Origin of the sequence: Streptomyces sp. NPDC086989, assembly GCF_044745505.1 — a bacterium.
GTDB lineage: Bacteria > Actinomycetota > Actinomycetes > Streptomycetales > Streptomycetaceae > Streptomyces.
This window is the reverse complement of record NZ_JBIVAL010000016.1, coordinates 57,417-112,736: the sequence shown is the minus strand read 5'-3', so window position 1 is coordinate 112,736 and position 55,320 is coordinate 57,417. Positions and strand designations below refer to the sequence as shown.

Annotated in this window: 52 protein-coding genes and 2 pseudogenes (1 of these 54 cut by a window edge); 21 read left to right on the top strand and 33 right to left on the bottom strand. The window is 72.0% G+C overall.

Annotated features, from left to right (window positions below; translation table 11 throughout):
- Positions 1 to 41: 41 nt before the first annotated feature.
- From ACIPK4_RS32160 to ACIPK4_RS32140, 5 genes and pseudogenes are all read right to left on the bottom strand, one after another.
- Positions 42 to 629 (bottom strand): hypothetical protein, encoded by a 588-nt coding sequence (locus ACIPK4_RS32160; protein WP_054226700.1) that lies wholly within the window; start codon positions 627 to 629, stop codon positions 42 to 44.
- Positions 630 to 802: 173 nt separating this feature from the next.
- Positions 803 to 1,975, bottom strand: a pseudogene (locus ACIPK4_RS32155) (ROK family glucokinase); the annotation flags it as partial.
- Between the two features lie 16 nt (positions 1,976 to 1,991).
- Positions 1,992 to 2,852 carry an ATP-binding cassette domain-containing protein gene (locus ACIPK4_RS32150; RefSeq protein ID WP_402319262.1) on the bottom strand — a complete coding sequence of 287 codons (861 nt, stop codon included), beginning with the start codon at positions 2,850 to 2,852 and terminating at the stop codon, positions 1,992 to 1,994.
- Between the two features lie 2 nt (positions 2,853 to 2,854).
- Positions 2,855 to 3,886, bottom strand: coding sequence for an ABC transporter permease (locus ACIPK4_RS32145; protein WP_376194568.1), 1,032 nt, complete (start codon positions 3,884 to 3,886; stop codon positions 2,855 to 2,857).
- Positions 3,883 to 4,863 carry a sugar ABC transporter substrate-binding protein gene (locus ACIPK4_RS32140; RefSeq protein ID WP_402319403.1) on the bottom strand — a complete coding sequence of 327 codons (981 nt, stop codon included), beginning with the start codon at positions 4,861 to 4,863 and terminating at the stop codon, positions 3,883 to 3,885. Before ACIPK4_RS32140 ends, ACIPK4_RS32145 begins: the two co-directional genes overlap by 4 nt.
- A 220-nt stretch (positions 4,864 to 5,083) precedes the next feature.
- On the opposite strand from ACIPK4_RS32140, the gene ACIPK4_RS32135 reads away from it, so the two are divergent.
- Positions 5,084 to 6,088: a Gfo/Idh/MocA family oxidoreductase gene (locus tag ACIPK4_RS32135; protein WP_402319259.1), complete on the top strand. Its 1,005-nt coding sequence runs from the start codon at positions 5,084 to 5,086 to the stop codon at positions 6,086 to 6,088.
- Positions 6,089 to 6,166: 78 nt separating this feature from the next.
- Here ACIPK4_RS32135 and ACIPK4_RS32130 read toward each other — a convergent pair whose 3' ends face one another.
- The 3 genes from ACIPK4_RS32130 to ACIPK4_RS32120 form a co-directional block, all read right to left on the bottom strand.
- Complete coding sequence (locus ACIPK4_RS32130; protein WP_402319257.1) at positions 6,167 to 7,357, bottom strand: cytochrome P450; 1,191 nt, start codon at positions 7,355 to 7,357, stop codon at positions 6,167 to 6,169.
- A 94-nt stretch (positions 7,358 to 7,451) separates the two neighbouring features.
- Positions 7,452 to 8,369: a DMT family transporter gene (locus tag ACIPK4_RS32125; RefSeq protein WP_402319254.1), complete on the bottom strand. Its 918-nt coding sequence runs from the start codon at positions 8,367 to 8,369 to the stop codon at positions 7,452 to 7,454.
- Between the two features lie 222 nt (positions 8,370 to 8,591).
- Positions 8,592 to 9,212 (bottom strand): dihydrofolate reductase family protein, encoded by a 621-nt coding sequence (locus tag ACIPK4_RS32120; protein ID WP_402319251.1) that lies wholly within the window; start codon positions 9,210 to 9,212, stop codon positions 8,592 to 8,594.
- A 177-nt stretch (positions 9,213 to 9,389) separates the two neighbouring features.
- Here ACIPK4_RS32120 and ACIPK4_RS32115 point away from each other — a divergent pair, with 177 nt between their 5' ends.
- Positions 9,390 to 10,127 (top strand): SDR family oxidoreductase, encoded by a 738-nt coding sequence (locus ACIPK4_RS32115; RefSeq protein WP_402319248.1) that lies wholly within the window; start codon positions 9,390 to 9,392, stop codon positions 10,125 to 10,127.
- 42 nt (positions 10,128 to 10,169) lie between these two features.
- On the opposite strand, the gene ACIPK4_RS32110 is transcribed toward ACIPK4_RS32115, so the two are convergent.
- From ACIPK4_RS32110 to allB, 3 genes are all read right to left on the bottom strand, one after another.
- Positions 10,170 to 10,622 carry a pyridoxamine 5'-phosphate oxidase family protein gene (locus tag ACIPK4_RS32110; RefSeq protein WP_402319245.1) on the bottom strand — a complete coding sequence of 151 codons (453 nt, stop codon included), beginning with the start codon at positions 10,620 to 10,622 and terminating at the stop codon, positions 10,170 to 10,172.
- Between the two features lie 155 nt (positions 10,623 to 10,777).
- Positions 10,778 to 11,911, bottom strand: a complete 1,134-nt coding sequence (gene alc, locus ACIPK4_RS32105) for an allantoicase (protein ID WP_402319242.1) — start codon at positions 11,909 to 11,911, stop codon at positions 10,778 to 10,780.
- A gap of 3 nt (positions 11,912 to 11,914) precedes the next feature.
- Positions 11,915 to 13,255: an allantoinase AllB gene (allB, locus tag ACIPK4_RS32100; protein WP_402319239.1), complete on the bottom strand. Its 1,341-nt coding sequence runs from the start codon at positions 13,253 to 13,255 to the stop codon at positions 11,915 to 11,917.
- A gap of 329 nt (positions 13,256 to 13,584) precedes the next feature.
- On the opposite strand from allB, the gene ACIPK4_RS32095 reads away from it, so the two are divergent.
- Positions 13,585 to 14,388, top strand: a complete 804-nt coding sequence (locus tag ACIPK4_RS32095; RefSeq protein ID WP_402319236.1) for an IclR family transcriptional regulator — start codon at positions 13,585 to 13,587, stop codon at positions 14,386 to 14,388.
- A gap of 72 nt (positions 14,389 to 14,460) precedes the next feature.
- On the opposite strand, the gene ACIPK4_RS32090 is transcribed toward ACIPK4_RS32095, so the two are convergent.
- Complete coding sequence (locus tag ACIPK4_RS32090; protein ID WP_402319233.1) at positions 14,461 to 15,174, bottom strand: ABC transporter ATP-binding protein; 714 nt, start codon at positions 15,172 to 15,174, stop codon at positions 14,461 to 14,463.
- Positions 15,171 to 16,259, bottom strand: a complete 1,089-nt coding sequence (locus ACIPK4_RS32085; RefSeq protein WP_402319230.1) for an ABC transporter permease — start codon at positions 16,257 to 16,259, stop codon at positions 15,171 to 15,173. Before ACIPK4_RS32085 ends, ACIPK4_RS32090 begins: the two co-directional genes overlap by 4 nt.
- Before the next feature lie 134 nt (positions 16,260 to 16,393).
- Here ACIPK4_RS32085 and ACIPK4_RS32080 point away from each other — a divergent pair, with 134 nt between their 5' ends.
- Positions 16,394 to 17,680 carry a sensor histidine kinase gene (locus ACIPK4_RS32080; RefSeq protein ID WP_402319228.1) on the top strand — a complete coding sequence of 429 codons (1,287 nt, stop codon included), beginning with the start codon at positions 16,394 to 16,396 and terminating at the stop codon, positions 17,678 to 17,680.
- Positions 17,680 to 18,309 carry a response regulator gene (locus tag ACIPK4_RS32075; protein WP_376204638.1) on the top strand — a complete coding sequence of 210 codons (630 nt, stop codon included), beginning with the start codon at positions 17,680 to 17,682 and terminating at the stop codon, positions 18,307 to 18,309. Before ACIPK4_RS32080 ends, ACIPK4_RS32075 begins: the two co-directional genes overlap by 1 nt.
- Positions 18,310 to 18,425: 116 nt before the next feature.
- Here the strand turns inward: ACIPK4_RS32075 and ACIPK4_RS32070 are convergent, their stop codons facing one another.
- Positions 18,426 to 19,913 carry a PLP-dependent aminotransferase family protein gene (locus ACIPK4_RS32070; protein ID WP_402319225.1) on the bottom strand — a complete coding sequence of 496 codons (1,488 nt, stop codon included), beginning with the start codon at positions 19,911 to 19,913 and terminating at the stop codon, positions 18,426 to 18,428.
- 244 nt (positions 19,914 to 20,157) lie between these two features.
- Between ACIPK4_RS32070 and ACIPK4_RS32065 the strand changes: the two genes are divergently transcribed.
- From ACIPK4_RS32065 to ACIPK4_RS32055, 3 genes are all read left to right on the top strand, one after another.
- Positions 20,158 to 20,787, top strand: a complete 630-nt coding sequence (locus tag ACIPK4_RS32065) for an NTP transferase domain-containing protein (RefSeq protein WP_402319222.1) — start codon at positions 20,158 to 20,160, stop codon at positions 20,785 to 20,787.
- A 273-nt stretch (positions 20,788 to 21,060) separates the two neighbouring features.
- Positions 21,061 to 22,689 carry a malate synthase A gene (gene aceB, locus ACIPK4_RS32060; RefSeq protein WP_402319219.1) on the top strand — a complete coding sequence of 543 codons (1,629 nt, stop codon included), beginning with the start codon at positions 21,061 to 21,063 and terminating at the stop codon, positions 22,687 to 22,689.
- Positions 22,690 to 23,163: 474 nt separating this feature from the next.
- Positions 23,164 to 24,309, top strand: coding sequence for a hypothetical protein (locus tag ACIPK4_RS32055; RefSeq protein ID WP_402319216.1), 1,146 nt, complete (start codon positions 23,164 to 23,166; stop codon positions 24,307 to 24,309).
- A gap of 130 nt (positions 24,310 to 24,439) precedes the next feature.
- On the opposite strand, the gene ACIPK4_RS32050 is transcribed toward ACIPK4_RS32055, so the two are convergent.
- Entirely contained in the window at positions 24,440 to 25,036 is a 597-nt protein-coding gene (locus ACIPK4_RS32050) for a TetR/AcrR family transcriptional regulator (protein ID WP_054226570.1), read from the bottom strand.
- Between the two features lie 123 nt (positions 25,037 to 25,159).
- Between ACIPK4_RS32050 and ACIPK4_RS32045 the strand changes: the two genes are divergently transcribed.
- On the top strand, positions 25,160 to 25,978 hold the full coding sequence (locus ACIPK4_RS32045) for an SDR family NAD(P)-dependent oxidoreductase (protein WP_402319214.1): 819 nt from the start codon (positions 25,160 to 25,162) through the stop codon (positions 25,976 to 25,978).
- A 60-nt stretch (positions 25,979 to 26,038) separates the two neighbouring features.
- On the top strand, positions 26,039 to 26,731 hold the full coding sequence (locus tag ACIPK4_RS32040; RefSeq protein WP_402319213.1) for a 3'-5' exoribonuclease domain-containing protein: 693 nt from the start codon (positions 26,039 to 26,041) through the stop codon (positions 26,729 to 26,731).
- Between the two features lie 158 nt (positions 26,732 to 26,889).
- Here the strand turns inward: ACIPK4_RS32040 and ACIPK4_RS32035 are convergent, their stop codons facing one another.
- The 7 genes from ACIPK4_RS32035 to ACIPK4_RS32005 all read right to left on the bottom strand — a co-directional run bounded on the left by ACIPK4_RS32035 (position 26,890) and on the right by ACIPK4_RS32005 (position 32,852).
- Positions 26,890 to 28,281: a nucleobase:cation symporter-2 family protein gene (locus ACIPK4_RS32035; RefSeq protein ID WP_402319400.1), complete on the bottom strand. Its 1,392-nt coding sequence runs from the start codon at positions 28,279 to 28,281 to the stop codon at positions 26,890 to 26,892.
- A 342-nt stretch (positions 28,282 to 28,623) separates the two neighbouring features.
- Positions 28,624 to 30,027, bottom strand: a complete 1,404-nt coding sequence (locus tag ACIPK4_RS32030) for an 8-oxoguanine deaminase (protein ID WP_402319210.1) — start codon at positions 30,025 to 30,027, stop codon at positions 28,624 to 28,626.
- A 192-nt stretch (positions 30,028 to 30,219) separates the two neighbouring features.
- Complete coding sequence (gene pucL, locus ACIPK4_RS32025) at positions 30,220 to 31,143, bottom strand: factor-independent urate hydroxylase (RefSeq protein WP_054226574.1); 924 nt, start codon at positions 31,141 to 31,143, stop codon at positions 30,220 to 30,222.
- Position 31,144: 1 nt separating this feature from the next.
- A complete protein-coding gene (gene uraH / locus ACIPK4_RS32020; protein ID WP_402319207.1) occupies positions 31,145 to 31,546 on the bottom strand; it encodes a hydroxyisourate hydrolase in 402 nt (133 codons plus the stop codon).
- Positions 31,547 to 31,548: 2 nt separating this feature from the next.
- The gene (uraD, locus tag ACIPK4_RS32015) at positions 31,549 to 32,067 is read right to left on the bottom strand and encodes a 2-oxo-4-hydroxy-4-carboxy-5-ureidoimidazoline decarboxylase (RefSeq protein WP_402319204.1); all 519 of its coding nucleotides are present in this window, start codon (positions 32,065 to 32,067) and stop codon (positions 31,549 to 31,551) included.
- 153 nt (positions 32,068 to 32,220) lie between these two features.
- Positions 32,221 to 32,604 carry a helix-turn-helix domain-containing protein gene (locus ACIPK4_RS32010; protein WP_402319201.1) on the bottom strand — a complete coding sequence of 128 codons (384 nt, stop codon included), beginning with the start codon at positions 32,602 to 32,604 and terminating at the stop codon, positions 32,221 to 32,223.
- Entirely contained in the window at positions 32,601 to 32,852 is a 252-nt protein-coding gene (locus tag ACIPK4_RS32005) for a thiamine-binding protein (RefSeq protein WP_385192322.1), read from the bottom strand. Before ACIPK4_RS32005 ends, ACIPK4_RS32010 begins: the two co-directional genes overlap by 4 nt.
- Positions 32,853 to 32,978: 126 nt before the next feature.
- On the opposite strand from ACIPK4_RS32005, the gene ACIPK4_RS32000 reads away from it, so the two are divergent.
- The 3 genes from ACIPK4_RS32000 to ACIPK4_RS31990 all read left to right on the top strand — a co-directional run bounded on the left by ACIPK4_RS32000 (position 32,979) and on the right by ACIPK4_RS31990 (position 36,475).
- Positions 32,979 to 33,812, top strand: coding sequence for a TIM barrel protein (locus tag ACIPK4_RS32000; protein WP_402319198.1), 834 nt, complete (start codon positions 32,979 to 32,981; stop codon positions 33,810 to 33,812).
- Between the two features lie 75 nt (positions 33,813 to 33,887).
- The gene (locus tag ACIPK4_RS31995; protein WP_376204555.1) at positions 33,888 to 34,778 is read left to right on the top strand and encodes a 2-hydroxy-3-oxopropionate reductase; all 891 of its coding nucleotides are present in this window, start codon (positions 33,888 to 33,890) and stop codon (positions 34,776 to 34,778) included.
- A 239-nt stretch (positions 34,779 to 35,017) separates the two neighbouring features.
- A complete protein-coding gene (locus tag ACIPK4_RS31990; protein ID WP_376204556.1) occupies positions 35,018 to 36,475 on the top strand; it encodes a catalase in 1,458 nt (485 codons plus the stop codon).
- Between the two features lie 546 nt (positions 36,476 to 37,021).
- On the opposite strand, the gene ACIPK4_RS31985 is transcribed toward ACIPK4_RS31990, so the two are convergent.
- Complete coding sequence (locus ACIPK4_RS31985) at positions 37,022 to 37,645, bottom strand: ATP-binding protein (protein WP_402319195.1); 624 nt, start codon at positions 37,643 to 37,645, stop codon at positions 37,022 to 37,024.
- Between the two features lie 30 nt (positions 37,646 to 37,675).
- Positions 37,676 to 38,239 carry an MFS transporter gene (locus ACIPK4_RS31980; RefSeq protein ID WP_402319192.1) on the bottom strand — a complete coding sequence of 188 codons (564 nt, stop codon included), beginning with the start codon at positions 38,237 to 38,239 and terminating at the stop codon, positions 37,676 to 37,678.
- An 18-nt stretch (positions 38,240 to 38,257) separates the two neighbouring features.
- Here ACIPK4_RS31980 and ACIPK4_RS31975 point away from each other — a divergent pair, with 18 nt between their 5' ends.
- Positions 38,258 to 38,818, top strand: coding sequence for a TetR/AcrR family transcriptional regulator C-terminal domain-containing protein (locus ACIPK4_RS31975; RefSeq protein WP_402319189.1), 561 nt, complete (start codon positions 38,258 to 38,260; stop codon positions 38,816 to 38,818).
- A gap of 28 nt (positions 38,819 to 38,846) precedes the next feature.
- On the opposite strand, the gene gcl is transcribed toward ACIPK4_RS31975, so the two are convergent.
- Positions 38,847 to 40,634 (bottom strand): glyoxylate carboligase, encoded by a 1,788-nt coding sequence (gene gcl / locus ACIPK4_RS31970; RefSeq protein ID WP_402319186.1) that lies wholly within the window; start codon positions 40,632 to 40,634, stop codon positions 38,847 to 38,849.
- 444 nt (positions 40,635 to 41,078) lie between these two features.
- Here gcl and ACIPK4_RS31965 point away from each other — a divergent pair, with 444 nt between their 5' ends.
- Together ACIPK4_RS31965 and ACIPK4_RS31960 are read left to right on the top strand one after the other, a co-directional pair.
- Positions 41,079 to 41,864, top strand: a complete 786-nt coding sequence (locus tag ACIPK4_RS31965; protein ID WP_402319397.1) for a hypothetical protein — start codon at positions 41,079 to 41,081, stop codon at positions 41,862 to 41,864.
- Positions 41,865 to 41,958: 94 nt separating this feature from the next.
- Positions 41,959 to 42,450: a glutathione peroxidase gene (locus ACIPK4_RS31960; RefSeq protein ID WP_402319183.1), complete on the top strand. Its 492-nt coding sequence runs from the start codon at positions 41,959 to 41,961 to the stop codon at positions 42,448 to 42,450.
- A gap of 325 nt (positions 42,451 to 42,775) precedes the next feature.
- Here the strand turns inward: ACIPK4_RS31960 and ACIPK4_RS31955 are convergent, their stop codons facing one another.
- Both ACIPK4_RS31955 and ACIPK4_RS31950 read right to left on the bottom strand, forming a co-directional pair.
- A complete protein-coding gene (locus ACIPK4_RS31955; RefSeq protein WP_402319180.1) occupies positions 42,776 to 44,464 on the bottom strand; it encodes an AMP-binding protein in 1,689 nt (562 codons plus the stop codon).
- A 45-nt stretch (positions 44,465 to 44,509) separates the two neighbouring features.
- Entirely contained in the window at positions 44,510 to 45,682 is a 1,173-nt protein-coding gene (locus ACIPK4_RS31950) for a winged helix DNA-binding domain-containing protein (protein ID WP_402319177.1), read from the bottom strand.
- 78 nt (positions 45,683 to 45,760) lie between these two features.
- Between ACIPK4_RS31950 and ACIPK4_RS31945 the strand changes: the two genes are divergently transcribed.
- The 3 genes from ACIPK4_RS31945 to ACIPK4_RS31935 all read left to right on the top strand — a co-directional run bounded on the left by ACIPK4_RS31945 (position 45,761) and on the right by ACIPK4_RS31935 (position 48,591).
- Entirely contained in the window at positions 45,761 to 46,924 is a 1,164-nt protein-coding gene (locus ACIPK4_RS31945) for a magnesium and cobalt transport protein CorA (protein WP_054226587.1), read from the top strand.
- Positions 46,925 to 47,128: 204 nt separating this feature from the next.
- On the top strand, positions 47,129 to 47,290 hold the full coding sequence (locus ACIPK4_RS31940) for a hypothetical protein (protein ID WP_402319174.1): 162 nt from the start codon (positions 47,129 to 47,131) through the stop codon (positions 47,288 to 47,290).
- A gap of 59 nt (positions 47,291 to 47,349) precedes the next feature.
- Positions 47,350 to 48,591, top strand: coding sequence for an erythromycin esterase family protein (locus ACIPK4_RS31935; protein WP_402319171.1), 1,242 nt, complete (start codon positions 47,350 to 47,352; stop codon positions 48,589 to 48,591).
- Between the two features lie 7 nt (positions 48,592 to 48,598).
- On the opposite strand, the gene ACIPK4_RS31930 is transcribed toward ACIPK4_RS31935, so the two are convergent.
- Complete coding sequence (locus ACIPK4_RS31930; RefSeq protein WP_402319168.1) at positions 48,599 to 49,132, bottom strand: hypothetical protein; 534 nt, start codon at positions 49,130 to 49,132, stop codon at positions 48,599 to 48,601.
- Between the two features lie 384 nt (positions 49,133 to 49,516).
- Between ACIPK4_RS31930 and ACIPK4_RS31925 the strand changes: the two are divergent.
- A pseudogene (locus ACIPK4_RS31925) lies at positions 49,517 to 49,701 on the top strand (CorA family divalent cation transporter); the annotation flags it as partial.
- Between the two features lie 136 nt (positions 49,702 to 49,837).
- On the opposite strand, the gene ACIPK4_RS31920 reads toward ACIPK4_RS31925, so the two are convergent.
- The 5 genes from ACIPK4_RS31920 to tsaD form a co-directional block, all read right to left on the bottom strand.
- Entirely contained in the window at positions 49,838 to 50,428 is a 591-nt protein-coding gene (locus ACIPK4_RS31920; protein WP_402319165.1) for a DUF421 domain-containing protein, read from the bottom strand.
- Positions 50,429 to 50,525: 97 nt separating this feature from the next.
- A complete protein-coding gene (locus ACIPK4_RS31915) occupies positions 50,526 to 51,362 on the bottom strand; it encodes a serine protease (RefSeq protein ID WP_402319162.1) in 837 nt (278 codons plus the stop codon).
- 145 nt (positions 51,363 to 51,507) lie between these two features.
- A complete protein-coding gene (locus ACIPK4_RS31910) occupies positions 51,508 to 52,287 on the bottom strand; it encodes a tyrosine-protein phosphatase (protein WP_402319160.1) in 780 nt (259 codons plus the stop codon).
- Between the two features lie 39 nt (positions 52,288 to 52,326).
- Positions 52,327 to 52,995, bottom strand: coding sequence for an O-methyltransferase (locus tag ACIPK4_RS31905; RefSeq protein WP_402319157.1), 669 nt, complete (start codon positions 52,993 to 52,995; stop codon positions 52,327 to 52,329).
- A gap of 181 nt (positions 52,996 to 53,176) precedes the next feature.
- Positions 53,177 to 54,247 (bottom strand): tRNA (adenosine(37)-N6)-threonylcarbamoyltransferase complex transferase subunit TsaD, encoded by a 1,071-nt coding sequence (gene tsaD, locus ACIPK4_RS31900; RefSeq protein ID WP_402319154.1) that lies wholly within the window; start codon positions 54,245 to 54,247, stop codon positions 53,177 to 53,179.
- A 407-nt stretch (positions 54,248 to 54,654) separates the two neighbouring features.
- Here tsaD and ACIPK4_RS31895 point away from each other — a divergent pair, with 407 nt between their 5' ends.
- On the top strand, positions 54,655 to 55,320 hold the 5' portion of the coding sequence (locus ACIPK4_RS31895) for a trypsin-like serine peptidase (protein WP_402319151.1). 381 nt of this gene lie beyond the right edge of the window; the window shows 666 of its 1,047 coding nt (coding positions 1–666); the start codon lies at positions 54,655 to 54,657; its stop codon lies beyond the right edge, outside the window.

Below are 55,320 nucleotides of genomic sequence, written 5' to 3'. Positions count from 1 at the left end.
GCGGGCGCGGCGGGGCGGAGTGGGTACGGGTACGGGCACGTCTACGGGACCGCCGTGGACACCACGTAGACCCTGGGCTTCGCCGGGTCCGTGAGGTCGACCGTGACGTCCCGGGTGGGGCGCGGGCCGGGCTGCTCCAGGGTGGTGCCGTACCAGGCGTTGTCGGGACCCCAGCTCCAGCCGGCGACCGCGGCGTCGTGCGCCCCGATCGAGACCTCGCGGGTCAGCCCGGCCCGGCTGGTGCCGAGCTCGGCGAGGAAGGCGTCCAGGTCGGCGGGGGTCACCGCGAACTGCACGTACAGCCGGCTGGTGCGCCAGTTGTTGGTCTCCAGGAACCCGACCCGCCAAGCCTTCGGCGGGATCGGCACCTCGTAGATGCTGCGCTGCACCTTGGAGGGCCAGCCCGGGCGCACCTTGGTCGCGCCGACCTTGGCGGCCTTGTCGCGGCCGCTCTCCCGGCTCTGCTGGGCGGACACGGCGAGGTAGCCCGCCGGCACGCCGACCAGCAGCAGGATGATGATCGCGGTGATCCAGCGGCGCCTGACGACGTGCCGCCGGTCCTCCACCGGGGGCGGCGCGGCGCCCTCGTCGGGGGGCGGCGCCTGGTGGGGCAGGGAGGGCGGGGTCACTGCGCGTCCCCCTCGGGGAGCCCGCCGGCCTCGGGGCGGGCCCCCTCGGTCGTTTCGGCAGCCCCGGCGGCTTCACGCTCGGCGGCCGTGCGCTCGGGGCCTGCGGCTCCGGCGACTTCACGGGCTCCGGCGACTTCACGCTCGGGGGCCGTGCGCTCGGGGGCCGCGGCCTCTGCCGCCTTGGTCTGCGCCGCCTTGCGCTCCGCGGTGGCCGGGGAGTCGATCAGCCCCCACTGCGCGTAGCGCTCGTAGCGCTCCACGCGCCGGCGCGTGGCGCGGCGGAAGCGGCGTGCGACGAGCCGGGCCAGGTCCGCGGCGCCGACCATGCCGGCCTCGGGGCCGAGCTGCGCCTTGGCGATGCGGGCCTCGGGGCGGTAGCCGCGGCCGGTGAGGTGGCGCCGGAAGGCGTCCCGGGCGGGCCCGATCAGCAGGTCGTCGGCGGCGCTGACGCCGCCGCCGATGACGAAGCAGGACGGGTCGAGGGCGGCGGCGAGGTTGGCGATGCCGACGCCGAGCCACTGGCCGATGTCCTGGAGGAGCTCGACGCACATCGCGTCGCCCTCGCGGGCCAGCTCGGTGATGAGCGGCCCGGTGATCTCGGCGACGTTGCCGCCGACCCTCGCGATGATGTTGTACGCGACCGGGGAGTCGGCGGCCGCCAGCTCGCGGGCCTCGCGGACCAGGGCGTTGCCGGAGCTGTACTGCTCCCAGCAGCCGCGGTTGCCGCACGGGCAACGGTGTCCGCCGGGCACGACCTGCATGTGGCCGAACTCGCCGGCGACCCCGAAGCGGCCGCGCTTGACCTGGCCGCCTTCGAGGATGGCGCCGCCGATGCCGGTCCCGAGTGTGATCATGACGAGGTGGTCCTCGCCGCGCCCGGCGCCGAAGCGCCATTCGGCCCAGGCGGCGGTGTTGGCGTCGTTGTCCACCATGACGGGGACCGCGAGCCGGGACTGGAGCGCGTCGCGCAGCGGCTCGTCGCGCCAGGCCAGGTGCGGGGCGAACAGGACGCGCGAACGGTCGGCGTCGACCCAGCCCGCCGCGCCGATGCCCACCGCGTGGACGTCGTGCCGGTCGGACAGGTCGAGCACCAGCTCGACAATGGTGTCCTCGACGACCTTGGGGCTCTTGGACTTGTCGGGGGTCTCGGTGCGGATCTTCTCCAGGATGACCCCGTCGGCGTCGACGACGCCGGCCATCACCTTGGTGCCGCCGATGTCGATGCCGACGGTCGGGACGCGCGGGGCGGTCAGGTGCGACCGGCGCTCACGGGTCCCGATGGTCCGCAGGACGGTGCCTCGCGCCGACCCCCGGTGGGAGAGCGTGAAGTCCCGGTACGTGCTCATCGAGTCGTGTCGTCCCTCAGGGTGCGGTGGTGCCGGATGCCGGATCGGCTGCTCCGGCCGGGTGGTCCGGTCCTGATTCTGCCACCCGCTCCAGCTCGTGGCTCAGCTCGTCCAGCTCCGAGCCGCCCGCCATCTGCCGGGTGAGCTCGTCCAGGGTGATCGAGTCGCGGGTGTGGCTGCCCGCCATGGTGCCGCGCTTGAGCAGCACGAACCGGTCCCCGACCAGGTGGGCGTGGTGCGGGTTGTGGGTGATCAGGACCACGCCCAGGCCCGCGTCACGGGCCGCGGCGACGTACTTCAGGACCACGCCGGACTGCTTCACGCCGAGGGCTGCGGTCGGCTCGTCCAGGACGAGGACCTTCGCGCCGAAGTAGACGGCGCGGGCGATGGCCACGCACTGGCGCTCGCCGCCGGACAGGGTGCCGATCGGCTGGTCGACGTCGCGCAGGTCGATGCCCATGCGCAGCAGCTCGGCGCGGGTGGTCCTGCGCATCATGTCCACGTCGAGGCGGCGGAACGGGCCGCGTCCCCTGGTGGGCTCGGAGCCGAGGAAGAAATTGCGCCAGACGGGCATCAGCGGGACGACGGCCAGGTCCTGGTGGACGGTGGCGATGCCGTGGTCGAGGGCGGCGCGCGGGTTGGCGAGCACCGTCTCCTCCCCCTCGATCTCGAAACTGCCGGCGTCGTGCCGGTGCAGCCCCGCGATGATCTTGATGAGCGTGGACTTGCCGGCGCCGTTGTCGCCGAGGACACAGGTGATCTCGCCCGCGTGGACCTCCAGGGAGACCCCCTGGAGGGCGCGGATGTTGCCGTAGAACTTGCTGACGTCGGTCAGCTTCACGAGGGCCGGGCCCGCGGCCTTGGTCATCGCGCTCATGGTCACTTCGCCTCCGCCCGCTTGCGGACCCATGCGTTGAGCAGCGTCGCGAGCAGGAGCATCGCGCCGAGGAAGAACTTGAACCAGTCGGGGTTCCACTGGGCGTAGACGATGCCGTTGCTGGTCATGCCGAAGATGAACGCGCCGACGGCCGAGCCGATGGCGGAGCCGTAGCCGCCGGTCATCAGGCAGCCGCCGATGACGGCCGCGATGATGTAGAGGAACTCGTTGCCGACGCCCTCGCCCGACTGGACGACGTCGAACGAGAAGAGGATGTGCTGGCCGGAGATCCAGGCGCACAGGGCCACGCCCATGTAGAGGCCGATCCGGGTCTTGACCACCGGGACGCCGGTCGCGCGGGCCGCGTCCGCCCCGCCGCCGACCGCGAAGATCCAGTTGCCGGCGCGGGTGCGCAGCAGGATCCAGGTGGCGACGGCGACCAGGGCCAGCCACCACAGGATGGTGACCTTGAGGGTGACCGAGCCGACGTTCCACTGCGAGGCGAAGAGCGCACGGGCGGAGGAGAAGCCCTCCATGTCGGCGATCGTCTTGGTCGACACGGAGCCGCTGATCAGCTTGGTGAAGCCCAGGTTCAGGCCCGTCAGCATCAGGAACGTGCCGAGCGTGATGATGAAGCTGGGCAGCCGGGTCCGGGTCAGCATGAACCCGTTGAAGAATCCGATGGCGAGGGTGACCAGCAGGGACACCCCCACGCCCACCCACACGTTGGCGGTCATCTGGTAGCTGAACATCGAGCTGACCAGTGCCGACGTGGTGACCATGACCCCGGCGGACAGGTCGAACTCGCCGCCGATCATCAGCAGGGCCACCGGGCAGGCCATGATCCCGATGGTGGAGGCCGAGTACAGGACCGTGCTCAGGCTGGAGGCCTGCAGGAAGCTCGGCGCGGCGAAGGAGAAGAAGACGAAGACGGCGGCCGCGCCGACGACCGCGCCCAGCTCGGGGCGGCCGAGCAGCCTGCGGACCAGGGAGGTGGGGGCGAGCCGCTCGTCGACGGCCGTTGCCGTGCTCATCGGGTGCCCCGCTTGATGTACTGCTCCAGCTTGGCCGCCTCGTCGGCGGTCACGATCTGCGGGCCGGTCAGGACCGGGCGGCCGCCGCCGAGCACGTCCGCGTTGTAGCGGTAGAGCCACAGCAGGTCGACGGCCTCGTAGCCCTGGAGGTAGGGCTGCTGGTCGACGGCGAAGCCGAGGGCGCCGGACTTCAGGTCGCGGGCGACGGACTCATTGAGGTCGAAGGTGTCGACCTCCGCCTTGCTGCCCGCCGCGTCCTTCGCCTTGATCGCCGTCGGGGCGAAGGGGGCGCCGAGGGTGACGATCGCGTCGACGGACGGGTCGGCCTGGAGTTTCGCCTGGATGGCGGCCTGGACGGAGGGCATGTTGGTGCCCTCGACGTACAGGTTCTCCATGGTCCCGCCGAACGTCTTCTTCGCCCCGGCGCAGCGCTGCTCGTGCCCGACGTTGCCCTGCTCGTGCAGGACGCAGACGGCCTTCCTCTTCCCGCGCCTGGTCAGCTCGCTGCCGACCGCCTCGCCGGCGATCTGCTCGTCCTGGCCGATGTGGGTGAGGGCACCGTACTCGGATGACTGCGCGGAACCGGAGTTGACCGTGATCACCGGGATGCCGGCCTTGACCGCCTTGCCGATGACGTCCTTGAGCGCCTCGGGCTTCGCCAGGCTCACCACGATCCCGTCGACCTTCTGGTCGATGGCGTTCTGCACGAACTGGGCCTGCTGCTGCGCCTGGTCGTCGTGGGCGTAGACGAAGTTGATGTTGTCCTTGGCCGCGGCCTCCTTGGCGCCCTTCTGGACGATGTCCCAGAAGGTGTCGCCGTCTCCCGCGTGGGTGACCATCGCGAAGGTCCAGCGCGGGGTGGACACGGCGGGGCGGCCCGCCTGGGCGGCCTTGGCCCGCTCCTCGGCGCGCTTTCCGCCCGTACTGCTGCAGCCCACGAGGGAGGCTCCCAGTGCCGCCGCGAGCACCGCGCCCACGACGCGCACCCCTGTCCGAACCCTAGCCACGTCTGCGTGCCCTTCCCTCGTCCTGCGTCTTGTGCGGTCCGCTGCTACCAAAGCGGTCATTACGGTTCCAGCCGCTCAGTATCCGCCACAGTGCACCATGTGCGGTCATCGGGTCCTTCGAGCCCATCTCGGCCATACGGGTACGGTCGGGCGGATTGACAGCCCCCGGTGAGGGGGCCAGGTTGATTGCATGCGCATCGGGGTGATCGGAACGGGCCGGATCGGCTCCTTCCACGCGGCGGCACTGGCCCGCCACCCGGACGCCGGCTCGCTGTTGCTCGCCGACGCCGATCCCGCGCGGGCGGCGCGGGTCGCCGACCGGCTGGGCGCGACCGCCGCGCCGTCCGTGGAGCAGGTCTTCACCTGGGGCGTCGACGCCGTGGTCGTGGCCTGCTCCACCGACGCGCACGTCGGTCTGGTCCTGCGGGCGGTACGCGGCGGGCTGCCGGTGTTCTGCGAGAAGCCGCTGGCCGGCGACCTCGCCCGGACACTGGCCGTGCTGCGCGAGGTGACCGCCGCCGAGGGGGTGCTCCAGCTGGGCTTCATGCGCCGCTTCGACGCGGGCTGCCGCACCGCCCGGGAGCTGGTGCGCTCCGGGGCCCTGGGCCGCCTGCACACCGTGCGGACGACGACGGCCGATCCGGCGCCGCCGCCCGCCGCGTACCTGGCGACCTCCGGGGGGCTGTACCGGGACTGCCTGGTGCACGACTTCGACATGGTCCGCTGGGTGACCGGGCACGAGGTGACGGAGGTGTACGCGACCGGGTCCGACGCGGGTCCTGCGGTGTTCCGCGAGGCCGGCGACGTGGACACCGCCGCGGCCGTCCTCACCCTGGACGACGGGACCCTGGCCACCTGTACGGGCACCCGGTGCAACGGCGCCGGGTACGACGTACGGATGGAGCTGGCCGGGGAGCTCGACCAGGTCTCCTCGGGGCTGGACGACCGGACGCCGATCGCCTCGACCGAACCGCACGGCCCGCCCCCGGCGAGCAAGCCGTGGGCGGGGTTCCTGGAGCGGTTCGCCCCCGCGTACGAGGCGGAGCTGGCGGCCTTCGTCCGGCTGGTGCGCGGCGAGGGCCCCAACCCGTGCGACGGCCGGGAGGCGCTGGCGGCGCTGCGGATCGCGGAAGCGTGCGAGTTGTCGCGGCGCGAGCGGCGCCCGGTCAAGATGGCGGAGCTGCCGGACCTGTGAGGCGCCCCGCGGCGGGAGCGGGGGCCGCGCGGGCGGGCGCGGGGGCCGGGGCGGTACGGAACCGGGCACGGGCGGCGGCTACCAGCGCACCGGCAGCCGGGTCACGCCGCGGATCAGGCTGCCCCCGAGGTGGTCCGGCGGGCCCCCGGCCGGGTCCTCGGCCAGGTCCGGGAAGCGCTCCAGCAGACCGCGGATCGCGATGCGGCCCTCCATCCGGGCGAGCGGGGCGCCGATGCAGAAGTGCAGTCCGTGCCCGAAGGCGAGGTGTCCCTGCGGCGCGCGCCGGATGTCGAACGTGTCGGGGTCGCCGTAGCGCCCGGGGTCGCGGTCGGCTCCGGCCAGCGAGACGAGGACGGTGGCCCCGGCGGGGATGGCGGTGCCGCCGAGCTCCATGTCCTCGCGGGCGTAGCGGTAGGTGGCGTTCTGGACCGGGCCGTCGTAGCGCAGCATCTCCTCGACCGCGCCGTCGAGCAGGCCGTCGTAGTCGGCGCGCAGGGCGGCGAGTTGGTCCGGGTGGGCCAGCAGGGCGCGCGTGCCGTTGGAGATCAGGTTGACGGTGGTCTCGTGGCCGGCGACCAGCAGCAGGAAGGCCATCCCGATCAGCTCTTCGGGGGACAGGGCGTCGCCGTCCTCGTCCCGGGTCCGGATCAGTGCGCTCAGCAGGTCGTCGCCCGGGTCCTTCGCCTTGGCCGCGACGAGTTCGGCGAGGTACTCGCCGAGCTTGTGGTGCGCGGTGGTGCTCGGGGTGGCGGAGGTGGGGGCGACGACCTCCTTGGACCAGTAGCTGAAGCGCTCGCGGTCCAGGCCGGGGACGCCCAGGAGTTCGCCGATGACGGTCATCGGGAGCGGGAAGGCGAGGGCCTTGATCAGGTCGGCGGTGCGCTGCGGGCGGGCGGCCATCGCGTCGAGCAGGTCGTCGGTGATCTGCTGGACGCGGGGCCGCATGGCCTGTACGCGGCGGGAGGTGAACTCGCGGGCGACCAGGCGGCGCAGCCGGGTGTGGTGCGGCGGGTCCGCCTCCAGCATGTTGCGGTTGGCCTGGGTGGCGGTGATGCCCGGCAGGATCGCGCCGCTGCTCCAGTCCTTCGCCAGACCGGGATGGGCGAGGGCCTGGCGGGCCTCGTCGTAGCCGACGACCAGATAGGTGGGCGCGTACTCGGCGGTGACCTCCACGTGGTGCACCGGCCCCGTCGCGCGCAGCCGGGCGTAGAAGGAGTAGGGGTCGGTGAGGAAGTCCGCGTCGTTCGCGCTGATGTCCGGTAAGGGCATGCGGTCACACTAATGTGACCGGTCAGTACGGGACCCGGCGTTTTCCGGTCACTCGTCAGCGCCCTTCGGCCACCGACGTCCCCCGGCCGCCGGGTCAGCCGGTCACGGCTCGACGGCCCCAGGCGGTTCCGCCGAGGACGAGCAGGGCGCCCGCGAGGCCGGCCGGTCCCAGGTGCTCGCCGCCGATCGCGATGCCCGCGGCGGCCGCCCACAGGGGTTCGGTGCCGAGCAGCAGGCTGACGCGGGAGGGCGAGGAGCGTCGTACGGCCCACATCTGCACGAAGAAGGCGAAGAGGGTGCAGAAGACGGAGAGGAAGGCGAGTCCCGCCCACTCGGCGGGCCCGAACGCGGCGGCCGCCGCCAGGGGGAGCTCGCCCGTGCCGGGTACGGCGGCCAGTACGGCGAAGACGAGCACGGCGCCGCCGAGCTGAACGGTGGTCAGCGACAGCGGGTCGGCGCCCTGGACGGCCGTGCTCCGGGCCATCAGAAGGACGTGCAGGGTCCGGGCGAGGGCCGCGCCGAGAACGAGCAGGTCGCCGACGCCGGGGACGGTGAACCCGGCGCCCTGGGTGAGCAGGACGACACCGGCGACGGAGGCCGCGGCGCCCGCGAGGAAGGCGCCCGGGGGTGCCTCGCGCCGTACGGCGGCCTCGGCGAGCGGGGTGAAGATCATGGTCAGGCTGATGATCAGCCCGGCGTTGGTGGCGGAGGTGTGGACGACCCCGTAGGTCTCCAGCAGGAAGATCCCGCCGAGTACGAGACCCAGCAGGCCCGCGCCGCGCAGCTGCCGGGCGGTGAGCGCCCGCAGTCGCCGCCGTCCGGCGACGGCGAGGACGGGCAGCACGAGTGCGAAGCGCAGGACGAGGACGGCGATGACGGTGTGGGCCGTGGTGATGCCCTTGGCGGCGAGGTAGCTGCCGCCCCAGACGACGGCGACGGCCAGCACGGGCAGGTCGGCGAGCCAGGCCCGGCGGGGCGCGGCGGTGCGGGCGAGAAGGGCGGACGAGCTCACCGGGGACTCTCCAGCGGCGTGAAGCGGGTGGAGACTTCGGCGGCTCCCACGGGCGGGGCTCACCGTACCGGAGCCGATCATGGCGGTCGAGCGCTTTCACCACCGCCCCGCGCCACACCGCCCGGAGCCACCGCCGACCGGAACCACAGCCGGCCCGTGCACACCGCCGCCCGCCGGGCCGTCCTTCCCGGGCCCGGCGGGCGGCGGGCGGCGGCCGCCGGATCAGACGAAGGTGCCGAACGTGGCCCGGCCCGTCGGGCGGTACGTGAGGATGGCCGTGCCGTTCGGCGTCGTGCGCGACGCGGCCAGTTCGTAGGCCGTCGGCAGCCCGCCCGTGGGGAACAGCCGCTGCCCGGCGCCCAGGAAGACCGGGAACACCAGCAGGTTCAGCTCGTCCACGAGGTCCCGCACCAGCAGCCACTGGGCCAGCGCCCCGCTGCCGTGCACCTGGAGTTCCCGGCTCCCCTCCAGCGCGTCCTTGATCCGCATGATCTCGCTCTGGAGGTGTTCGCCGTCGATGACGGTGGTCCCGGCCCAGGCCGGGTCCTCCAGGGTGGTCGAGGCGACGTACTTCGGCAGCCCGTTGAGCCGGCTCGCGATCGGGTGCGTGGGGTCGGTCACCTTCGGCCAGTAGTCGGCGAAGATCTCGTACGTGCGGCGTCCGAGCAGGAAGGCCGCGGCCCGGTCGAACACCTCGTTCATGAACGTCCCCATGCCCTCGTCGCTGAACGGCACCAGCCAGCCTCCGTACGCGAACCCGCCGCTGGGGTCCTCCTCCGGCCCGCCGGGGGCCTGCATGACGCCGTCGAGGGTCACGAAGGTGGTGAGGGTCAGCTTGCCCATGGTTCTGCGCTCCTTGTGTCCGGTGTCCACTGCACGTGTTCAGACTCCCGGGCGCCCAGGAACTCATCGGGGCGACGCGCACGAACGCGACGTCCGATTCCCGCCAGCGCCCTCCCCCCGACGCTCGTTTTCATTGAACCCGCAACGACTTGTCGGACGAGAGCAAAGGGGAAGACCATGGGCAGCAGCGGCACGGTGGCACTGGTGACCGGCGGCAGCCGGGGGATCGGAGCGGCCACCGCCCTGCGGCTGGCGCAGGACGGCCTCGACGTCGCGGTCACCTACGTCCACGGCGCGGACGCCGCCGCGGGGGTCGTGGACCGCATCGAGGCGCTCGGCCGCCGCGCCCTGGCGGTCCGGGCCGACGTGGGCGACCCGGCACGGGCGGTCGCCGCGGTGGAGGAGACCGTACGGGGGCTCGGGCGGATCGACGCGCTCGTCAACAACGCGGGCATCGGCGTACTCGGGCCGCTGGACGCCCTGGCCCTGCACGACGTGGACCGGGTGCTGGCGGTCAACGTGCGCGGCGCGTTCCTGACCGCGCAGGCCGCGGCGGCGCGGATGGGATCCGGCGGCCGGATCGTCACCATCGGCAGCTGCATGGTCCAGCGGGTCCCCGGCCCGGGCGGGGTCCTCTACGCGATGAGCAAGGCCGCGCTGACCGGCATGTCCAAGGCACTGGCCCGGGAGCTCGGCGAGCGCGGGATCACCGCGAACCTCGTGCACCCCGGCCCGGTGGACACGGACTTGAACCCGGCGCAGGGTCCCGGCGCCGCCCCGCAGAGCGCGCTGACGGCCCTCGGGCGATTCGGCACCGCGCAGGAGGTGGCGGCCCTGGTGTCCTTCCTCGCCGGCCCGGACGCCGCCTACGTGACGGGCGCCGAGTTCGCGGTCGACGGCGGTTTCGCGGCGTAGCGCCGGGTCCGGCGGCCGCGGTCGCCGGACCCGGCCGCTTCCTCAGAGCCAGCGGCCGTCCTTCATCAGGTCCCGGCCCTCGATCTCGTCGGCCTCGCGCCAGGCCTGGATCCACACCGGTGTGACCCGGAAGTAGGGGTAGGGCGTCTTGAGTCCGCTCGGGTCGAAGCCGGAGTGGGCCGCGAAGGCCTCGATCTCGCCGGGGCCGAGCTCCGCGGCCTCCAGCCGGGTCACGGTGCCGTCCACGAGCACCACGTCGCGGGTCGCGCCGAAGGCCAGCCGCACCCGTCCGCTCGCGGTGAGGTTGCGGCCGGTGGGCAGGTTGCTGCCGGTCGACATCAGGAAGGTCGCGCCGTCCCACCGGAAGGACAGGGGTACGAGGCAGGGCACCCCCTCGGCGTCCGCGGTGGCCACCCACACGTCGACGTCCTTCTCGAACCGGCTCAGCGTGTCCTCGCGGCGCTGCTCCCTCGTGCGCGGCCCTTCGGCTGCCATGGTCTCGCCCTCCCCCGGGTGACTGCGACAGCCGAAGGGTAGCGGGCCGGCGGGGCGGGTACGCCGTGGGGGCGCACCGTCGAACGGTGCGCCCCCACGGGCTTGTTGCGCACGCCCCGGGGGTGTCGGCCCCCGGGGCGGTCGTGCGGCCCGCGTCAGCCGCCCAGCTCCTGGTGACGGGCGGTCAGCGCGGCCGCGCCGGCCTCCGTCAGCGAGCCGAACAGGCGCAGGCGGGAGAAGCCGCCGTCCGGGAAGATGTCGATCCGGACGTGGGTGCCGACCGCCGGGGTGTCCAGTACGAAGCGGTGGTTGGTGTCGGGCTGCAGGCGGGTGCGCGGCAGGAACTCCGTCCACTCGCCCTCCTCGCCGGACTTGACGGACAGCGAGGCCCAGCCGGCCGAGTTGCCCTTGAGGTAGGCGGTGTCGATCTCCACGGCGCGGATCTCGGAGTCGGCCACCAGCTGGTAGCGGATCCAGTCGTTGCCGTTGTCACGGCGGCGGGCGGTCTCCCAGCCGTCGTCCATCTTGCGGGAGCGGCCCGGGTTGATCGTGTTGGTCGGCGGGGAGTAGAAGCGGTTGGAGGCGTCCTGGACGGAGCCCCCGTTCTCCAGGGCCACGACGTCGAAGGAGCCGAGCGCGTCGAGCCACGCGGGGTCGGGCAGGACCTCGCCGTAGACGCGCAGGCGGGCGATTCCGCCGTCGGGGTGCTGGTTGACGCGCAGGTGCGTGAAGCGCTGCGGGGCGTCCACCGCGAAGCCGTTGGCCGCGTGGCCGCCGACCGGGGTGCGCTCGACCAGGGTCGTCCACTTCACGTCGTCGCCCAGGAGCTCCTCCGGGGTCGGCGCCAGGGCGCCCGCCCAGTTGGTGCCCTCGATGGAGACGGCCTGCGGCATGTTGCCGCGGAAGTGGGCGGTGTCGACGACGATGCCGCGGATGACGCCGGGGGCGCCCAGGCGCACGAGCGCCCAGTCGTGGTCCTCGGGGGTCGGCCAGGGCTGGGTGGCCGAGACGCCGCGGCGGCGGCGGGTCTCCCAGCCGTCCATGACCTTGCCCTTGTGGCCGAAGTCCTCGGGGTCGAAGTGCGCGGCCTCGGAGATCAGCAGGTTCTCGCGCTGGGCGAAGAACTCGTCGTTCGCGGCGATGACACCGGCGCCCAGCTCACGGGCGGCGAGGTTCGCGTACTGGGTGAAGGGGAAGTCCGCGGTGCGGTAGTCCGCGTACGGGTCGCCGCCTCCGTACGGGTTCGCGTTACCGGTGAAGGAAGCCAGTACAGATGAACGCTGTGCCACTGGTCAGTTCTGCCTTTCGAGGAGGAGGCCCGTGGGCTCGGTCGGGGTGCCGTGGTCGGCGATCTGCGTGCCGCGCAGCCACGTGGACTTCACGACGCCGTGCAGGGTCTTGCCCGCGTACGCCGTGACCTGGTTGCGGTGGTGGAGTTCGGCCGGGTCCACGGTGAACGTTTCTTCGGGGGCGAGCACGGCGAAGTCGGCGTCACGGCCGGCCTCGATCGCGCCCTTCTGCGCCAGGCCGGCGAGGGCGGCCGGGGCCGCGGACATCCAGCGGACCACGTCCTCCAGGGTCCGTCCGCGGCGGCGGGCCTCGGTCCAGATCGCCGGCAGGCCGAGCTGGAGGGAGGAGATGCCGCCCCACGCGGTGGAGAAGTCGCTGGTCTTCAGGTCCGCGGTGGAGGGCGAGTGGTCGGAGACGATGCAGTCGATGGTGCCGTCGGCGAGCGCGTCCCACAGGAGGTCCTGGTTGGCGGCTTCACGGATGGGCGGGCAGCACTTGAACTCGCTGGCTCCGTCGGGGACTTCCTCGGCCGTGAGGGTGAGGTAGTGCGGGCAGGACTCGACGGTGATCCGGACGCCCTCGGCCTTGGCGGCGGCGATCAGCGGCAGCGCGTCGGAGGAGGACAGGTGCAGGACGTGGACGCGCGCGCTCAGCCGCCTGGCCTGGGCGATCAGGTTGCCGATCGCGGTGTTCTCGGCGTCGCGCGGGCGGGAGGCGAGGAAGTCGGCGTACTTGGGGCCGGGGACGGCCGGCGCGGAGTCCAGGTGGTGCGGGTCCTCGGCGTGCACGATCATCAGGCCGCCGAAGCCGGTGATCTCGGCGAGGGAGGCCGCCAGCCGTTCCTGGTCGAGCTCGGGGAACTCCTCGACGCCGGAGGGCGACAGGAAGCACTTGAAGCCGTAGACGCCGGCGTCGTGCAGCGGGCGCAGGTCCTTGACGTTGTCCGGCAGGGCGCCGCCCCAGAAGCCGACGTCGACGTGCGCCTTGGTCCGGGCGACCTCCTGCTTGACGCGGAGGTGGTCGACCGTGGTGGTCGGCGGCAGTGAGTTCAGCGGCATGTCGAGGATCGTGGTGACGCCTCCGGCCGCGGCGGCGCGGGTGGCCGTCCAGAAGCCCTCCCACTCGGTGCGGCCCGGGTCGTTCACGTGCACGTGGGTGTCGACCAGGCCGGGGAGCAGGACGTCGTCGCCGAAGTCCTCCAGCCGGGCGCCGGCCGGCACCTCGGCGTCGTGCGGCAGTACGGCGACGATCTTCCCGGCGGCGACGGCGACCGAAGCGGCGCGCGTCCCGCCGGGGGTGATGACGCGAGTCGAGCGCAGTACCAGTTCCACGTCGTCGGACACGCCGGAACCTCCCCATCTACTTCCACAGAGCGAAATTCAACGTTCTGTTGACGGAGTCTCGCCGCCGATCCGGGGCCAGTCAAGAGCGCCCGGACAGAGCACCGACACACGAGTGCCGCAATTGGATGTTTCCACAGGATGGAATTAAGATTTCACTATCCAGAATGTAGCTATCACCACCGGGGGGTGGGCAGGTAACTTCCCGAGGACGTCCACCACCCGGACAAACCCCCTCTGACCGGCGGGGACGGCTTCGACCCGGCTCTAGGGCCGACGCCGACCGACCGGTAGGCTGCTTCCTTGCCTGCCAGCACCGAAAGGACCGCGCCGTGCCGACGTCCAGCGCCAGCACCACCGACGCTTCCGCCAAGCCCACCGCCGGCGGCGGTGGCGTCCAGTCCCTTGAGCGCGCCTTCGATCTGCTCGAACGCATGGCCGACGCCGGGGGCGAGGTCGGCCTCAGCGAGCTCTCCACCGCCAGCGGTCTGCCGTTGCCCACCATCCACCGCCTGATGCGCACCCTCGTGGCGTGCGGCTACGTGCGGCAGCAGCCCAATCGACGGTACTCCCTCGGGCCCCGGCTGATCCGCCTCGGCGAGTCCGCGTCGCGCCTGCTGGGGACCTGGGCGCGTCCGTACCTGGCCCGTCTGGTGGAGGAGACCGGCGAGACGGCCAACATGGCCCTGCTCGACGGGGACGAGATCGTCTACGTCGCCCAGGTGCCCTCCAAGCACTCCATGCGCATGTTCACCGAGGTCGGCCGCCGGGTGCTGCCGCACTCCACCGGCGTGGGCAAGGCGCTGCTCGCGCACACCCCCGCCGACGAGGTGCGGGCCCTGCTGGCGCGGACGGGGATGCCGGCGGCGACCGAGAAGACCATCACCACCCCCGAGGGCTTCCTGGAGGCCCTGGAGCAGGTCCGCAGGGCGGGCTACGCGGTCGACGACAACGAGCAGGAGATAGGAGTCCGCTGCCTCGCCGTGTCGGTGCCGAACTCGCCGACCGCCGCCGCGATCTCCATCTCGGGTCCGGCCGGCCGGGTGACCGAGGCCGTCGCCGAGTCCTTCGTGCCGATCCTGCAGAACGTCGCCGCCGAGCTGTCGGTGGCGCTGCAGAGCCAGAGCCCCGCGTAGGTCCGTGCGTACGAAGGCCCCGGCCCCCCCTCACGGCGGAGGGGGCCGGGGCCTTCGCGTACGGGCGGGTGCTCAGGCGGCCGGGGCCGTCTCGGACTCCGGGGCCGTCTCGGACTCCGGCGCCGTCAGGCGGCCGTCGGTCATCGTCGCCGTCAGGTCCATCCGTTCCAGGTGCGCGTGGTCGTGGGTGACGAGCACGGTCGCGGTGGAACGCTCCCGGGTCAGGGTGACCAGCAGGTCGAGGACGGCCGCGCCGCGCTCGTGGTCCAGGGCGCTGGTGGGTTCGTCGACCAGGAGCACGGCCGGCTCGTTCATCAGGGCGCGGGCGATGTTGACGCGCTGGCGCTGGCCGCCGGAGAGCTGGTGGGGGCGCTTGTCGGCCTTGTCGGCGAGCCCCACCGCGTCCAGCAGTTCCAGCGCGCGGCGGCGCAGCGTCCGCGCGGGGCGGCCCGACAGGTGGGCCATCACCTGGAGCTGTTCGGCGGCGGTGAGCGAGGCCAGCAGGTTCGGCTGCTGGAAGACGATGCCGATCTCCTCCCGGCGCAGGGCGGCCTTCTCGGCGGCGCTCAGCCGTGCGGTGTCCCGCCCGGCCACCACCACCTGCCCGGAGTCGGGGGTGACCAGGGTTGCGGCGACGGCCAGCAGGCTGGACTTGCCGGAACCGGAGGGGCCGATCACCGCGGCCAGGGTGCCTGCCGGGACCTCCAGGTGGACCCGGTCGAGCGCGGTCAGCCGACCCTCGCCGTCCGGATAGGTGAGCGTGACGTCGTGCACGAGCAGGGTCATCGGGCGCTCCCGAGGGCGGTCAGGGGGTCGACGGCGGTGATCCGCCGGATGGACAGGGCGGCGCCCAGCGCGCCGAGCACGATCATGATCGCGGCGGGCACCAGCACGGTCGCGGTGTCGAGGACGAAGGGCACGTCGCCCCCGCTGATCAGCGCGCCGAACCCGGCGGCGAGTGCCGTACCGAGCCCGGTGCCGATAGCGAGCATGACCACGGCCTGGCCGAGGGCGTCCTTCAGCAGGTACGGGGTGGAGGCGCCCAGTGCCTTCAGCACGGCGATGTCGCCGCTGCGCTGGATCGTCCACACGGTGAAGAAGGCCCCTATGACCAGGGCGGAGATGATGAAGAGGAAGCCGCGCATCAGCTGGAGCGAGCCGTTCTCGGCCTGGTAGGACCCTATGGCGCCGAGCGCTTCGTCGATGGTCTGCGCCTTGGTGGCGGCCGCCGCGTCCCCGGCGGCGAGGTCGGCGGAGGCGGTGGTGTCGAGCGCGATCACGGTGGCGAGGGTGTCGGCGGGGGTGCCCGGGTTGCCGATGCGCTGCCAGTCGCCGAGGTCCGTCCAGATGACCGGGGTGTGGCTGTAGGCGGCGGTGCCGGAGACGGCCACCACGGTCAGTTCCAGCGGGCCGATCCTCAGCCTGTCGCCGGCGGTCAGGCCCCCGAGCTCCTTCGCGGCCTTCTCGGTGAGCACCACCCGCCCCGGTGCGAGACCGCTGCCGCGCGGCGGGAGCGGTCCGGCCGGGTCGACGCCGAAGGCGGAGACCGCGGCGGTGCGCCCGCCGGCCGCCGCATTGGTGGTGCGGATGCCGAGCGGCTCGGCGGATTTCACGCCGGGCTGTGCGCGCCAGGCCCGCCAGGCCCTCTCGGGGACCTGCGAGTTGGTGAAGGACACCTTCTGGTCCCCGGCGGGGGCGGCGAAGGCCAGACGGCCGGCGGGCAGCCCGGTGACGGCCGAGACGTTCTCCCGGGCCAGGCCCGCGGTGAGCCCGGACAACAGGCCGACCAGCAGTGTGATCAGCAGTACGACCGAGCCCATGAGGGCGAAGCGGCCCCTGGCGAACCGTAGATCTCTCCATGCGACGAACATGGTCCCCACCCTGGTCTCCCGCAGGGACACGGGGCATCGCGCCACGGTAGCGATCCTGGTATCGAAGGACGCATCCGGACATCAAACTTTCGATTGACCGGCGGGCGCGGGGCCGCCTTTACGCTGGTCGGGCCATGGCTGATCCGGAATCCCCCACTCCCCGCCCCCTGACCCCCGTCGCGCGCGTCCTGCGGCTGTGCCTGCACGCGCTGCTGTTCGGGCTGCTCGCGCTCTGCGCCGGGCGGGCCGTCACCGACTCCGCGCCGCGCGCCGGCTGGGTGGTCGCCGCCTGCGCGGTGCTGGCCGCCGTCTACACGGCCGGTGTGCTGGCGCCCTCGGTGCGCCGCTCCCCGCGCGCCGGGGCGCTCTGGCTGGCGGGACTCGGCGCGGCCTGGGCGGGGCTGCTGGTGGTCTCCCCCGACGGGCTGTGGATCGCCTTCCCGTTGTACTTCCTGGAACTGCACCTGCTGCGGCTGCGCTGGGGTGTGGCGGCCGTCGCGGCGACCGCGTGCGCGGCGATCGGCGGCTTCCTCGCGCACAGCGGTGCGGTGACGCCCGGCGCCTTCCTCGGGCCGCTGCTCGGCGGGGCCGTGGCGGTGGCGACCGTACTGGGCTACCAGGCGCTGTACCGGGAGAGCGAACGCCGCCGCGAGCTGATCGAGGAGCTCATCGCGACCCGGGCCGAACTGGCGGCGGCCGAGCGGGGGGCGGGGATCCTGGCCGAGCGGGAGCGGCTGGCCCGGGAGATCCACGACACCCTGGCGCAGGGGCTGTCCTCGATCCAGCTGCTGCTGCGGGCGGCGGAGCGTTCGCTGGCGGAGCCGGCCCCGGCGGGCCGGCCGGACGCGCCTGAGGGCCCGGGCGACGCGGGGTCCGCAGCCGCGGCCGGCGCAGCCGGGGGAGATCCCGTCGACCCCCGCGCGGCAGCGCTGGCGCACATCGGCGCGGCCCGGGAGGCCGCCCAGGACAACCTCGCCGAGGCGCGTCGCTTCGTACGGGCGCTCACCCCGCCGGACCTGGAGCACGGCTCCCTCGCCGCCGCGCTGGAGCGGCTGTGCACGGCGGCTCCGGGGCCGCGCGTCCGCTTCTGCCTCAGCGGCGCGCCGCGGGTACTGCCCACCCCGTACGAGGTGGCCCTGCTGCGGATCGCGCAGTCGGCGCTGGCCAACGTGGTGCGGCACGCGGGGGCCGGGCGCGCCGAGATCACCCTGACCTTCATGGACGCCTCGGTGACGCTGGACGTCGTGGACGACGGGACCGGCTTCGACCCGTCGTCGGCGCCCTCCGGCGAGGGCGGGTTCGGGCTGCCGGCGATGCGGTCCCGGGCCGAGACGCTGGGCGGGCTGTTCACCGTGGAGTCCGCACCGGGCCAGGGCACCGCCGTGGCCGTCACGCTGCCGCTGCCCCTGGAGGCCCCCTGATGACGATCCGCCTGCTGCTGGCCGACGACCACCCGGTGGTCCGGGCCGGGCTGCGTGCGGTGCTGGACACCGAGCCGGACTTCACGGTGGTCGCGGAGGCCGCCACGGCGGAGCGGGCGGTGGAACTGGCCGCCTCCGAGCCGGTGGACGTGGTCCTGATGGACCTCCAGTTCGGTTCGGGCCTGCACGGTTCGGCGGCGACCGCGGCGATCACCGCCCGGCCGGGGGCGCCCCGGGTCCTGGTGCTGACCACGTACGACACGGACGCGGACATCCTGGCGGCGGTCGAGGCGGGCGCCTCGGGCTACCTGCTGAAGGACGCCCCGCCGGAGGAGCTCGCGGCCGCCGTCCGCACGGCGGCGGCCGGACAGTCGGCGCTGGCCCCCGCGGTGGCGCTGCGCCTGATGGACCGGATGCGCACGCCCGCGGAGGCGCTGACGAAGCGGGAGCTGGAGGTGCTCCAGCTGGTCGCGGACGGGCTGTCGAACCAGCAGATCTCGAAGGAGCTCTTCCTGAGCCAGGCCACGGTCAAGTCCCACCTGGTGCACATCTACGCGAAGCTCGGCGTCGACTCCCGCACCTCGGCGGTGGCCGCGGCCGCCACCCGCCGCCTGATCCGCACCCGGTAACCGGCCCGCCCGGCCCGCGGCCCTGATGTTCCGTCCGGCGGCCGACGCCCCCATCCGGGGCTTGCGCAAGCCGGCCCGAGGGGTGTCCGGTGCCCGCCGGGATCACGGGGCAGCCCTCAGGCGACCCAGTGGGGCCGCTCCACCGACGGGGTCAGCGGGACCCCGTCGTGCAGGGCGGCCGCCAGGCGGCGGACGCCCTCGTCCAGGCGGTCCGCCGGGAGGGTGTACGGGATCCGCAGCCGGTGCTCGAACGTCCCGGGGTCCACCCCGAAGCGGGCGCCGCGCCCGATGTGCACCCCGTCGGCCGCCGCCCGCTCCGCCAGCGCCGAGCTGACCGGCTCCCCCAGGTCCACCCAGAGGGACAGCCCGCCCGGGGGCAGCTGCCACGACCACTCCGGAGCGTGCCGCTCCAGGGCTCGCACGAGCGCCTCCCGCTGCCGCCGCAGCTGCGCGAGGCGCTCCGGCAGGGTCCGTTCCAGGCCGTCCAGCAGGGGCAGCGCCACCAGCTGGTCCAGTACCGAGCCCGTCATGTCGGCGGCCACCTTCACCGCCGCCAGCTCCGTGATCATCTTCGCGGTGGCCCGTACCCAGCCCACCCGCAGCCCGCCCCAGTGCGTCTTGCTGAGCGAGCCGATCGTCACCACGTGGTCGGCTCCGCCCCGGGGTGCCAGCGAGGCCAGCGGCGCCGGCGCCGGCACGTCCAGGGCGATGTCGGCGATGGTCTCGTCGACCACGAGCCAGGTCCCGGTCCGCCGCGTCGCCGACAGCAGTCGCAGCCGCTGCTCCGGCGGCATGAGCAGGCCCGTCGGGTTGTGGAAGTCCGGGACCGCGTACGCCAGCCTGGGCACGGTCTGGCGCAGCGTGGACTCGGCGATCTCCATGTCCCAGCCCGCGTCGGACACGGCGATCGACCCGGTGCGCAGCCGCGCGTGCCGCAGGGCGTCGAGGGCGTTCGCGTACGTGGGGTTCTCGGTCACCACCCGGTCGCCCGGCCCGCACAGCAAGTTCACGACCAGCGAGAACGCCTGCTGGGCGCCGGCCGTGACCAGGATCTGCTCGGGGCGGGTCGCCAGCCCGCGCCGGGTGAACCGCTCGGCCACGGCGCGGCGCAGGTCGGGCAGCCCGAAGGGGTGGTAGCCGGGGCTCCGGGCGAGTCCCGGCAGCCGGGGCGCGGCCCAGGCCAGGGCCTGGGCGAGGCTGTCCGCGGGGGCGCCCATGGCGGCGATGGCCAGGTCGATGCCGGGGTCGCCGTCGGCCTGGTAGCCCCCGGAGCCGACGATCAGGTGCGCGCCGACCGGGCCGTGGCCTTCGGGGAGTTCGGTCCAGGTGCCGGAGCCGCGCCGGCTGCGGACGTAGCCGCTCTCGCGCAGCAGGTCGTAGGCCCCGGTGACGGTGGCCCGGCTGGCGCCGAGCGCCTCGGCGAGCTCGCGCTCGGCGGGCAGCCGTACGTGCAGGGCGATCCGGCCGTCGAGGATCAGGGTCCGCACGGCGTCGGCGAGGGCCCGGTATCCGGGACGGGCCAGCACCCCGGAGGGCAGCAGAGCCGCGAGCTGACGACTGCCGAGGGTCCTGTCCGCCGTCTGGACGATTCGCCCGTTTGCCATGCCAACCTCCCCTGATTGGCTCTGCCGACCAGACCAATCGAGGGTCAGACTCGCGGTATTGGCCCCCGATTGGCAAGGAGACCGCCATGTCGTACCCCTTGACCGACCGTGCAGAACGCGCCCTGGCCGCTGCTGCCGAGCAGCGGGTCTCCGAGCCGCTGCGCCTGGCGGCCGGGCTGGCGGCAGTACGGCGCCTGCTGGCGCGGCGGCCTCGCCCGGCGGTGCAGGGGCGAGAATCGCTGTCATGTCATCCCACGCGACCCCAGCCCCCCAGTCCCCGGCCCCTGGCCCCGTGATCGCCGGCCTGCTCCTCGCCGCCGGCGGCGGGCGCCGGCTGGGGGGCCGCCCGAAGGCCCTGCTGCCGTACCGCGGCCGTCCGCTGGTCGAGAACGCCGTGCGGGTGCTGCGCGATGCGGGCTGCGGCCCGGTCCACGTGGTGCTCGGCGCCTGCGCGGCCGAGGTCCGCGAGCGGGCGGACCTGACCGGCTGCGTGGTCGTGGACAACCCGGACTGGGCGGAGGGCATGGGCTCGTCCCTGCGCGTGGGCCTCGCCTCGCTCGCCGGTACGGGCGCCGGCGCGGCCCTCGTCTCGCTGGTGGACCAGCCGGGCATCGGGCCGGCGGCCGTGGCCCGCGTCCGGGAGGCGTACCGCTCCCCCGCGAGCCTGGTCGCGGCGGCGTACGACGGGGAGCGCGGGCATCCGGTGCTCTTCGGCTCGGACCGCTGGGCGGACATCACGGCGACGGCGAAGGGGGACAAGGGCGCGCGGGTGCACCTGACAGAGCACGCCGACGAGCTCACGCTGGTGGAGTGCGGGGACATCGCCGAGGCCTTCGACATCGACACCCCGCCCGACCTGGCACGACTGGCTTGAGCGGCGGCCGGGCGCAGTTGAGCGGGCAGTGACGGGAGTGGCACTGAGGGCCACCTGGCGGCGGGTTCTGTCGACCCGGAGAATCTCGACATCAACAAACCATTGAACTTCCACCATAAGGAAATTACTATCCACTGGTCAGAAGCGCCCTGAACCCCCAGACGGCGCCCGCGACCGTATCCCGGAACTCTCCACACCCGGCGGCACTGCGTGCCGTCCTGCGCGAGCATTCCCCCGCGGCCGCCAGGCACCGCCGCTGAAGGAGTGACAGACATGTCCGCACCAGCGCCGTCGTCGCCGGCCATCGTCGACGCCGAGCCCCTGCCCCGCCAGGACGAAGTCCTGACCGAGGCGGCTCTCGCCTTCGTGGCCGAGCTCCACCGGCGGTTCACGCCCCGCCGCGACGAGCTCCTCGCCCGCCGCGGCGAGCGCCGCGCCGAGATCGCCCGCACCTCCCACCTCGACTTCCTCCCGGACACCGCACAGGTCCGCGAGGGCGACTGGAAGGTAGCGCCGGCGCCGGCCGCGCTGAACGACCGCCGCGTGGAGATCACCGGTCCGACCGACCGCAAGATGACCGTCAACGCCCTGAACTCGGGCGCCAGGGTCTGGCTCGCCGACTTCGAGGACGCCTCCGCTCCCACCTGGGAGAACGTCGTCCTCGGCCAGCTCAACCTCATCGACGCCTATGAGCGCCGCATCGACTTCACGGACCCGCGCACGGGCAAGTCGTACGCCCTGAAGCCGGCCGAGCAGCTGGCGACCGTCGTGATGCGCCCGCGCGGCTGGCACCTGGAGGAGCGCCACCTGCAGATCGACGGCCGCCCGGTCCCCGGCGCGCTGGTCGACTTCGGCCTGTACTTCTTCCACAACGCCAAGCGCCTCATCGCGCTCGGCAAGGGTCCCTACTTCTACCTCCCGAAGACGGAGTCGCACCTGGAGGCGCGCCTCTGGAACGAGATCTTCGTCTTCTCCCAGGACTACGTCGGCATCCCGCAGGGCACGGTCCGCGCCACGGTCCTGATCGAGACCATCACCGCCGCGTACGAGATGGAGGAGATCCTCTACGAGCTGCGCGACCACGCGGCGGGCCTGAACGCGGGCCGCTGGGACTACCTGTTCTCGATCGTGAAGAACTTCCGCGACGGCGGCGAGAAGTTCGTCCTGCCGGACCGCAACGCGGTGACGATGACGGCCCCGTTCATGCGGGCGTACACCGAGCTCCTGGTCCGCACCTGTCACAAGCGCGGCGCGCACGCCATCGGCGGGATGGCGGCCTTCATCCCCTCCCGCAAGGACGCCGAGGCCAACCGGATCGCGTTCGAGAAGGTCAAGGCCGACAAGGACCGCGAGGCGGCCGACGGCTTCGACGGCTCGTGGGTCGCCCACCCCGACCTGGTCCCCATCGCGATGGCCTCCTTCGACGCGGTCCTCGGCGAGAAGCCCAACCAGAAGGACCGGCTCCGCGAGGACGTCTCGGTGGCTCCCGGCGAGCTCATCGCGATCGACTCGCTGGACGCGAAGCCGACGTACGAGGGCCTGCGCAACGCGGTCCAGGTCGGCATCCGCTACATCGAGGCCTGGCTGCGCGGCCTGGGAGCCGTCGGCATCTTCGGCCTGATGGAGGACGCGGCCACCGCCGAGATCTCCCGCTCGCAGATCTGGCAGTGGATCAACGCCGGTGTCGTGTTCGAGCACGACGGCGCACCCGTGACCGCCACCGCCGACCTGACCCGCGAGATCGCCGCCGGGGAACTGGCCGCCATCCGCGCCGAGATCGGCGAGGAGGCGTTCGCGGCCGGAAAGTGGCAGCAGGCACACGACCTCCTCCTCCAGGTCTCCCTGGACGCCGACTACGCGGACTTCCTGACCCTGCCGGCGTACGACCAGCTCATCGGCTGACCACCCGACTTCGGCTGATTCGCACAGCAGCCGAACCCGTCTCCGCCCCCGCTGCCCCAGGCACCGGGGGCGGAGCCGTTCCCGCGCCCGGGTGACGGCGCGGTGCCCAACCTCTTTGCGGCCGCCGGGAGTACGCCGCGGACGGGAGCCGGGAGTACGCGAGCGATGCGGGGAGTACGCCGCGAACGGGCGGCGGGGGAACGGCGCGAACGGGCGGCGGGGGAACGGCGGTATCCGGCCGGGGGCGGCGGACGGGCCGCGGCCGAACGACCGGTCGGTCGTTACGTCATCGTAATCTGCGGCTACCTAGCGGTAACAACGTGGCCCGTGTCACCTTTCCGGTGCCACCGGCCGGCGGTACCCCCACTTCCCCAGCCATGCACCGGAGTTCACTCCGGCTTCGCCATGGCCTACCGCAGGAGTTCCGCTGTGATCGGATTCCGCAACGCCAGCAAGGACCGGTCCCGTAGTCGAGTGCGACGACTCGCCGGGGCCGGGGTGGTTCTGCCGCTCGCCGTCAGCGCTCTGGTCGGCGGTTCCGCGGGAACCTCCGTGGCCAGTCCCGGGGCCGGGCCCACCGCCGTGGTGTCCATGGGCGACAGCTACATCTCCGGCGAGGGCGGCCGCTGGCAGGGCAACAGCCTGACCAACACCGGCAATCGCACCGGGACCGACCGCGCTTGGGTCTCCGGGAGCACCTACGACCCCACGAAGGTGTACGGGACGACGGCGGACGGCTGCCACCGCTCCGACTCCGCCGAGGTCAGGAGCGCCGGGGCCGTCGCCGACATGGCCGTGAACCTGGCCTGCTCCGGGGCGACCTCCGAGAACGTCTTCCGCGCCTCCAACGGCGGCGTGTCCTTCAAGGGCGAGGCCCCGCAGGCCGATCAGCTCTCCGCCGTGGCCGCCGCGAACAACGTCAAGGTCATCGCCCTGTCCGTCGGCGGCAACGACCTCGGCTTCGCCGACATCATCAAGGACTGCGCGCTCGACTTCGTCCTGTGGAACTCCTACTGCTACGACGACCAGCAGTACGCGGTGGACCAGAAGATCGACGGCGTCATGGCGAACGTCGGCAAGTCGGTGGACGAGATCCGCGCCGTGATGCGGGCCGCCGGGTACACCGACTCCTCGTACCGGATCGTGCTCCAGTCCTACCCCTCGCCGATCCCGCGGGGCGCGGAGAACCGGTACACCCAGAGCGACTGGAGCCGCCTCAACACGGGCGGATGCCCCTTCTGGAACCGGGATTCGGACTGGGCGCGCGACTCGCTCGTCCCGCAGCTCGCCAACCGTCTCAAGGGGGTGGCCGCCGCCAAGGGCGTCCAGTTCCTGGACCTGCGGGACATGCTGCAGGGCCGCGAGGTGTGCGCGAGGGCCAGCAAGCTGGTGAGCACCTCGGCCCCCGCGTCGGCGAAGACGAGCGAGTGGGCGCGCTGGATCGACAGCAGCGAGACGCAGGGGCCCGTCCAAGAGGACATGCACCCCAACTACTTCGGGCAGCTCGCGGCCGGCCGCTGCCTGAACCTGGCGCTCGCCCAGCCGGCGACCTCCGCCTCCAGCTGCAAGAACACCCCCGGGGCGGACCAGACGGGGATGTTCCTGACGTCCGCCCCCTGAGCCGGGCGTGAGGAGTGGGGCGCCCGCGGAGAGCTCCGCGGGCGCCCCTTCCCGTACGCGCACGTGCCGCACTTCCCGTGCGTGCACCCGCGCACCGGCGCACCCCGTGTGCCCGCGCGCCCGCGCGCCCTCACCCGCGTACGGCAGCCAGCGCCTCGTCGTACAGGACCGGCAGGTCGGCGCGCCCGCCGCTGCGGACCCAGGCCTCGGTGGCGGCGTCCACGCAGGCGAAGACGGTCGCGACCACCGCCGCGGCGCGCACCTCGGGGATGAGCCCCTCCCCCGCACCCATGCGGGCGGCGACGGCGGGCAGGACCATCTCCTGCCAGCGCAGCCGCTTCTGGGTGTAACGGGAGCGGAGCGACGGGGTGTCGAAGATCATCGTCGTGATCTCCAGCAGCTGCCCGGGCTCTCCGTGGGCGTCCATGAGGACGACGAAGCCCGCGCGCAGGGCCTCCCACGCCGTGGCGGCCGCGGGCTGGGCCTCCACCGTCGCGCGCAGCAGCTCCCCGAGCTCCTCCTGCTCGCCGCAGACGATGTCCTCCTTGGTACCGAAGTACCGGAACAGCGACCGCTGGGAGATGCCGGCCTCCTTGGCGATCTGCGCGATCGTCGTCGCCTCGTAGCCCTGCTCGGCGAAGAGCCGCATGGCCGTGTCGTAGATGCTCGCGACCACCGCCTGGCGGGAGCGGTCCCAGAGGGTCTGCTGCGTTGCCGTGGTCCCCATCCGGCCAGCATATAGGCGGTCCGCCAACCTGCGCCCCGCTGTCCGGTTGGCAGTCACTGCCAGGCAGGCATAGAGTGATGGCGTAGACATCCACGCCCAGACATCCACACCCAGGAGGCCACCGTGAACGCGGTCGACTACCGAGGCAGGACCACCCTGATCACCGGCGCGAGCTCCGGCCTGGGCGCCGAGTTCGCGCGCCAGCTCGCCGCGCGGGGCTCCGACCTCGTGCTCGTCGCCCGCCGCGAGGACCGGCTGAAGGCGCTCGCCGGGCAGCTGTCCGAGGCGCACGGCGTGGTGGTGGAGACCATCGCCATGGACCTGTCCGCCGAGGGCTCCGGCGAGCTGCTGGCCGCCGAGACGGAGCGGCGCGGCATCACGGTCTCCAGCGTGATCAACAACGCCGGGTTCGGCACGTACGGCCGCTTCCACGAGGAGGACCCCCGGCGGCTCCGCCAGGAGACTGCGCTCAACATGACGGCCGTGGTCGACATCAGCCGGGCCTTCATCGGCACACTGCGCAGCCGGGGCGAGGGCGTACTGGTCAACGTCGCGAGCGCGGCCGCCTACCAGCCCGTGCCGAACATGGCCGTCTACGGCGCCACCAAGGCCTTCGTGCTCAGCTTCACCGAGGCCCTCTGGCAGGAGTCCAAGGGCACCGGGCTGCGCGTGCTCGCCCTGTCGCCGGGTGCGACGAGGACGGAGTTCTTCGACGTGGTCGGTTCGCAGGACGCCGCCGCCGGCACCCGGATGCAGACGTCCGAGGTGGTCGTGCGCACCGCGCTGCGGGCTCTGGACCGCAAGAGCCCGCCGCCGAGCGTGGTCTCCGGGGCGCTGAACCGGATCATGACCCTGAGCGGCCGCTTCGCGAGCCGCCGTATGGTCGTCGGGATCGTGGGCCGGATGCTCTCGCCCCGCAGCGCCGCCCCGGCGAACGCGTAAGGGCTGTCGCGCCGGAAAACCGGATGGGCGCGGTGGCTCCGGGCTGGCATGATCCCGTCCATGCCCGCCCGCGCCGCACGCCCCAGCCTCTACATCTCCGTCGACATCGAGGCCGACGGCCCGATCCCCGGGCCCTACTCGATGATCAGCCTGGGGGCCGCCGTCGCCGGGCGCCAGGACGGGGCCTCGTATACGGCCGCGGACCCCGAGCAGCACACGTTCTACCGTGAACTCCGGCCGATCGGCGACCGGTTCGTCCCCGAGGCGCTCGCCGTCAGCGGGCTCGACCGGGACCGGCTGCTCCGCGAGGGCACCGACCCCCTCGCGGCCATGGACGCCTTCCGGGCGTGGGTGCGCACGGTGGCCGCGGAGGCCGGCGCGCAGCCCGTCATGTGCGGCTACCCGGCCTCTTTCGACTGGACCTTCCTGTACTGGTACCTGATCGCCTTCGGCGACGACAGCCCCTTCGGGCACTCGGGCTGCCTCGACATGAAGACCCTGTACGCGGCGAAGGCGGGGGTCCCGCTGCGCGCCGCGGTCAAGGGCCGGATGCCGCGCGAACTCCTCTCCACCCGCCGGCACACCCACCACGCGCTCGACGACGCCATCGAGCAGGCGGAGCTGATGAGCAACCTGATGCTCTGGACCCCTGCGGCCGACCCCTCCGGCCCGCGCACCACGCACCTGTCCCCGGGCCGCACGGAGGCCGGGGGCACTGCACCTGCTGAGCCGCCGCCGTCCGGCGACCGGTAGGCCGTGTCGTCGAAGTCCCGTCTGGCCGGCGGGGCCTGGTACGCACGTCGCGCCACGCTCCCGGGGCGCCGGGTGCGGGAACGGCGCCGCGGCGCCGTACGCCACACCCGCAGTGGGTGGCCTACGCGCCGCCGTGCCGTGGTCCTCCCGTACGGGACTCAGTGCGCGGGCAGCGGCTCCGCACAGCCCTCGGCCGCCGCGGCCCGCCGGGCCCCGAAGTGGTTGAAGGCCAGGTTGAGCACGATGGCCACCACGCAGCCGGTGCTGATCCCGGAGTCCAGGACGACCAGCAGGTCCTTCGGGAAGGCGTGGTAGAAGTCCGGCGCCGCGATCGGGATCAGGCCGATGCCGACCGAGGCGGCGACGATCAGGGCGTTCTCGCCCTTCTCCATGGCGGCGCCCGCCAGGGTCTGGATGCCGCTCGCCGCGACCGAGCCGAACAGCACGATGCCGGCGCCGCCGAGGACCGGCAGCGGGACCACGCCGATGACGGAGGCGGCCATCGGGCACAGGCCCAGCAGGATCAGGATGCCGCCGCCCGCGGCGACGACGAACCGGCTGCGGACCTTGGTCATCGCCACGAGTCCGATGTTCTGCGCGAAGGCACTGCACATGAACCCGTTGAACAGCGGGCTGAGCGCGCTGCCGAGGGTGTCGGCCCGCAGTCCGCCCTCGATCGTCCTCGCGTCCGCCGGCCGGCCGACGATCTTTCCGAGGGCCAGGATGTCGGCGGTGGACTCGGTCATGCAGACGAGCATGACGATGCACATGGAGACGACGGCGGCGGCCTGGAACTGCGGGGCGCCGAAGTGCAAGGGCGTCGGGAAGCCCACGAGGGAGGCGTTCTTGACGGCGTCGAAGCTGGTCATGCCGAGCGGCAGGGCGATCAGCGTGCCCGCCACCAGGCCGAGCAGGATGGAGATCTGCTGGAGGAAGCCGCGCAGGAACTTGCGCATCACCAGGACGATGACGAGGGTGGCGGCGGCCATGCCGATGTTCTTCATCGAGCCGTAGTCGGTGGCGGTGCGGTTGCCGCCCTGTGACCAGTTGAAGGCCACCGGCAGCAGGGAGACGCCGATCAGGGTGATGACCGTACCGGTGACCACGGGCGGGAAGAAGCGGACGAGTCTGCCGAAGTAGGGGGCGGCGAGGAAGCCGACGACGCCGGCGACGACGATCGCGCCGAAGATGACGGGGATGGCGTTGTCCCCCTCCCCCTTGCCGATCGCGATCATCGGGGTCACACCGGCGAAGGAGACACCGTTGACGAAGGGGAGTTTGGCGCCGATCTTCCAGAACCCGAGGGTCTGGAGGAGGGTGGCGAGCCCGGCGGTGAAGAGCGAGGCGCCCATCAGGAACGCGGTCTCCGTGGCGGAGAGTCCGACGGCCGGGCCGACGATCATGGGCGGGGCCACGACACCCGCGTACATGGCGGCCACGTGCTGGAGACCGCTCGTGAACATTTTCAGCGGAGGCAGGGTCTCGTCGACCGGGTGCCTCTCCACCGGTGTAGCGACTGCGTCTTTGCGAAACCTGGGCGCTGCGGCCACGGCTTCCTCCGGTCGGTTAGACACGTCGGCAGGGACGTGGGTTTCTTGGAGGTGGTGCGAAAGCGGTGCGAGTCGAGCCTGGGTGTGCAGTTGTGGGGTGCTGCCGTGGTCCACGGCATGCGGAAACGATTCGCCCGAGTCGGTTCCACAGAGGGGTGAAAGCGGTGGGAGGGGAAGAGCAGCGGTGGCACGAGTCACCGCCCCGGGAGGCGCCCTCGGAAATCCCTCGGGCGCTCCCCGGGAACGGCTGCCGCGGACCCCGCTCGGGTCCGCGGCCGCCGGCCGGGGGCCGTCCCCCCCGGCCGGACTCCTGGAGGCACCTCCCAGCAGTGGCCGGGGGGCTCAGCCCTGCGCGGAGATGCGCGCGAGGCGCTGGGCCTCTTCGCGGGTGGACACCGCGATGGCGTCCTCGTCGGCGAAGAGCAGCCGGTTGTTCTCGACGATCTGCTTGCCGTTGACCAGCGAGAGGGTGACCGGGGCGGCCGCACCGAAGACCAGTGCGATGACCGGGTCGGCGATGGAGGAGTGGGCCAGCGTGCCCAGGTTCCACATCACCAGGTCGGCGAGCTTGCCCGGCTCCAGGGAGCCGATGTTGTCGGCGCGGCCGAGCACCTGGGCGCCGCCGTACGTACCGAGGCGCAGGGCCTGGCGCGCGTTGAGGGCCGCCTCGCGGTGGACCGGGTTCAGACGGTTGATCAGCAGCGCGTTGCGCAGCTCGGTGTGCAGTTCACCGGACTCGTTGGAGGCCGTGCCGTCCACGCCGAGGCCGACCGGGACGCCGGCGGCGAGCATGTCCGGGACCCGGGCGATGCCGGCGGCCAGACGGGCGTTGGAGGACGGGCAGTGCGCGACACCGGTCTTGGTGCGGGCGAACGCGGCGATGTCGGAGTCGTTCATGTGGACGCTGTGCGCCATCCACACGTCCTCGCCGAGCCAGCCGGTCGACTCGAAGTAGTCGGTCGGGCCCATGCCGAACAGTTCCTTGCAGAACTGCTCCTCCTCGACGGTCTCGCTGCCGTGCGTGTGCATGCGCACACCGAGGCGGCGGGCCAGCTCGGCGCCCTGCTTGAGCAGTTCGGTGGAGACCGAGAAGGGGGAGCAGGGGGCGACGGCGACCTGGGTCATCGCGTCGAAGGAGTAGTCGTGGTGCTTCTTGACGGTCGCCTCGGTGTCGGCGAGCGCGCCTTCGAGGGTCTCGACGGCGTGGTCCGGGGGCAGGCCGCCGTCCTTCTTGCTGCGGTCCATCGAACCGCGGGCGAGGGTGAAGCGGACGCCCATCTCGGACGCGGCGCGGATGATCGCGCCGGACAGGTCGCCGGAGCCCTTGGGGTAGACGTAGTGGTGGTCCATGGCGGTGGTGACGCCGCCCTTGGCCATCATCGCCAGGGAACCCTGGGCGGCCGTGTACGCCATCTGCTCGTCGATGCGCGCCCACGTCGGGTACAGCGCGACGAGCCAGTTGAAGAGGTTGTGGTCGGTGGCCAGACCACGGGTGATCCACTGGTAGAAGTGGTGGTGGGTGTTGACGAGACCCGGGGTGACGAGGTGACCCGTGCCGTCGATGCGGCGGACCACGTTGTCGAGGTTCTCGGGGGCCCTGCCCGCGCCGAGCGACTCGATCTTGTTGCCGGCGACGACCACGTGGCCCGAGGCATACTCGGTGTCGTTCGCGTCGACGGTCGCAATCGCACAGTTCTCGATGACGATGCGCTCTACTGCGCCGTCATGCGCTGCCGATGCTGCCATGGGACTTCCTCGTGCTTTCAGTGGCGGTGCGGGCACGGCAGAACCCGGGGGATTTGAGTGCCGGAGCCGGGCCTGACAGCTGACAGTACTGCCGCCCCGTGGGGTTGCTCCGGGTGCCGATTCAGGAAGCTGCAACGTGTCGCGCGCTGCGGTCCCGGGGCAACTGCGGTGCCCCGGGACGCGCGTGCCACGTCAGAGGTTGGTCATGTCCACCGGGATGCGCGCGTCGGCGCCGTCCCGCAGGATCGTGGCCTCGATCAGACCGTACGGGCGGTCCGCGGCGAAGTAGACCTCGTTGTCGTTCTTGAGGCCGAAGGGCTCCAGGTCGACGAGGAAGTGGTGCTTGTTCGGGAGCGAGAATCGGACCTCGTCGATCTCCGAACGGTGGTTGATGATGCGCGAACCCATCTGGTACAGCGTCTGCTGCAGCGAGAGGGAGTAGGTCTCCGCGAAGGCCTGGAGCATGTGCTTCTTGGTCTCGGCGTAGGACTTCTCCCAGTTGGGCATCCGCTGCTCGTCGTCGGTCCAGTTGAAGCGCCAGCGACCCGACACCTGGGTGGCCAGGATGCGGTCGTACGCCTCCTGGAGGGTCGTGTACTTGTCCTTCACGTAACCCCAGAACTCGGAGTTCGTGGAGTTCATGACGATCAGGTCCTTGAGGCCGGAGATGACCTCCCAGTTCTGCCCGTCGTACGTGATCTGGGTGACGCGGGTCTCCATGCCCTTGCGGACGAAGGAGTGGTTGACCTCGTCGGAGCCGATGAACTTGGAGTTGGCGTCCGAGGTGGCGATCCGGTCCCAGGCGTACTCCTCGATCCGGATGCGCGCGCGCTGGATCGGCTCCTGGCTGTTCACGAACCAGCGCGCCAGGTGGATGCCGAACTGCTCGGCCGACTCGATGCCGTACTCCTTGGCGAACGCGTACACCGTGTTCTTGGTGGTGTCCGTCGGCAGGACGTTGGCGTTCGAGCCGGAGTAGTGGACGTCGTCCATGTCGCCGGAGAGGGCGACGGAGACGTTCAGGTCCTTGATGTGGTGCGTGTCGCCGTCCCGCGTGATCTTGACGACGCGGTTCTCTGCCTTGCCGTACTGGTTCTGGCCCAGAATCGTGGCCATGCTAGCTCCCTCGGTAAACGGAGTAGCCGAACGGGTTGAGCAGCAGCGGTACGTGGTAGTGCTCGCCCGGGTTCACCGCAAACGTGATGGTGACCTCGGGGAAGAACGCACCGCTGTCCCTTACGCGGGGGGCGTCCTGCTGCGCCTCGGCTTGCTTCTTGGCGAAGTACGTCTCGGTCTCGAAGTCGAGACGTACGTGGGTGGTTCCCTCCGGCAGCGCCGGCAGGTCCTTGCAGCGCCCGTCCGCATCGGTGGCGGAGCCGCCCAGGGCCGCCCACTCCCCGTCGAGCCCCGTACGGGCCGACAGGGAGACGGCGACGCCCTCGGCGGGGCGTCCGATGCTGGTGTCCAGGATGTGCGTGGACACCGAATTCCTCGGCGATGCCGCGGTCTCAGCGCTCATGCTCACTCTCCTTCTCCTACGAGTTCGACGAGACGGGTCAGGCGGATCCGGTTGATCTTGACGAGCTCGCCGCGGGCGATCTCCCGTTCCTGCTCCGGCGAATTGTCGATCCGGACCTTGACCGCGTCCCGCATGAACTCACCGGTCGCACCGGTGGCGCAGATGAGGAAGACGTGGCCGAACTTCTCCTGGTACGCCAGGTTCAGTTCGAGGAGCTCGTTCCTGAGCTCCTCCGAGGCGCCGGCCATGCCGCGCTGCTCGCGCGCGGAGGTCGGGTCTCCCGGCTTCGGCCGGCCGATCGGCGCGTGGCCTGCCATCGCCTCGGCCAGGTCCTCGGCGGTGAGCTCGGCCATGGCGGCCTCGTTCGCGCTGAACAGGGCGTCGGCGCCGGCGAAGGGGCGCTGGGCGAGCAGCTTGCTCCCCCATGCCGAACTGGCGCACACCTCGTGCAGCTCGGCCGTGGCCGCACTGTCGTCCAAGGCGTTGAACCGGGTGAGACCCGGGGTCGGACTCGAAGTCACGGTAGGCCTCCGTGGCCTGTTGTTGCTTTGACGGGCTGCGCATAGCTAACGCCCTCGACAACACGGCGTCAACACTTTGTTGAAACTTCCCGTACACAAAAGCCGCCGCCCGGATGAATGGGGCGGCGGCTCGTCACTGTGGGTCAGGGTGCTTCACGCTTGGTTGGTTTTATTGGGGTTTTCCCTGTTCAGGTAGTTGTAGACCGTGAAACGGCTTACGCCCAGAGCGCTCGCGACCGTCTCCACACCGTGCCGTACGGAGAAGGCGCCCCGCGCCTCCAGTATCCGCACGACGTCCTGCTTGGACTTCCGGTCGAGCTGCGACAACGGTACGCCGTGACGGCGTTCCAGCGCCGCCAGGATGTGGTCCAGCGAGTCGGACAGCTGGGGCAGCCGGACGGCCAGCAGGTCCTCGCCCTCCCAGCTGAGCACGACGTCGTCGGGCTGCGCCAGGGCCGGATCCATCAGTTCGCCGCCCATCGCGTCGACCAGCGGCTTGACCGCGGTGACGAACGGGTGGTCGCGGGGCTCGCTCATGGGGTGTCCTCCCCGATCACGTTGACCTGGAGCGAGACGCGCGTGGCGCCGGACTCCAGCGAGTCGCGCAGCAGCGCGGTCACCGCGGTCAGCACCGCGTCGGCCTCACCCTCGGCGGTGTTGCCGAACGGACCGACGTCCACCGCGTCCAGCTGGGCCTTCTGGATGACCTCGCGAGCGGCCACGGCATGGGCAGGGGCCTCTTCGAGATCGAAGGGCTCGGTCGTGAACTCCACTCTCAATCGCACGCTGGTCAAGCTACCTCCCGGTCACTCTTTTTCGGCAGTCCGGGCTTGACAAGTGCGGCGCCCTGCTTGCAGTCTTCCATCAAGCAGAAACTAACTTCCGCAATACGGAAGGAGCGCACACCCCTCATGGGATACACGGACCAGCGCTTCGATGTGAACCTTTCGATCCTCTTCACGGAACTCCCGCTCCTGGAGCGTCCCGCGGCCGCCGCCGCGGCGGGCTTCACCGCGGTCGAGCTGTGGTGGCCCTGGATCGAGACCCCCACCCCCGCTCAGGAGGAGCTCGACGCCCTCAAGAAGGCTCTTGAGGACGCCGGCACCCAGCTGGTGGGCCTGAACTTCTACGCCGGACAGCTGCCGGGCCCGGACCGCGGTGCGGTCTCGGTACCCGGTGAGGAGTCGGACCGCTTCAAGGCCAACATCGACGTGGCCGCGGACTTCGCCGCCTCGGTGGGCTGCAAGGCGCTGAACGCCCTTTACGGCAACCGCGTCGAGGGCGTGGACCCGGCCGTCCAGGACGAGCTCGCCCTGGAGAACCTGGTCGTGGCGGCCCGGGCCGCCGACCGCGTCGGCGCGATCCTGCTGATCGAGACCCTCAACAAGCCCGAGTCGCCGCTCTACCCATTGGTGAGCGCCCCGGCCGGCATCGAGGTGGTGGACAAGGTGAACGAGGCCACCGGCCTCGGGAACGCCAAGTTCCTCCTCGACCTGTACCACCTGGCGATGAACGATGAGGACCTCTCCGAGGTCATCGAAAAGTACGCCGCCAAGACCGGGCACGTCCAGATCGCGGACAAGCCCGGACGCGGTGCCCCCGGCACCGGCGAGCTGCCCCTCGAAGAGCTGCTCGACCAGCTGAAGAAGGCCGGATACGAGGGCTACGTGGGGCTGGAGTACAAGGCCGCCGACGCGGCCGCCTCCTTCGCGTGGCTGCCGGCCGGGGCCCGCGCCGCCCGGTAGGCGGACGAAGTCCGGGCGATCAGCCAGGCACCCCTCGCACTTTTCGTACGAAGCATTAAGAGAAGGACCCTCATCATGAGCACCCTCCCCAACATCGCCTGGATCGGCCTCGGAATCATGGGCTCCCCCATGGCCGAGAACCTCCTGAAGGCCGGCTACTCGGTCACCGGCTTCACGCTGGAGCAGGACAAGCTCGACCGCCTGGCCGCCGCGGGCGGCACCGCCGCCGGCTCGATCGCCGAGGCCGTCAAGGACGCCGACGTCATCATCACGATGGTGCCCGCGTCCCCGCAGGTCGAGGCCATCAACTACGGTCCCGAGGGCATCCTCGAGAACGCGAAGTCCGGTGCGCTGATCATCGACATGTCGTCGATCACCCCGCAGACCTCGGTCGACCTCGCGAAGAACGCAGCCGAGAAGGGCATCCGCGTCATCGACGCCCCCGTGTCCGGCGGCGAGGCCGGCGCCATCGAGGCCGTCCTGTCGATCATGGTGGGCGGCGAGCAGGCCGACTTCGACGCGGCCCTGCCGATCCTCGAGGCGCTCGGCAAGGTCATCGTGCTGTGCGGCCCGCACGGCTCCGGCCAGACGGTGAAGGCCGCCAACCAGCTCATCGTCGCGGTGAACATCCAGGCGTGCGCCGAGGCCGTGGTCTTCCTGGAGAAGTCCGGCGTGGATCTCAATGCCGCCCTCGACGTCCTCAACGGCGGTCTGGCCGGCTCCACGGTCCTGACCCGCAAGAAGGACAACTTCCTCAACCGCGACTTCAAGCCCGGTTTCCGGATCGACCTGCACCACAAGGACATGGGCATCGTCACCGACGCGGCCCGCAACGTCGGTGCGGCGCTCCCGGTCGGCGCGGTCGTCGCCCAGCTGGTCGCCTCCCTGCGCGCCCAGGGTGACGGCGGGCTGGACCACTCCGCCCTGCTGCGCGCGGTCGAGCGCCTCTCCGGCGCCCAGGTCTGAGACCGGCCCCGCCGGCGCGGCCCGCTCCGCGGGCCGTCCCTCCCCCTCACGGGGGCCTGAGTTTCCGGATGGTGCCGGTGCTGACACCTGTCCTGTCGCGCCCAAGCGCCGGCACCGTCCGGATCACCTCTCCTCATCTTTGTTCAACAAACTGTTGACGCTGCGTTCAGCCTGAAATTAGGCTGTTCCGCATGACGGAAGACGCTTTCCGTCAGCAGGTTCCCGTACGGAAGGTCACCATGTCGAAGCGCACGCTGACGACCGAGTCCGGCGCCCCGGTCGCCGACAACCAGAACTCCGCCACCGCCGGCGTCGGTGGCCCTCTGCTGGTCCAGGACCAGCAGCTGCTGGAGAAGCTTGCCCGCTTCAACCGGGAGCGCATCCCGGAGCGCGTGGTGCACGCCCGCGGCTCGGCCGCGTACGGCTACTTCGAGGTGACGGACGACGTCACCGCGTACACCAGCGCCGCGTTCCTGAACACGGTCGGCAAGAAGACCGAGACCTTCCTGCGGTTCTCCACCGTCGCCGACTCGCTCGGCGGCGCGGACGCGGTCCGCGACCCGCGCGGCTTCGCCCTGAAGTTCTACACCGAAGAGGGCAACTACGACCTCGTCGGCAACAACACCCCGGTGTTCTTCATCAAGGACCCGATCAAGTTCCCCGACTTCATCCACTCCCAGAAGCGCGACCCCTTCACGGGCAAGCAGGAGCCGGACAACGTCTGGGACTTCTGGGCGCACGCCCCCGAGGCGACGCACCAGATCACCTGGCTGATGGGCGACCGCGGCATACCGGCGTCCTACCGCCACATGAACGGCTACGGCTCCCACACCTACCAGTGGACCAACGCCCAGGGCGAGGCCTTCTTCGTCAAGTACCACTTCAAGACGAACCAGGGCATCCGCTGCCTGTCGGGCGAGCAGGCCGCCGAGCTCGTCGGCAAGGACGCCAACTCGCACCAGACCGACCTGCTCCAGGCGATCGAGCGCGGCGTGAACCCGAGCTGGACCCTCTACGTCCAGATCATGCCGGCCGCCGAGGCCGCGGACTACCGTTTCAACCCGTTCGACCTCACCAAGGTGTGGCCGCACAGCGACTACCCGCTGCAGCGCGTGGGCCGCCTGGTCCTCGACCGCAACCCGGACAACGTCTTCGCCGAGGTCGAGCAGTCCGCCTTCTCCCCGAACAACTTCGTCCCGGGCATCACCGCCTCGCCGGACAAGATGCTCCAGGGCCGCCTGTTCGCGTACGCCGACGCCCAGCGCTACCGCCTCGGTGTGAACCACACCCAGCTGCCGGTCAACGCCCCGAAGGCGACGAAGGCCGACAACTACGGCCGCGACGGTGTCATGGCGCTGCGCAACGGCTCGCGCCACGACAAGAACTACGAGCCCAACTCGTACCAGGGCCCGGCCGAGACCGGTCTCGCGCTCGGCGCCCCGAAGGCCGTCTCCGGCTACACGGGCACCCACGAGGCCCCGGCCCACACCAAGGACGACGACTTCTTCCAGGCCGGTGAGCTCTACCGCCTGATGTCGGAGGCCGAGAAGCAGCGTCTGGTGGCGAACATCGCCGGCGGCCTGTCTCAGGTCACCCTGGAGGACGTCATCGAGAAGAACCTGGCTCACTTCCACGCCGCGGACGCCGACTACGGCAAGCGCGTCGAGGAGGCCGTCCGCGCCCTGCGCGACGCCTGAGCCCGCAAGCTGCACCGGGGACCTGGCGGGAGGTCAGGTCCCGGGTGCCGAGCCCGAACCGCGGACCCGGATGAGGGGTGGTACGCGGCGAGGGCAGGACGAGGACCGCGACGGGCGTGTGAGCCAGTGCGGTGGTCATGGGTGCCGAGGCCCGTCTCTTGACCTGAGGGAGACGACGCCGGAGCACTCGTCACCGCCCGTCGCGGTCCCAGCCACTCCTCTCCTCTCCTCCGTACGAGGGGGCCACGCACAGGGTCCCCCTCGTACGGAGGAGGTTCCTCCCGGCCGCCGGTCCCCACCGGCAGCCACGGAAAGACTCCGCCCGGCGGTGCGAACGTCCTGTCGCGCCAGCCTCGCTCCGTCGGGCGGTCACACTCAAAGCGCCGAGTCACGGACGGTCCCGTGACTCGGCGCTTTGGCTTCGGGGGTCGGGACCAGACGGCGTCGGGACCAGACGGCCGGGCCCTGACGGCCGCCTGACGCGGGCCCCGGGGCCGGGCCCTGGAGTCGGGCCCTGGGGTCGGGTTCGGGGCCGGGCCCTGGGCGTCAGCGGGCGCGCCGGTCGTCGATCCCGACGGCCAGGTGCGGCCAGGCCGCGGCGAGTGCGGCCAGTTCGCCGGGGGTGGGGCCCTGTGGGGGCAGCGGCCCGGCGGGGCTGAAGTGGACGGTCGTACCCGTCGTGCCGTCGTCGGCCACCGGTGTCAGACCGGTCACGGGAACCCCGTGTTCGTACCGCTGCACCCACGCCCCGCCCGCGCGCCGGTTGGTGTGCACGAGCCATGCGCTGAGCGCCGCGACGACGGACATGCCGCGCCGCGGGTGGCCGTCGGGCAGGAGCTGCGCGTCGGGGTGGTCGAAGAACCGGAGGTCCTTCGTCGCCATCACCGGCTTCTTCACCGGCCGGCCGTGGTCGTCGAAGCGGGTGTCGGTGCCCCGGCCTTCGTCGGCGACGGACACCGAGCCATCCGTGTACAGCGTGACCGTGCACCGTCCCCCGCCCACACAACCGGCCTCGTCGGCCGCGTAGGCCATCACTTCGAGCAGCAGGTGGAGAAGGCCGCCGGGGGCGATGGCGGCCCGGTCCTCACGGATGCGGGCCAGGTGGTCGACGTCCACGGAACGCGCCCAGTCGTGCGTCGTGTTGCGCCACACAGCCGTTGATCTGTCCATATCAGCAGTATGCCGAGCGGACCGTCGCCCTCACGCCCGGGCCCGGCGGGGAACCCGTACGGACGGGGTCAGCGCCGCCGCGGGTGTGCGGCCGTGGTCCGTGAAGGCCGACCAGACCGTGACCAGCAGGGCCACCCCGACCGCGTTGGCCAGCTGCTGCACGGCGTTGAGGACGCCGGAGGCCGAGCCCACCTCCGGTTCGGCCACGCCCGCCAGGATCACGTCGAACAGCGGCGGGATGACCAGGCCCATGCCGAGCCCGGTGGCGAAGGTACCGGGGACCAGCCGCCAGCCGTCCGTCACGCCCCCGGCGCAGGCGGCGAGCAGCCCCGGCCCCAGTACGGTGAGGACGGTCCCGCACTGGATCACCACCCGGCCACGGCGCCGGGCGAGTGCACCCGCTGGGCCCGCGGCGGCGGCGATGCCCAGGGCCCTGGGGGCGATCGCGTACCCGGCGCCCTGGGGCGAGAGGCCGAGCGGGCCCTGGAGGCAGAGGGACAGCACCGTCATCAGGCCGGTGAACGAGGCGAAGAAGGCGACCGCGACCAGGATGCCGCTGGTGTAGCCCCGGTTGGCCGGCAGGCACGGCGTCATGAGCGGCGAGGGCCGCCGGTGCATGCCCTCGCAGCCCGCCGTGCCCCCGGGGACTGGCGCGACCCGCTGGCCGCCCTGGTCACCGACGTGGCGCATGCCCTCAACGCCCACCACGGCATCGGCCGCGTCTCACTCGGCGCCATCCCGGCCTCTCCCGCCTGGCTCGGCCTCTTCGACCGGATCCTCGGCCTCCTGCTGGCCGGTGGGGTCGAACCGCAACGCGCGTCCTGGGGCTGCGATCTGATCGTCTTTCACATCGACGCGGTCACGTACGAGGTCTCCGTCGCGCACACGGCCACAACCCCGGCCCGTGGCCAGCACCCGCCCTCCGGCGACGGGCCGGACGCCCTCCAGAACGTGCTGGACAGCCGCCACGCCCAGGTCTCCATCGAGGAGCGCCTCGCCGGGCTGGTCCCCGGCCGGTATCCGCATCTGGCTGCCGGCACCGCCGAGTTGACGGCCGTCCCCGCCGCCGCCCGGCTCGCCCTCGGCATCGAGGTGCTGATCGGCGGCCTCGCCCCGCAGGGACGGGAACGGGAACGGCCCCCGGCCCTCCTCGTGGAGGGCCGGGGGCCGTGACGTACAGCCGCGGGTACCGGCTCGGCGGTCAGACCGCCAGCGGGCGGATCGCGGTCGGGGCGTGGCCCGGCTCGGTCGCGAGCTCCTCGAACTCGGTGACGTCGCTCATGTCGACCGTCTTGCTCATCGAGATGTTGGTGATGCGCTCCAGGATGGCCTCGACGACGACCGGGACCTGGAACTCCTGGGCCAGCTTCTTGGCCTGCTCGAAGGCCTCGCCGAGCTTCTCCGGGTCGGTGACGCGGATCGCCTTGACGCCCAGGCCCTCGGCGACCTTGACGTGGTCGACGCCGTAGACGCCGATCTCCGGGGTGTTGATGTTCTCGAATTCGAGGTTGACCTCGAAGTTGATGCCCAGGCCGCCCTGCGCCTGACGGATCAGGCCGAGGTAGGCGTTGTTCACCAGGACGTGGACGTAGGGGATCTTGTGCTGGGCGGCGACCGCCAGCTCCTCGATCATGAACTGGAAGTCGTAGTCGCCCGAGAGGGCGACGACCGGGGTCTCGGGCTGTGCGGTGGCGGCGCCGATGGCGGCCGGGATGGTCCAGCCGAGCGGGCCGGCCTGGCCGCAGTTGACCCAGTGACGCGGCTTGTAGACGTGCAGGAACTGCGCGGCCGCGATCTGCGACAGGCCGATGGTGGTGACGTAGCGGGTCTCCGGGCCGAACGCCTTGTTCATCTCCTCGTAGACGCGCTGCGGCTTCATGGGGATGTTCTCGAAGTGCGTACGGCGCTGCAGGGTCGCCTTGCGGTCCTGCGCGGACGCGGCCCAGGCGGAGAAGTCGGGCAGCCTGCCCTCGGCCTTCCACTCCTTGGCGATGGCGACGAAGAGCTCCAGCGCGGCCTTGGCGTCGGAGGCGATGCCGTAGTCCGGGGCGAAGATCTTGCCGAGCTGGGTGGGCTCGATGTCGACGTGGACGAACTTGCGGTCGCCCCGGTACGCGTCCAGGTTGTAGCCGGTGTGGCGGTTGGCCCAGCGGTTGCCGATGCCGAGCACGAAGTCCGACTCCAGGAACGTCGCGTTGCCGTAGCGGTGCGCGGTCTGGACGCCGACCATGCCGGCCGCCAGCTCGTGGTCGTCCGGGATGATGCCCCAGCCCATCAGGGTGGAGATGACGGGGACGTTGGTCAGCTCGGCGAACTCGACCAGCAGGTCGGAGGCGTCGGCGTTGATGATGCCGCCACCGGCGACGATCAGCGGGTGCTCGGACTCCAGCAGGAAGCTCAGGGCCTTCTCGGCCTGGGCGCGGGTCGCGGACGGCTTGTAGACCGGCAGCGGCTCGTACGTCTCGGGGTCGAACTCGATCTCGGTCAGCTGGACGTCGATCGGGAGGTCGATCAGGACCGGGCCCGGACGGCCGGAGCGCATCAGGTGGAAGGCCTGCTGGAAGACGCCGGGAACCTGGGCCGCCTCCAGGACCGTCGTGGCGGCCTTGGTGACGGGCTTGGCGATCGTGGCGATGTCGACGGCCTGGAAGTCCTCCTTGTGGAGCTTCGAGACCGGAGCCTGACCCGTGATGCACAGGATCGGGATCGAGTCCGCGATCGCGGAGTACAGGCCGGTGATCATGTCGGTGCCGGCCGGGCCCGAGGTACCGATGCAGACGCCGATGTTGCCCGCCTGGGCACGGGTGTAACCCTCGGCCATGTGCGACGCACCCTCGACGTGGCGGGCGAGCGTGTGGCTGACGCCACCCACGTTCTTGAGCTCGCGGTAGAACGGGTTGATCGCAGCGCCGGGCACGCCGAACGCTTGCGACACACCCTCGCGCTTGAGGATCTCCACTGCAGCGGCGGCGGCTGTCATACGAGGCATCGAGTTCTCCTGCGGGTCTGGCGGTCAGACTGTTCCGGTTTCCAGGGCGTTTCCGCAATCCGGAAGTTTTGTTCTGCTATACGGAACAAGCTAAGTGGCGCGTCCCGGCACGTCAAGGAGCATGAGCACCCCGGAACACACCAAAAGCCGCGTCTCACGCAAGCGACTTGTACGAAAGACCGGGACTCCGTCGGCAACCGGCGGAAAATCGGGGGCGCGCCCGCCCCGCCGGTGGCAGGTGGTGGAGCATGGACGTACGCACGGCGACGGAGGGGGCCGACACTCATGGCGGACGCGGTACCGGTGCGCTGCCCGGCGTGCCTGCGCGAGAACGACTACGCGGCCCCGGTCTTCCCCTGTGCCTGCGGGAGCCCGGTCACCCCGCCCCTGGACCTGGAGTCGCCGCCCCTGCCGCTGACGCACCGCACCTGGTCGGACGCGTGGGTGGCGGTGCGGTGCGCGGCCTGCGCACGGGTGAGCGAGTGGCCGCACCCCGAGCTGGGCTGCGCCTCCTGCGGGACGGTGGCGCGGATCGCGGTGCACCCGCTGGAGCCGGAGCCGGGAACCGGGGCACCGCAGCCGGAGGGACTGCTTCGGCGTCCCGGTGTACGGGGTGCGGGGCCGGGGCCGACGCCGGCCGTACGGGGACCTGCGGGAGCGGAGGACGGCGGCGGGTCCGGAGCGGCGGGGCCGGCGGGGCCCACGGGTCCGGGGGGTCCGTCGGGTTCGGCGGGGCCAGCGGGGTCTGCGGGGCATGGGGGACTTCAGGGGCCTGGGGGACCCGGGGGGCCTCGGGGGCCCGGCGGATCGGCTTCGGCGGGGGCTTCGTCAGGGCCCGTGGCTCGGCCCGCGTTCCGTCCGATGACCATCCGTACCGCCCGCGACGCGGTGTCCACGGCCGCCCTGTACCTGCGGTGGCTCGGCTTCCGGGACGTCCGGCAGCCCGATGCGCGGCCGATCCCCTCGACGGCCGTGGACCTGAGGGCCCCCGGGCTGGTGGCACAAGTGGACCCGACGACCGCCCCGGCCGGGCTGCGGGCCGTGGAGTGCGTCTGGCTGAACGGCCTGACGGCCTCCGCGACCAGCGTCTACTTCGCGCTGGCCGGTTACACCCAGGAGGCCCGCTCCCGCGCGGACGACCTCGGGATACCGCTGTTCGTCATGGACCTCACCGGCGTGCCGCAGCCGGTCAACGACCCGGCGGAGGCGCTGGTGGGGGCGGGGGCGTAGGGGGCGGCGCGGGCCGGAACGTAGGCTCGGAACAAACGTCCGCACACGTGGGTTGCGGTCTGCTGTCTGCCCTTTTCCTGCCGAGGAGCGCCCGATGAGCCTGTACGACATCCCGCTGACCACCCTGTCCGACGAGCCGACCAGCCTGGCGGCCCACAAGGGCAAGGCGATCCTGCTGGTGAACACCGCCTCGCAGTGCGGTCTCACCCCGCAGTACTCGGGACTGGCCCGGCTGCAGTTCACGTACGAGGACAAGGGCTTCACCGTCATCGGCGTGCCCTGCAACCAGTTCGGCGGGCAGGAGCCCGGCACCGCCGACGACATCGCGACCTTCTGTGCGACCGGCTTCGGCGTGACCTTCCCGATGCTGGAGAAGACCGAGGTCAACGGCGAGAACCGGCACCCGCTCTACCAGGAGCTGGTGAAGACCGCGTACGCCGACGGCGAGGCGGGCGGCGACATCCAGTGGAACTTCGAGAAGTTCCTGATCTCCCCCGCCGGCGAGGTCGTGGCGCGCTTCCGGCCGACCGTCGAGCCCGAGTCCGCCGAGCTCGTCGCCGCGATCGAGGCTCAGCTCCCGGCGTAACGGCACGCGGGGCGGCCCGTCGTAACGGCACTCGGGGCGACCCGTACGAGGAAGCGCGCGACCGCACCGTACGGGCCGGGCCCCCGCGCGGCACCACCCCGGGCCGCGCCACCACACCGGGCCGCGGCCCCACGCCGGGCCGCCCGCGCAGCACCACGCCGGGCCCCCGCGCGGAACCGTGCCGGGCCGCCCTTGCGGCAGACCCGGATGCGGGCGGCACCCGGGCCGACGCTCGGACCGCCCGCCCCGGCCCTTGCGGTGCGGGGCGGTTGCGGCGCGGGGCGGCGCGACGGACGTCATCCGGCCCATGGCCGGATGCCGTCCGTCAGCCGAGCTCGGCCTCGTCGTACTCCGCCCCCGAACCGGCCGCGGTGAGCTCCCGCAGCTCCACCCGGCGGATCTTGCCGGACACGGTCTTCGGCAGCTCCGCGAACTCGATGCGGCGGATCCGCTTGTACGGGGCGAGCACCGCGCGGGAGTGCGCGAACAACACCCGGGCGGTCTCCGGCCCGGGCTCCCACCCGGCGGCGAGCGCGATGTACGCCTTCGGCACGGCCAGCCGCAGCGGGTCGGGCGCCGGGACGACGGCGGCCTCGGCGACGGCCTCGTGCTCCAGCAGCGCGCTCTCCAGCTCGAACGGGCTGATCTTGTAGTCGGAGGCCTTGAAGACGTCGTCCGAACGCCCGACGTAGGTGAGGTACCCGGCCTCGTCGCGGGAGGCGATGTCGCCGGTGCGGTAGAGCCCGTCCGCCATGGCCTCGGCGGTGCGCTCGGGGTCGTCCCGGTAGCCGGTCATCACGCCGGCGGGCCGCGGCCGCAGGTCGACGCAGAGCTCGCCCTCGTCGGGGGACTCCTTGCCGGTGACGGGGTCGATCAGCACGATCTCGTACCCGGGCGCCGGGCGCCCCATCGAGCCGGGCTTGACGGGAGCCCCCGGGAAGTTGCCGATCTGGAGGGTGGTCTCGGTCTGGCCGAAGCCGTCGCGGATGGTGACGCCCCAGGCCTCGCGGACCTTCTCGATGACCTCCGGATTGAGCGGCTCGCCCGCGGCGACCGCCTCGCGCGGGGGCGTGCGGAGCTTGGTGAGGTCGGACTGGATCAGCATCCGCCACACGGTGGGCGGGGCGCAGAAGGTGGTCACGCCGTGCCGGTCCATCTCCGCCATCAGCCGCTCGGCGTCGAAGCGGGTGTAGTTGTGGACGAACACGGTGGCGCCGGCGTTCCACGGGGCGAAGAGGTTGGACCAGGCGTGCTTGGCCCAGCCGGGCGAGGCGATGTTCAGGTGCACGTCGCCCGGGCGCAGCCCGATCCAGTACATGGTGGAGAGGTGCCCGATGGGGTACGAGGCGTGCGTGTGCTCGACGAGCTTGGGGTGCGCGGTGGTCCCGGAGGTGAAGTACAGCATCAGCGGGTCGCTGGCCAGGGTCTCGCCGTCGGGCGTGAAGTGGGCGTCGGCCGCGTACATGTCCTCCAGCCGCCGCCATCCGGTGGGGACGTCGGTTCCGGCGGCGATCCGGGTGTAGGCGCCGGGAACCTCGTCGAACTTGCCGGTGTCCCCGGCGCGCACGACGACGTGCCGTACGCGGCCGCGTTCGATGCGGTCACGCAGGTCGGCCGGGCCGAGCAGCGGGGTGGCGGGGATGACGACGGCGCGCAGCTTCATCGCGCCGAGCATGACCTCCCACAGCTCGCGCTGGTTGCCGAGCATGACCAGGACACGGTCGCCTGCCGCGACCCCCTGGTCGCGCAGCCAGTTGGCGGCGGAGTCCGACCGCACGGACAGCTCGGCGAAGGAGACGGACCGGCTGGTGCCGTCCTCCTCGACGATGCGCAGGGCGTCGGCGGCGTTCCCGGCGGCGATGTGGTCGAACCAGTCGAGGGCCCAGTTGAAGCGCTCGGGCCGCGGCCAGGTGAATCCGGCGTGGGCGGCTTCGTAGTCCCCGCGGCGTTCGAGCAGGAAATCGCGTACGGCCAGGAACTCGGCGGTGGCGCTCTCGGCGAAGTTGTGCGTCATGGAAGGCATCGTGCCGTGCCCGCCGTACGGGCCACCAGAGCGGCGTCAGCCTCGGATTGACCCGAAGCGCACGCGGCCGCGGGCGCCCGGCTCCCCCATGCCGGCGATCAACCGCTCCCCCTCGGCGACGATCTCGTCCCTCTGCGACTTCGACGGCTCGTCGAACAGCTCGACGGTGAGCGTCCCCTCCGCCAGCCGCCACAGCCCGCCGAGGAAACCGTCCACGAGGAGGGTGCAGTGGGCCTGGTTTCCCGTCCAGGAGCGCCCTTTGGCCTCGGGGGCGATCACCCGGGTGCGGTCGGCGTGCGAGAGCAGCAGGTTGTCGAACTCCGGGAGGAAGCGGGGCGGGGCCGGCGTGCCGGGGTCGGGCCGGGGCGCGTCGGGCAGGTCGAAGAGCTCGACGCCGTTCTCGTCGCGGAAGACGGCCAACCGCGGGCGCAGCCGCGCGAAGGCCTCCCCCAGCCGGGTCAGCCCGGCCCAGACCTGCATGTCCTTGACGGAGGCGGGACCGAAGGCGCCGAGGTAGCGCAGGACGGCGTCGTCGAGGGCCTGCGCCTGCGCTTGCGCCTGCTCCCGCTCCCGCTCCTGCCCCTGCGCCTGCTCCTGCTCCTGCTCCTGTGGGGCGGCGGCCGGGCCGAGCCACTTCTCCAGCGTCGTGAGCCGTACCTGCCCGCTGCGCCCCCAGACCCCCCGCGGCGTGACCTGCACGAGCGGCAGCCGGCAGCGCGCGGCGACGGACAGGGCCTGCGGATCGGCGTCCGGCCAGTACGCCAGCAGCTCCTCCCGGATCTCGCCCATGGTGCGGGGGCCGGCCTCGACGAAGGCGCGGGCGAGCTCGCCCAGCCGCTCCAGGTCCACCCCGACGAGGCCCCTGCGGAAGTGGCCGACCTCCCGGTCCCGGGCCCCCTGCACCAGCGGGCGCAAGGTCAGCGCGTCCTGCGCGGTATGGGTGTGGATGGTGGACCGCATGGTGACCATCCGGACCACCCGCCGGGACTCCATCAGTTCCGCGAGCTCGGCGGGCCGGAACCCGGCGAGCCGGGCGTGCAGCTGGAAGTAGGGCGGTTTCACGTTCTGCGCCTGGAGTCCGAGCAGGTGCGCGACGGCGTCCTCTGCGGACATCGCGGCGCGGCTCAGGAGCAGCTGGCGGGCGAGCGTGGCACGGTTGAGGGAACGGGTACCGAGTACGGGATCGTCGTGCGTCGTCCTGGAGGCCATGACAGCACGCTATCCCCGGTTGCGGACACCCCCTGTCCGCAACTCGTCCTTCCACATTCGACCGGGAGCTGACCTGCGATGCCGGAGCGCCGAGACCGCCGCCCCTCACCGTCCGGGAAGCGCCCGGGATGGCGCCGGCCCACGCCCCCGTCCGCCACACCGCCCGCCGCACCACCGGCCGGCCCCCGGCCGGCGCCGGCTCCGGCCGCAGCCCCGGACCACCGCAGCGTGATCGACTCGGCCGTCTACCGCGACGGCCGGCGCATCGCCTCCCCCGCCACCCTCGCCGAGACCTTCCGCCGGCTGCGCGAACAGCCCGACGGCATGGCCTGGATCGGCCTGCACCGCCCCACCGGGCCGGAGCTCCGCTCCCTCGCCGCCGAGTTCAACCTCCACGAGCTCGCCGTGGAGGACGCCCTCGAAGCCCACCAGCGCCCCAAGCTGGAGCGCTACGGCGAGACCCTCTTCGTCGTCCTGCGCGCGGCGCGCTACCTCGACGCCCCGGAGGAGGTCGAGTTCGGCGAGCTGCACGTCTTCGTCGGCCCGGACTTCCTGATCACGGTCCGCCACGGCGCCGCCCCGGACCTCTCCGCGGTCCGCCGCCGCATGGAGGAATCCCCGGAGCTCCTCTCCCTGGGCCCGGAGGCCGCCCTGTACGCGATCCTCGACGCGGTGGTCGACGGGTACGCCCCGGTCGTCGAGGGAGTCCAGAACGACATGGACGAGATCGAGACGGAGGTCTTCCGCGGCGACCCGGAGGTCTCCCGCCGCATCTACGAACTCTCCCGCGAAATGGTCGAGTTCCAGCGCGCCACCCGCCCCCTGGTCGGCATGCTCCACGCCCTGATGGCCGGCTTCGCGAAGTACGGCACGGACGAGGAACTCCAGCGCTACCTCCGCGACGTCGCCGACCACGTCACCCACACCAGCGAACGCGTGGACGGCTTCCGCCAGGCCCTGACGGAGATCCTGACGGTCAACGCGACCCTGGTCTCGCAACAACAGAACGCCGAAATGCGAGCCCTGGCCGAAGCCGGCTTCGAACAGAACGAGGAGATCAAAAAAATCTCCAGCTGGGCCGCCATCCTCTTCGCGCCCACCCTGGTGGGCACGATCTACGGCATGAACTTCGCCAGCATGCCCGAACTGCGCTGGCACTACGGCTACCCCTTCGCCATCCTCCTGATGGCAGTGGTCTGCGTCAGCCTGTACATCATCTTCAAGAAGCGCGACTGGCTGTAGCGATCCACCGCACGAACTTGATCGACTTAGTGCAAGCGAATCTCGGATCACGCCCAGAGGCCCCGTGGGGAGAATCTGGGGAGAATGCGTGGCACCAGGGAGTGAGCCGCACTCCTCCCACCTGCTCCCCCACGCCCTCCGTTCGCCTGAGCTTCGCGCTGGGAAGCCGTACGGCTTCTCAGCTGGGCCTGCAATGCTTCTCGGATGACCAGCAAGACCAGGGGGCAGCGCAGCAGGGTCAAACCCTCCCTTGTCGTCAACGTCGCGGGCGTGTATTCCGAGCATGGCCGACCGGACGCCGTACGGGACCTCCAGGAGATCCTCGCGGCCTGCCGGGAAGCGACGAACCGACCCATGAACGGGTGAGAGAGGCCGGGGCACGACCGCGTGCCGTCCTCCCGCACGCGGTGAAGAGAGGCAGGACGGTGCCCGACGACATCGCCCGATGGCTGAACGAGCACGCCAACCCGTTGAGCACCCTGACCCCCGGCGCGCCGGTGGAGGACCTGAAACCCCTGGGCGAGGCACTGCGGGGGACACGGATCGTCGGGCTGGGGGAATCCAGCCACGGCACGGGCGAGTTCTTCCGGCTGAAGCACCGCATCGTGGAGTTCCTGGTCCGTGAGGAGGGGTTCACCACCCTCGCCATGGAGGCCAGCCAGTCCGCCGCCCGCGCGCTCGACGCGTACGTCCGGTACGGCACGGGCGCCCCCGAACGGCTCGTCGCCCGGCTGGGTTTCTGGACCTGGCGCACCCGAGAGATGGTCGACCTCGTCGAGTGGCTGCGCGCCCACAACCACGACCTGCCCGAAGAGCGCCGGGTCCGCTTCGTGGGAACGGACCCCCAGCTCTGCACCGACTCGGTTGAGGCCGTCGCCGCGTTTCTGCGCCGGACGGCGCCCGATCAGGCCGGGCGCATGGGCGCCCTGGACGTACTGGCCCGGGCCCGCCCGGGCTCGCTTCCGGACCCGGACAAGGCCCTGTTGCGGCGCGCCGAGGAGATCGCCAGCCTCGTCGCGGACCACGCCGGGCGGTCGGATACCCGCGACGACGCCGACGAGGCTCTGGAACACGCGCGGATCCTGGTCCGCGCCGCCGACCTGGTGACCCGGCCCTTCGCCGCCTCGGTCGGCGAGGAGGGCGTGTTAGCCGCGCGGGACCGTTACATGGCCGAGGCCGTCGCACGGCTCGTGGACGACGATCCCGAGGCGCGCGTCATGGTCTGGGCGCACAACGGGCACATCGCGAAGGGCACGTACGGGGAAGGAGTGCCGGCCCTCGGCAGCCGTCTGCGCGAACGGTACGGCAACGCCTACTACGCGCTGGCCCTCCTCTTCGGCAAGGGCTCCTTCCTCGCCCGCCGTGGCAACGACCTTCAGCGGCCGCCGGCGCGCCACCGCATCGGCACCGGCCTCCGCTCCCTGGAGGCCAGACTCACGCACGCCGTACCCGGCGACTACTACGCGGACCTCCGCGCCGCGGGTTCCTCCGCCGACGCCGAGCCCTGGCTGCACGCCCCGCACGCGCAGCGCAGCTTCGGCGCCAACGTCCAACGCTTCCTCTACCGCTTGAACACCGCCCCGCTCATCCCCGCCGAGGACTACGACGGCATCGCGTTCGTAGCACGCTCGACCTGCTCCCACCTGCTGCCCCCGGCGGAGGACTGAGGTTCTCTCACGGCCACAGGTCGAGCGCGGCGTTCAGAGTGAGCTGCCACATCGGTTCGGCACCGGTGCCGAATGCCGCAGCGAGCCCGTACCCCACGGACGTGTCGTACGGGTCCCTGGCACGCTCGGACTCGCCCGCCGCCTCCCAGTCGGCCGACACGCGCCCCTCGCCGCTCGATGTGAAGACGCCGAGCAGCCGCTCGTCCCGCAGCAGCCTGCTGGTACCGAGGGTGTCCGGAACCAGAAGATAGCTGCACTCCCGCGCCCCTGAGACGACCTCGACCCGGTACGAGCGCCGGGTCAGGAATCCCTTGGACGGCCGCAGGGTCTCCTCTGCACCGTCGACGAGCAGAGTGAGGTGCTCGGGGTCGCGCGTCCCGATCGGCACGTGGCTCTCCGGCACGGTGTGCGGGGCCCGCCGGATCTCGACCGGCGGCAGACCGTCCCCGCTCACGACCAGTGTCCCGGCCTCGTGGTCGAGTTCGATCCTGACCGCGCCGAAGAGCGGATCGTCGGCGGGCACGTACGCGTACGGATTCATCGGGACCCTCGCCTCCTGTTCATCCTGGTGATCGTCTTCCGCCAGTCTCGTCCGGACGCCGAGGGCCGGTTCTTTTTCCGGCCAGAGGCGGGCCTAGCCACCAGGTACCGCCAGGCGAACGGCGGCCACCTGCTCCTGCCTCGCTGCCACTACGTCGCGTAGCCGGTCACGCCAGGGATCGCGGTCCCGACCAGCGGCGATCCGTCTTCAGAGGCAGCCGCGACTGGGGAGAATCCGGGGAGAATGAAGCCGTGTTGGGGAGCGGCTGGGGAGGATCGGCCGCATAAACGGGCAGCACAGCGAAAGAGCCGGAAAGGCCGATCGTCGCAGGCCGGACCGTCCGTTCGGGCGATTTCCGCAGGTCAGTGGCTTGAGGGTGACGACTTCAAGAAGATCTCGTCGTGGGCGGCCATCCTCTTCGCGCCCACCCTGGTGGGCACGATCTACGGCATGAACTTCGCCAGCATGCCCGACTGCGCTGGCACTACGGCTACCCCTTCGCCATCCTCCTGATGGCAGTGGTCTGCGTCAGCCTGTACGTCATCTTCACAAAGCGCGACTGGCTGTAGCCGGCGCGGACGGGCCGTTGTCCGAGGCGGCAGCCCGGGAGTTCGCCGGCTTCGACGACAGCGTCATGGGACTCTTCCGCTGAAGCGGAGCAGGCAGGCGGCGGCCGACCGCGGTCCTGGAAGACCCGTGGGCTCGTCAGGGGAGTTTGGCGGTCAGGGCGTCGAGTCTTCGGGTGAGGGTGGCCAGGGTGGCCTGGAGGGCGGCGACGTCCTGCTTGTCCGCCGACTGTTGCGGTTCCGCCAGCTGGACCACCAGGGTGCCGCTCGGTTCGAGGGTGACCTCCGTGGTTTCCGTGACGTCGTCGCCGCCCTGGTGGCGGACCGCCGCGTCCAGGTCGGCGACCCGCAGGCCGTTGCGGCGGATCACCGGGGTGAGCCACTGGCCGTCGCGGGCGAGGGTGGTCGGGGTGCCCTCCAGGAGGCGGCCCAGCCATTCGTAGCGGGCGGCCAGGCGGTCCATCAGCGCGTTCACCGCGAGCAGCACGGCGGCCCCGAAGGCCGCGCCGGCGACCGAGTTGTCCGGGCCGATCACCGCGTTCTGCACGACGTTGGCCAGCAGCAGCATGACCACCAGGTCGAAGGTGCTCAGCTGCGCGAGCTGGCGCTTGCCGACCAGCCGGAGCAGCACCAGGATCAGCACGTACACCACGATGGTGCGCAGCGCCTTCTCCAGGTACGGGATGTCGCTGTGCAGGAGCGGGGTCAGGGCATCGTGAGCGGATCGCACCGGTCAACGCTGGCACAGGGTGGGAGAGCGCGCACCTGCGACCCGCCGTGGCCGCCCGCCCCGTCGAGCGGGCGGCCCGTGCCGTTCAGGCCTCGTGCTACGGCTTCGGCAGGGTGCAGCCCGGGCGGTTCAGGTCGATCTTGTTGCCCGCGCCGATGCAGGGGACGATGATGTACGTCTCCTGCGCGTAGTTGATGCCCTGGCGGACGGTGACCTTTCCGGTCTCGTCCACCTCGCACGGGTTGTTGTCCGTGCAGCGCTGGCCGTCCTCATTGCCCGTGTTGTTGACGGCGACGACCTTGCCCGTCGTCGTGTCGATCACCGGGGAGCCCGAAGTGCCGCCGATGGTGTTGCAGGACGAGGTGTAGCGGACCGAGTCCTTCCAGGTCCACTCGCCCTCCTTGAGGCGGTACGCGAACCCGTCGACGTTGCAGCTGTACGTACGCTTCCAGTACCCCGACACGACCTTGATCGCGGTGCCCTGCACCGGGTGCGCGTCGTTGAGCGTGAGTGCGCTGATGCCGTACTGGCTCTGGATCTGCGCGTACGTCTTGGTCAGCTGGTAGATCGAGATGTCCGTGTCGGTCATCGTCGCGTACGCGACCTTGCTCGCGCGCAGCGTCGCGACGCGCGAGCCCGATGCGCTGAGCAGCGAGAACGAGCGGCTGGACGCCTGGTCCGTGACGACCTCGCCGGGCCCGGGGAAGCCGGTCTCCAGGCAGTGCCCGTTTGAGAGGACGAGCGCGGGGTCGGTCGGCTGGGAGCCGGGGGCGCGGACGACGGAACCGGAGCAGTTGCTGAGCGCGACGGTGCCCGCATAGTTCACGGCGACGGCCGGGGCGGCTTTGTCCTGGGGTGCGGACGCCACGGCCGGGGCCGCCGCCGCTCCTATCAGGAACAGCGAGAGCGCGGCGCCCGCAAGAGGCCTGTTCATGTGGGGCATGTGGGGCATGTGGGGGTTCCCCTCTTGTATGACGATGCAACCGAAGATCCTCCGGTTGTCATGCGCATTGTTGGGATACCCGCCTCAACTGACAAGAGTGCACGCCCGGTTCACTCTCGTCACATTCCGGCCATGATCAGCGCAGCAGGCGCTCCCGCAGCCGGTCCGCCGTCCCGGGCGTGATCCCCACCCGGTCGGCGAGGTAGCCGGCGGCGGAGCCATAGCGCGTGGTCAGGTCGGCGAGGACGAGGGACATGACCGTCGCCGGGGCCCGGCCGTACGCGGGCCAGCGCATGGTGCGGCCCGGGTTGGCGGTGTGCCAGTCGGCCTTCAGGCGGGCCGTGGCCAGCTCGGTGAGCGCGAAATCGGCCAGGATCTCCTCCTCGGACACATCGAGGAGGGTCAGGACGAATGCCGCGATCAGACCGGTGCGGTCCTTGCCGGAGGTGCAGTGGAAGACCGCCGGGCCGGGACCGGCGGCGATGAGCTCGATGGCCCGGCGGATCTCCTCGACGCCGTCCTCGGCCACCTCGGCGAACCGGTCGGCCAGGTACCGCCAGGGGTCGACGCCGGGGTCGATCGCGGCCTGGTCGTACGGGCGGTGCTCGATGCTGAGGTTGGCGTACGTGAACCGCCCGGGCTCCGGGACGCGGCCCTTGGCCTCGATCTCCCACGGGTAACGCAGATCGATGACGGTCCGTATGCCGAGGCCGAGGAAGCGGTCCCAGTCGCCGCCCGCGAGCTTGCCGAGGGAGTCCGCCCGGTAGAGCGCCCCCCAGGCGACGGTACGGCCGTCGGCGGAGCGGTAACCGCCCAGGTCACGGAAGTTGTGCAGTCGTTCGAAGGTGACGTGGCGCAGGTGCGGGTGGCTGTGCGGGTGGCTGTGCGGGTGGCTGTGCGCGTGCGTCTCGGGCAACTGGGGCTCCTCGGAGTGCGGTTGTCGCCCCAGGATGCCTCAGTGCTTGCGCGCGAGCGTGAGGCCGTCCGCGATCGGGAGCATCACCGACTCCATCCGGCGGTCGGCCCGCACGTGCGCGTTGAACTCCCGGATGGCCAGGCCGTTCCCGCGGGCATCAGCGCGCACCGCCTCTCCCCCGTACAGGACGTTGTCGGCGAGAAGCAGCCCGCCCGGCCGCAGGCGCGGCACGAGCTCGTCCCAGTAGGCGCGGTAGCCGGGCTTGTCGGCGTCCAGGAAGGCCAGGTCGATCACCGGGTCCTGCGGGAGCGCTCGGAGCGTCTCCAGCGCCGGGGCGATCGCGAGGTCGATCCGGTCGTCGACCCCGGCCGCCTTCCACGCATCCTGCGCGATCGCCGTCCACTCCTCGGAGACGTCGCAGGTCAGGACCCGCCCGCCGGCGGCCAGTCCGGCGGCGAGGGCCAGGGTGGAGTAGCCGGTGAAGGTGCCGACCTCGACGATCCGGCGGGCGCCGGCCGTCTTCGCCAGCAGCGTGAGGAAGACGCCCTGCTCGTGCGGGATCTGCATCTGCGCCGGTCCGCCGAGCTCGCTCGTGCGCGCGATCAGCCGCTCCTGGACGGGGCTCGGCGGTTCGGCCTGCGCCACCAGGTACCCGTACACCTCGGCGGTGAGGTGCACCGTCTTCACGCCGTCCCCGGTCCTGCTCATGCCGTACGCCCCTCGCGAGTCCGGTACGCGACCCCGCGCGCCGGGGCCGTCCGGCTGCCCAACGACCCGGCCCCCGCAACGGCAACGGCAACGGCAACGGCAACGGCCGATGCCCGCAACGGCAGCTCGTTCTTCGACCGGCCCCGACCGCTGCGCCGACCGGCCGCGGTCGAGGCGGAGCTCAGCCCGCCGTCGGGTGGAGCGTCGCGTACTCCAGCGGGGCCGACGGGTCGATCGTCAGCCCGTGCCGCGGGGCGGGCTCCGCGCCGGCGCGCACCAGCAGGTCTCCGACCGCCGCGATCATCGCCCCGTTGTCCGTGCACAACGTCATCGGCGGGACCCGCAATTCGATCCCCGCCGAGGCGCAGCGCCGCTCGGCCAGGGCCCGCACCCGCGAGTTGGCGGCCACGCCGCCGACCACCACCAGCGTCTTCACGTCGTACTCCCTGCAGGCCGCGACCGCCTTGCGGGTCAGCACGTCGGCCACCGCCTCCTGGAGCGAGGCCGCGCCGTCGGCGACCGGGAGCCGCTCCCCGCGCTGCCGGTGGCCCTCGGCCCAGCGGGCCGCGGCCGTCTTCAGCCCCGAGAAGGAGAAGGCGTACGCGTACGGGTCCTGCCCGCGCGGCCCGCCGGTCAGCGGGCGGGGGAAGGTGACGGCCTTCGGGTTGCCGCCGCGGGCGGCCCGGTCGATGGCCGGGCCACCCGGGTACGGCAGGCCGAACACCCGGGCCACCTTGTCGAAGCACTCCCCGGCGGCGTCGTCCAGGGTGTCCCCGAGGTGCAGGATCGGCTCGCGCACGAGGTCCCGTACGAGCAGCAGCGAGGTGTGCCCGCCGGAGACGACCAGCACCACGCACGGTTCGGGCAGCGGCCCGTGCTCCAGGGTGTCGGCGGCGACGTGCCCGGCCAGGTGGTGGACCCCGTACAGCGGGACGTCCAGCGCGTACGCGAGGGTCTTCGCCCCGGCCAGGCCGACCTGGAGTGCGCCGGAGAGGCCGGGCCCGGTGGTGACGGCCACCGCGTCGAGCTGGTCGGCGCGCAGCCCTGCCTGGTCGAGGGCCCGGTGGACCACCGGGTTGAAGGCGTGCAGATGGGCGCGGGCGGCGATCTCCGGGACGACTCCGCCGAAGCGGGCGTGCTCGTCCATGCTCGACGCGACGACGTGTGCGAGGAGGCGGCCGCCCTGCACGATGCCGGCCCCCGTCTCGTCGCAGGAGGACTCGATGCCGAGCACCACCGGAGAAACAGCCATCAGACCCGCACACCCGACCCTTATTGCGAATAGTTCGCAATAAGGGTACTGGCCGCGCGGGACCACCCGGTCCCGGGCCTGGGCCTCCGTCGGGTGGACGCCGTCGACGGCGGGCGCCACGCCGTGGGCGTCGGTGACGATCGGCAGGTAGTGGTTGCGGTCGTACCCAGACCGTGTCGATCGAGCCGCCCGCGTACGCGCTGGCGTCCCCGTCGAAGACCACGAACCAGGGGCGCAGCGCGGCGTCGGCGTAGCGGGCGCGCGGGTCGCCGGCCGCCGCCGCGTGCACGGCGGGGGCAGAAGGGGCGTCCCGGCTGTGAGGACGGACACGTCGCCCAGCCGGAACTCCCGTCGCCGCGCCGCCGTAGAACAGGGAGCCGATCGGGGTTTCAGGGCGGGAGTACCGGATGTTCAGCAGGGTTCGCGGACGGGCCGTAAAGGTCTGCCTGCTCGTCGGCGTGTGCTGCGTGGTGCTCGCCGGCGGCGCCGGGGTCCTGTGGGAACTGAGGGGCGCCGTGGCGAACTCCGCGGACGGGGATCCCGGGCGGGGGAGCTACGTACAGGACCCCGGGGCGGCCGATCGCGCGGCGGCTGCCGTGCTGGACGGCCCGGCGCGGGAGGGTCCCCCGCCGCAGCCTTCGACGCAGGAAGCGGCGGCGGGGGTTCCGGTACGGCGGGACCCCGCGCCGGGTCCCGCCGTACCGGGCCCGACCGCGCAGGGCACGAGCGGCCCCCCGACCGACGTGCACTGGCGGTCGGGCGGCTGGCAGCCCTCCGATCCGCTGGTCGCGCGGCCCGCCGCCGCGGAACCCGCGACCGGGGCGCTGTTCTCGCCCGGCGAGGACGGGGACGGGGACCACCACTGCTCGGCGGGCGTGGTCCACTCCCCCGGCGGCGATCTGGTCGTCACCGCCGCGCACTGCGTGTACCGCGGGAGCCTGGGCTTCCGGACGAACCTCGCCTTCGTCCCCGGCTACCGGGACGGCAGGGCCCCGTACGGGGTCTGGGTGCCCACGCGGATCGACGTGGACCCCCGCTGGACCGAGGACCAGGATCCCGACCACGACGTGGCC

Coding starts and splice junctions, on each gene's coding strand:
- ACIPK4_RS32080 (WP_402319228.1), top strand. CDS start 16,394: ATGGCTGATCCGGAATCCCCCACTCCCCGCCCCCTGACCCCCGTCGCG.
- ACIPK4_RS32065 (WP_402319222.1), top strand. CDS start 20,158: ATGTCATCCCACGCGACCCCAGCCCCCCAGTCCCCGGCCCCTGGCCCC.
- gcl (WP_402319186.1), bottom strand. CDS start 40,634: ATGCCTCGTATGACAGCCGCCGCCGCTGCAGTGGAGATCCTCAAGCGC.
- ACIPK4_RS32135 (WP_402319259.1), top strand. CDS start 5,084: ATGCGCATCGGGGTGATCGGAACGGGCCGGATCGGCTCCTTCCACGCG.
- ACIPK4_RS32150 (WP_402319262.1), bottom strand. CDS start 2,852: ATGAGCGCGATGACCAAGGCCGCGGGCCCGGCCCTCGTGAAGCTGACC.
- ACIPK4_RS31955 (WP_402319180.1), bottom strand. CDS start 44,464: ATGACGCACAACTTCGCCGAGAGCGCCACCGCCGAGTTCCTGGCCGTA.
- ACIPK4_RS32120 (WP_402319251.1), bottom strand. CDS start 9,212: ATGGGCAAGCTGACCCTCACCACCTTCGTGACCCTCGACGGCGTCATG.
- ACIPK4_RS31990 (WP_376204556.1), top strand. CDS start 35,018: ATGTCGAAGCGCACGCTGACGACCGAGTCCGGCGCCCCGGTCGCCGAC.
- ACIPK4_RS32070 (WP_402319225.1), bottom strand. CDS start 19,913: ATGGCAAACGGGCGAATCGTCCAGACGGCGGACAGGACCCTCGGCAGT.
- pucL (WP_054226574.1), bottom strand. CDS start 31,143: ATGGCCACGATTCTGGGCCAGAACCAGTACGGCAAGGCAGAGAACCGC.
- ACIPK4_RS31960 (WP_402319183.1), top strand. CDS start 41,959: ATGAGCCTGTACGACATCCCGCTGACCACCCTGTCCGACGAGCCGACC.
- ACIPK4_RS31985 (WP_402319195.1), bottom strand. CDS start 37,645: ATGGACAGATCAACGGCTGTGTGGCGCAACACGACGCACGACTGGGCG.
- ACIPK4_RS32115 (WP_402319248.1), top strand. CDS start 9,390: ATGGGCAGCAGCGGCACGGTGGCACTGGTGACCGGCGGCAGCCGGGGG.
- ACIPK4_RS31915 (WP_402319162.1), bottom strand. CDS start 51,362: ATGAACAGGCCTCTTGCGGGCGCCGCGCTCTCGCTGTTCCTGATAGGA.
- ACIPK4_RS32075 (WP_376204638.1), top strand. CDS start 17,680: ATGACGATCCGCCTGCTGCTGGCCGACGACCACCCGGTGGTCCGGGCC.
- ACIPK4_RS32010 (WP_402319201.1), bottom strand. CDS start 32,604: ATGAGCGAGCCCCGCGACCACCCGTTCGTCACCGCGGTCAAGCCGCTG.
- ACIPK4_RS31950 (WP_402319177.1), bottom strand. CDS start 45,682: ATGGCCTCCAGGACGACGCACGACGATCCCGTACTCGGTACCCGTTCC.
- ACIPK4_RS32085 (WP_402319230.1), bottom strand. CDS start 16,259: ATGTTCGTCGCATGGAGAGATCTACGGTTCGCCAGGGGCCGCTTCGCC.
- ACIPK4_RS31945 (WP_054226587.1), top strand. CDS start 45,761: ATGCCGGAGCGCCGAGACCGCCGCCCCTCACCGTCCGGGAAGCGCCCG.
- ACIPK4_RS32145 (WP_376194568.1), bottom strand. CDS start 3,886: ATGAGCACGGCAACGGCCGTCGACGAGCGGCTCGCCCCCACCTCCCTG.
- ACIPK4_RS32110 (WP_402319245.1), bottom strand. CDS start 10,622: ATGGCAGCCGAAGGGCCGCGCACGAGGGAGCAGCGCCGCGAGGACACG.
- tsaD (WP_402319154.1), bottom strand. CDS start 54,247: ATGGCTGTTTCTCCGGTGGTGCTCGGCATCGAGTCCTCCTGCGACGAG.
- ACIPK4_RS31995 (WP_376204555.1), top strand. CDS start 33,888: ATGAGCACCCTCCCCAACATCGCCTGGATCGGCCTCGGAATCATGGGC.
- ACIPK4_RS31930 (WP_402319168.1), bottom strand. CDS start 49,132: ATGAATCCGTACGCGTACGTGCCCGCCGACGATCCGCTCTTCGGCGCG.
- ACIPK4_RS32130 (WP_402319257.1), bottom strand. CDS start 7,357: ATGCCCTTACCGGACATCAGCGCGAACGACGCGGACTTCCTCACCGAC.
- ACIPK4_RS31940 (WP_402319174.1), top strand. CDS start 47,129: ATGACCAGCAAGACCAGGGGGCAGCGCAGCAGGGTCAAACCCTCCCTT.
- ACIPK4_RS32030 (WP_402319210.1), bottom strand. CDS start 30,027: ATGGCAGCATCGGCAGCGCATGACGGCGCAGTAGAGCGCATCGTCATC.
- ACIPK4_RS31905 (WP_402319157.1), bottom strand. CDS start 52,995: ATGAGCAGGACCGGGGACGGCGTGAAGACGGTGCACCTCACCGCCGAG.
- uraH (WP_402319207.1), bottom strand. CDS start 31,546: ATGAGCGCTGAGACCGCGGCATCGCCGAGGAATTCGGTGTCCACGCAC.
- ACIPK4_RS32090 (WP_402319233.1), bottom strand. CDS start 15,174: ATGACCCTGCTCGTGCACGACGTCACGCTCACCTATCCGGACGGCGAG.
- ACIPK4_RS31980 (WP_402319192.1), bottom strand. CDS start 38,239: ATGACGCCGTGCCTGCCGGCCAACCGGGGCTACACCAGCGGCATCCTG.
- ACIPK4_RS32050 (WP_054226570.1), bottom strand. CDS start 25,036: ATGGGGACCACGGCAACGCAGCAGACCCTCTGGGACCGCTCCCGCCAG.
- ACIPK4_RS32000 (WP_402319198.1), top strand. CDS start 32,979: ATGGGATACACGGACCAGCGCTTCGATGTGAACCTTTCGATCCTCTTC.
- ACIPK4_RS32040 (WP_402319213.1), top strand. CDS start 26,039: ATGCCCGCCCGCGCCGCACGCCCCAGCCTCTACATCTCCGTCGACATC.
- aceB (WP_402319219.1), top strand. CDS start 21,061: ATGTCCGCACCAGCGCCGTCGTCGCCGGCCATCGTCGACGCCGAGCCC.